A 56280-nucleotide genomic window follows, 5' to 3' on the forward strand; every position below is an offset into this window, starting at 1 on the left:
GATCGGGGGCGGGGGCGGGGGCAAGCCGGCCGCGCGCTTATGTCCGCAATTTTACCAAGGCGCGCCGCATGATCCGGATAATATCGACGTCTCACGACAATCCGCGCGCCTGCGCCCGCCCGTTCGCCTGCCTGGCCCGCCCGTGGTCCGGGCGCCGAAGCGACCGGGCCGCGCCGACGCGTGTCGCCACCAAGGAATCGACGATGGATCTCGGCATCGAAGGAAAGACCGCGCTCGTGTGCGCGGCAAGCAAGGGGCTCGGTCGCGGCTGCGCGGAAGCGCTGGCCGCGGAGGGCGTGAACCTCGTGATCGTCGCGCGCACGCGCGACACGCTGGAGGAAGCCGCGGAGGAGATCCGCGCCGGCGCGAACGTGTCGGTGACCGCGGTCGCCTGCGACATCACGACGCCGGACGGGCGCGCCGCCGCGCTCGCCGCGTGCCCGCAGCCGGACATTCTCGTGACGAATGCGGGCGGCCCGCCGCCCGGCGACTTCCGCGACTTCTCGCACGACGACTGGATCCGTGCGCTCGAATCGAACATGCTGACGCCGATCGAGCTGATCCGCGCGACCGTCGACGGGATGATCGCGCGCCGCTTCGGCCGGATCGTCAACATCACCAGTTCGGCCGTGAAGGCGCCGATCGACGTGCTCGCGCTGTCGAACGGCGCGCGCTCGGGGCTGACCGGCTTCGTCGCGGGGCTGTCGCGCAAGGTCGCGGGGCAGGGCGTGACGATCAACAACCTGCTGCCGGGCCTGTTCGACACCGACCGGATCGCGACCACGCTCACCGCGTCGGCGAAGGCGCAGGGCGTGACGGTCGACGAGATGCGCGCGCGGCGCACGAAGGAGATCCCGGCCGGCCGCCTCGGTACGCGCCAAGAGTTCGGCGCGGCGTGCGCGTTCCTGTGCAGCGTGCATGCCGGCTACATCACCGGGCAGAACTGGCTGCTCGACGGCGGCGCGTATCCGGGCACGTTCTGACGCGCGCGTCCCGAATCACGATCACGACAACAACTGAACGACGAAGGAACCGGAGATGAGCAAACCCCGCATCGCATTGATTGCGCACGACGCGAAGAAGGACGAGATCGTCGCGCTCGCGGGCGAATACCGCGCGACGCTCGCGCAATGCCGGCTGGTCGCGACCGGCACGACGGGCGGCCGCATCGCGGACGCGCACGGGCTGGAGGTCGAGCGCAAGCTGTCGGGGCCGCTCGGCGGCGACCTGCAGATCGGCGCGGAACTGGCGGACGGCCGCGTGGACATCGTCGTGTTCCTGCGCGACCCGATGACCGCGCAGCCGCACGATCCCGACATCACCGCGCTCGTGCGCGCGTGCGACGTGCACGACGTGCCGGTCGCGACCAACGTCGCGACGGCGCGGATGCTGCTCGACGATCTGGCGCGGAACATGCAGGACGTTTGCTAGGCGGGGGGCGGGCGCGATTGTCGTTGTCCGGCGTCGCCATGTTCGGCCACTACGGCAGGGTGACGCCGCGCGTCAAGGAGAGCGGTGTGGGTGACGCAGAATCCGGATACCACCGATTACCGTAGCGGCCAAAACCACATTTCGGATGCCGTCCAGTAGCAGTCTGAACCACAGATGGCTCGGGCACCGTCGATCAGGTCGATATGCCCGCCACGCCCGTTCATGTATCCCGGAATGTTCCAGAAGGCCGCCATGCCCTTTCTGGAGGCGATGCCGGTCACGGCGTCGTCGCGCCGAAACACTTCGGCTTTGCCGAAATACGCCGGCTCGGCCAGCATCTTGGCCAGCCTGGCTTGCCCCGTCTCGATTCGGCGCCCACGGTGCGGCCCTTTCTGAATGACCAGTCCGCCGCGCAACGTTATTCCGCTTTTGACAAGTGCCACGCTGATCCGGATGGCGCACGTATTCGCATACGACGGATTCTGGATCAGGTCTTGCCAGCCCAATTCCTGAAAAAGCGCTTCCCTCGAAACGGTCTTGTTGCCTGGATAGTGGCTGCTCAGTATGGAGAACGGTGGTTTCAAGCGAGCGTTCCTCGGTTAGCGGCAAGGGAATTTTTGTCGTAAGGCGTGGGCAACCAACCTCGCTGCGCTTGCCTTCAGTGCGTCCCTCGGCAGTTGGCGGAGCGCGGCGAGCACTTCCGAATCGATTTCTCCCGGTTTGACGCGACCGTTGTCGCACCACGCCTTGCCCTCGGTCGCATCGGCGACCCCGGCCAGATACCCGGCCATCGCGTGGCGTTCGGCGTCGGCGTATGGACTGTTGTCCGATCGACTCACGCCGTCGAGTAGCCGGGTGCCGTCGACACGAGGAACCGCAGCCCCGGTTGCGCTGCCAATACTCGCTGACAACGACGCGACAACAAGCAAGTTCTGGACAAGAAAGCGTTTCATGGCGTGGGTTGGGCGAATTGGGCAAAGGGCAAAATAGCACGCTCGTCATCTCATAAATGTGCGTGGCATGAATTCGAATTGCCGGCCGACCCGTGTCGATGTCGTCGGTTCCGGGAGCGCAGTACGACAACGCGGCACGGGAGACGCGTCTCGCACGGGCGCAAGGCCAAATTCGCAGTGCGGCCAACCTCGGTCAACGCGAACGGAGCGGAAATCCGTACGACCCAAAGGTCTTGATATGAACGTGACCAAGTGTGACCACGGCCCATACAATCCATTTCCCGCGAAAACCCTACCGATGTGAAGGGATTGCGACGACGCGCTGCGTGACTGGGCACGACGCGCGAGAATCCTCCGCTACCACCCGTGTTCACGTGCATCGCTGCAGGCGCAATGTCGATGCATTCGCCGAACCGGATTTCCAGATTCCAGACAGAAGAGGAGCGAAACGATGCCGAAAGCAATCCGATACGACCAGCCGGGCGGCCCGGACGTGATGAAGTGGGTCGATGTCGAGGTCGGCGAGCCGAAGGCGGGTGAAGTCCGCATTCGGCAGCACGCGGTCGGGCTCAACTACATCGACGTGTATTTCCGCACCGGTCTTTATCCGCAGCCGCTGCCCGGCGGCCTCGGGATGGAGGCGGCGGGCGAGGTGACGGCCGTCGGCGAAGGCGTGACCGCGCTCAAGGCGGGCGACCGCGTCGCGTACGTCGGGCAGCCGCCGGGCGCGTATGCGCAGGAGCGCGTGATGCCGGCCGAGCGGCTCGTGAAGCTGCCGGACGGCATCAGCTACGACGACGCGGCGTCGGTGATGCTGCAGGGCCTGACCGCGCACTACCTGCTGCGCCGCACGTACCCGGTGAAGGCCGGCGACACGATCCTGATCCACGCGGCGGCCGGCGGCGTCGGCCTGCTGGTGTGCCAATGGGCGAAGGCGCTCGGCGCGACCGTGATCGGCACGGTCGGCTCCGACGAGAAAGCCGCGCTCGCGAAGGCGCACGGTTGCGACCATCCGATCGTCTATACGCGCGAGAACTTCACGCAGCGCGTGAAGGAAATCACGAACGGCGCGGGCGTGCCCGTTGTCTACGACTCGATCGGCAAGGACACCTACATCGGCTCGCTCGACTGCCTCGCGCCGCTCGGCTACTTCGTCAGCTTCGGCAATGCGTCGGGCCCGCTGCCGGCGATCGATTCGAAGGAGTTCTCGTCGCGCGGCTCGCTGTTCTTCACGCGGCCCACGCTGTTCTCGTACATCGCGAAGCGCGCCGATCTCGAATCCGCGGCCGCCGAGCTGTTCGACGTGATCCTGTCGGGCAAGGTGAAGACGAGCATCAACCAGCGCTACCCGCTCGCGGAAGTCGGCCGCGCGCATGCCGACCTCGAAGCGCGCAAGACCACCGGCTCGACGATCCTCGTTCCCTGACCTGTTCCCCCGTGCCGGCGCCATGCCGGCACGCGCTTGTCCGGGAGGCGCCACGGCGCCTCCCGTCCCGCCTCCCGGTTTCCGCCGTCCTCCCCCGAATGCCGCGTTTACGCGTTTTTTATACGCGCCCCGATACCTTTGACCCGTCCTTTACGTGCGTTCCCATAAGGTTCTAGTCGTCTGATTTCGACGATGGAGAACAGAAAAATGGATGGGGTATTTATCGGCGCACTGGTGCTCTTCACCGCGCTGATCCTCGGTTTGATTGCCGGTTGCGACAAGCTCGTGCAATACGGTCGCGGGGGGCGAGCATGACCTGGATGCTTTGGCTGGCGGGCGCCTCGACGGCCCTGCTGTTCGCGTATCTCGTCTTTGCGCTGCTGCGCGCGGAGGACATCGAATGAACGCGAACAATCTCTTTCAAACGCTGCTCTTCATCGTCGTGCTGCTGGCGGCGGCCGTTCCGGTCTCGCGCTATCTGTCCGCGGTCATGGACGGCAGTTCGCGCGTCATGCGCGTGTTCGGGCCGCTCGAGCGCGCGCTGTACCGCATCGCCGGCGTCGACGCCGGCAGCGAGATGAACTGGAAGCAGTACGCCGTCGCGACGATCGCGTTCAACGCGCTCGGCGCGTTGTTCCTCTACGGCCTGCTGCGCCTGCAGGGCTTCCTGCCCGGCAACCCGCAGCAGTTCGGCGCGATGACGGTCGACGGCGCGTTCAACACGGCCGTCAGCTTCGTCACCAACACGAACTGGCAGGACTACACGCCGGAGCAGACCGTCAGCTACCTGACGCAGATGCTCGGCCTGACCGTGCAGAACTTCCTGTCGGCGGCAACCGGCATCGTCGTCGTGATCGCGCTGATCCGCGGCTTCGCACGCCATACCGCGCAGACGATCGGCAACTTCTGGGTCGACCTCACGCGCGTGACGATGTACGTGCTCGTGCCGATGTCGATGATCCTCGCCGCGCTGCTGATGAGCCAGGGCGTGATCCAGAACATGAAGGCGTACGAGGACGTGCCGGTGCTGCAGACGAGCACCTATGCGGCGCCGAAGCTCGACGCGCAGGGCAATCCGGTGAAGGACGACAAGGGCAATCCGGTCACGGTGCCGACCCAGCTTGCGAAGCAGACGCTTGCAATGGGCCCGGTCGCGTCGCAGGAAGCGATCAAGATGCTCGGCACCAATGGTGGCGGTTTCTTCAACGCGAACTCCGCGCACCCGTACGAGAACCCGACGCCGTTCGCGAACTTCCTGCAGATCTTCTCGATCCTGATCATCCCGGCCGCGCTGTGTCTCGTGTTCGGCCGGATGATCGGCGACCGCCGGCAGGGCATCGCGGTGCTCGCGGCGATGACGGTCGCGTTCGTGCTCGCGATCGGCGTCGAGGTGAGCGCCGAGCAGGGCGGCAACCCGACGCTCGCCGCGCTGCACGTCGACCAGTCGACGGGCGCGCTGCAGCCGGGCGGCAACATGGAAGGCAAGGAAACGCGCTTCGGGATCGCGCAGACCGGCATCTTCACGGTCGCGACGACGGCCGCATCGTGCGGCGCGGTCGACACGATGCACGATTCGCTGACGCCGCTCGGCGGCCTCGTGCCGATGCTGCTGATGCAGCTCGGTGAGGTGATCTACGGCGGGGTCGGCTCGGGTCTCTACGGGATGCTCGTGTTCGCGCTGCTCGCGGTGTTCGTCGCCGGCCTGATGATCGGCCGCACGCCGGAATACGTCGGCAAGAAGATCGAGGCGTACGAGATGAAGATGGTGTCGATCGTCGTGCTGCTCACGCCGCTGCTCGTGCTGGTCGGCACGTCGATCGCCGTGCTCGCCGACGCAGGCAAGGCCGGTATCGCGAACCCGGGGCCGCACGGTTTCTCGGAAATCCTCTACGCGTTCAGCTCGGCGGCCAACAACAACGGCAGCGCGTTCGCGGGCCTGACGGTCGGCACGCCGTTCTACAACTGGATGACCGCGATCGCGATGTGGTTCGGCCGCTTCGGCACGATCGTGCCGGTGCTGGCGATCGCCGGCTCGCTGGCCGCGAAGAAGCGCATCGCGGTGACGAGCGGCACGCTGCCGACGCACGGTCCGCTGTTCGTCGTGCTGCTGCTCGGCACGGTGCTGCTGGTGGGCGCGCTGACTTACGTGCCGGCGCTCGCGCTCGGCCCGGGCGTCGAGCACCTGATGATGTGGCTGGGCGCATGACGCGCGGCGACACGTTGAAAAGACTCAAGAGATTGAAGAGATCGCAATGACTCAACATTCCGCAACACGGTCCATGTTCGATCCGGCGCTGCTGCGCCCGGCGATCGTGGACTCGTTCAAGAAACTCACGCCGCGCACGCAGTTCCGCAACCCGGTGATGTTCTGCGTGTACGTCGGCAGCATCCTGACCACGATCCTGTGGATCGCGGCGCTCGCCGGCCAGGCCGAGGCGCCCGCGGGCTTCATCCTCGCGATCGCGCTGTGGCTGTGGTTCACCGTGCTGTTCGCGAACTTCGCCGAGGCGCTCGCCGAAGGGCGCTCGAAGGCACAGGCCGCGTCGCTGCGCAGTGCGAAGAAGGACGTGATGGCGAAGAAGCTCAACGAGCCGCATCCGAAGTCGCCGATCCGCATCACGACCGCGAGCGACCTGCGCCGTGGCGACGTCGTGCTGGTCGAGGCCGGCGACGTGATCCCGGCCGACGGCGAGGTGGTCGACGGTGTCGCGTCGGTCGACGAATCGGCGATCACCGGCGAATCCGCGCCGGTGATCCGCGAATCGGGCGGCGACTTCTCGTCCGTGACGGGCGGCACGCGCGTGCTGTCCGACTGGATCGTCGTCAAGGTCACCGCGAACCCCGGCGAGGCGTTCCTCGACCGGATGATCGCGATGGTCGAAGGCGCGAAGCGCAAGAAGACGCCGAACGAGATCGCGCTGACGATCCTGCTCGTCGCGCTGACGATCGTGATGCTGCTGGCAACGGCCACGCTGCTGCCGTTCTCGATGTTCTCGGTCGAGGCGATGAAGGCCGGCCACGTCGTGACGATCACCGCGCTCGTCGCACTGCTCGTGTGCCTGATCCCGACGACGATCGGCGGGCTGCTTTCCGCGATCGGCGTGGCCGGGATGAGCCGGATGATGCAGGCGAACGTGATCGCGACGTCGGGCCGTGCGGTGGAAGCGGCCGGCGACGTCGACGTGCTGCTGCTCGACAAGACCGGCACGATCACGCTCGGCAACCGCCAGGCATCGATGTTCGTGCCGGCGCCGGGCGTGACCGAGGAAGCGCTGGCCGATGCCGCGCAACTGTCGTCGCTCGCCGACGAAACGCCGGAAGGCCGCAGCATCGTGGTACTGGCCAAGGAACGTTTCAACATTCGCCAGCGCGACATGGCGCAGCTGCACGCGACGTTCATCGGCTTTTCCGCGCAGACGCGCATGAGCGGCGTCGATCTCCCGGGTCGCGAAATCCGCAAGGGCGCGGCCGACGCGATCCGCCGCTACGTCGAGACGCACGGCAGCCGCTTTCCGGAAGAAGTGCGCCGCGCGGTCGACGAAGTCGCGCGCCGCGGCAGCACGCCGCTCGTCGTGGCCGACCTGCATGAAGGGGCGGCGCGCGTGCTCGGCGTGATCGAGCTGAAGGACATCGTGAAGGGCGGCATCAAGGAGCGCTTCGCGGAGCTGCGCAAGATGGGCATCAAGACCGTGATGGTGACGGGCGACAACCGGCTGACGGCCGCGGCGATCGCGGCGGAAGCGGGCGTCGACGATTTCCTCGCGGAAGCGACGCCGGAAACCAAGCTCGCGACGATCCGCGAGCACCAGGCGGCCGGGCGCCTCGTCGCGATGACGGGCGACGGCACCAACGACGCACCGGCGCTCGCGCAGGCCGACGTCGCCGTGGCGATGAACACCGGTACGCAGGCCGCGAAGGAAGCGGGCAACATGGTCGACCTCGACTCGAACCCGACGAAGCTGATCGAGATCGTCGAGATCGGCAAGCAGATGCTGATGACGCGCGGCTCGCTCACAACCTTCTCGATCGCGAACGACATCGCGAAGTACTTCGCGATCATCCCGGCCGCGTTCGTGACGACGTACCCGCAACTGCGCGTGCTCGACATCATGCACCTGACGTCGCCGGCCTCCGCGATCCTGTCGGCGGTGATCTTCAACGCGCTGATCATCGTCGCGCTGATCCCGCTCGCGCTGAAGGGCGTCACGTACCGGCCGCTCGGCGCCGCGTCGCTCCTGCGCCGCAACCTGCTGGTGTACGGCCTCGGCGGCGTGCTGCTGCCGTTCCCGTTCATCAAGCTGATCGACATGACGCTCGCTGCACTCGGCTGGGCCTGAACCGGCCGCCATTGAAGGAAACATCATGAAAACGTTGATTCGCCCGCTCGTCGTGCTCTTCGTCATCCTGACCGCCGTGACGGGCCTCGCTTACCCGGCCGTGATGACCGTGTTCGGCCAGGCCGTGTTCCCGTCGCAGGCGAACGGCAGCCTGATCGAGAAGGACGGCAAGCCGGTCGGCTCCGCGCTGATCGGCCAGTCGTTCGATGCGCCGAAGTACTTCTGGGGCCGGCTGTCGGCCACCGCGCCGATGCCGTACAACGCGACCGGCTCCGGCGGCTCGAACCTCGGCCCGCTGAACCCGTCGCTCGCCGACCAGGTGAAGGGGCGCATCGCCGCGCTGCGCGACGCGGGCACCGACATGTCGAAGCCCGTGCCGGTCGACCTCGTGACGGCGTCGGCGAGCGGCCTCGATCCGGAGATCACGCCGGCCGCCGCCGCGTACCAGGTCGAGCGCGTCGCGAAGGCGCGCAACCTGGCGCCCGACGCGGTCGCGCAGCTCGTCGCCGCGAACACGACGGGCCGCCAGTTCGGCGTGCTCGGCGAGGCGCGCGTGAACGTGCTGAAGCTGAACCTCGCGCTCGACGCGGCGCAGGCCGCGCACTGAGCGTGTCCGGCAACCGGCGCCCGGCGCGGTCAGCCCCGCGCCGGGCGCGCCTTTTCCCGACGGCGCTTGCGCCGTCTTTGCCTTTTGCGGCGATTTGGAACAACAATGCTCGTACTCGCGCGCATCCGGGCGCTCCGCCTTTCTGACGCATGAATCGTCCCGATCCAGACCAACTCCTCGACAAGCTGCAACGTGACGAAGAAAAGCAGCGGCGCGGCCAGCTCAAGATCTTCTTCGGCGCATCGGCCGGTGTCGGCAAGACCTACGCGATGCTGCAGGCCGCGCGCCAGCGCCTGCAGGAAGGCGTCGACGTCGTCGTCGGCATCGTCGAGACCCACGGGCGCAGCGAGACCGCCGCACTGCTCGACGGTCTCGACGTGCTGCCGCTCGCGCGTTTCGACTACCGCGGCCGCACGCTCGCCGAATTCGATCTCGACGGCGCACTCGCGCGCCAGCCGCAACTGATCCTCGTCGACGAACTCGCGCATTCGAACGTGCAGGGCGCACGGCACCTGAAGCGCTGGCAGGACGTGTACGAACTGCTCGACGCGGGCATCGACGTCTATACGACCGTCAATGTCCAGCACCTCGAGAGCCTGAACGACGTGGTCGGCGCGATCACCGGCATCCGCGTGTGGGAGACGGTGCCCGACCGCGTATTCGACGCGGCCGACGAAGTCACGCTCGTCGACCTGCCGGCCGAGGAACTGCTCGAGCGGATGCGCGACGGCAAGGTCTATCTCGCGCAGCAGGCCGAGCGCGCGGTGCGCAACTTCTTCCGCAAGGGCAACCTGATCGCGCTGCGCGAACTGGCGTTGCGGCGCACGGCCGATCGCGTCGACGCGCAGATGCGCGAATACCGCGCCGACCGCTCGATCCAGCGCATCTGGCAGGCGCGCGAACGGCTGCTCGTATGCGTCGGGCCGGGCCCCGAGGCGCCGACGCTTGTGCGCGCGGCCGCGCGGCTCGCCGCGAGCCTGAAGGCCGACTGGATCGCCGTTTATGTGGAGACGCCGCGGCTGCAGCGGCTGCCCGACGCGCGGCGGCAGCGCACGCTCGACGCGCTGAAGCTCGCCGCCGAACTCGGCGCGGAGACGGCCACGCTCGCCGGTGCCGACGCGGTCGCCGCGCTGATCGGCTATGCGAAGGTGCGCAACGTGTCGAAGATCGTCGCGGGCGGCTCGCCGAAGGTCGGGCTCGTGCGCCGCTTCGCGCGGCCGTTCGGCGAACAGCTCGCCGAACGCGCGGGCGACGTCGACCTGATGCTGATCCGTGCGTCCGCGAGCGACGAGGCGCGCGCCGCGCCGCTCGACGCGCGTGCGCGCGACTGGCGCGATGCGTTTGCGCAGTTCGGCACGCATCGCTCGCCGCCGCGGCACTACGCGTATGCGGCCGCGATCTGCGCGGCGATCACGGTCGTCGCGAGCCTCGTGTCCGAGCGGCTCGACCTCACGAACCTCGTGATGCTGTACCTGCTCGGCGTCGTGTTCTCGGCCGTGCGGCTCGGGCGCGGCCCGGGCGTGCTGCAGTCGTTCCTGTCGGTCGCCGCGTTCGATTTCTTCTTCGTGCCGCCGCGCATGTCGTTCTCGGTCAGCGACACGCAGTACCTGCTGACCTTCTTCGGGATGCTGCTGACGTCGCTCGTGATCAGCCACCTGACGTCGACGCTGACGCGCCAGGCGAGCGTCGCGCAGCGCCGCGAGCGCCGCACCGGCGCGATCTACGCGATGGCGCGCGAGCTGGGCGCGGCGCTGACGACCGAGCAGATCGTCGAGATCGGCAGCCGCCACGTGGGCGAGGTGTTCCGCGCGCGCGTCGCGTTCCTGCTGCCCGACAGCGCGGACAAGGTGCGGCAGAAGATCGAGGAGCCCGACGCGGCCGTCACGCTGACGGGCGCCGACCTCGACAGCGACGTCGGCCAGTGGGTATACGACCAGCAGAAGCCGGCCGGTCGCGGCACGGATACCTTGCCCGCGACGGTCGCGCTGTACCTGCCGCTGAAGGCGCCGATGCGCACGCGCGGCGTGCTCGCGGTCGCGTCACGCGAACCGCGCGAACTCGAGGTGCCCGAGCAGCAGCGGATGCTCGACGCATTCGCCGCGCAGATCGCACTCGCGCTCGAACGCGTGCACTACGTCGAGATCGCGCGCGACGCGCTCGTCAACATGGAATCCGAGCGGCTGCGCAACTCGCTGCTGTCGGCGATCTCGCACGACCTGCGTACGCCGCTCACGACGATCGTCGGGTTCTCGTCGATGCTCGCGAACGGACGCGCGGCCGCACAGGGCGGCGACGCCGCGGCGGCCGAGCGCTTCGCGCAGCGCGAGGGCGAACTCGTCGATGCGATTCACGACGAGGCGCTGCGGATGACGGGCATCGTCACGAACCTGCTCGACATGGCGCGGCTGCAGGCCGGCAGCCTGCAGCTCAAGCGCCAGTGGTCGCTGCTCGAGGAAACCGTCGGCGCGGCGCTCGCCGCGTGCAAGCGCGTGCTGTCGCGCCATCCCGCGCGCGTCGTGCTGCCGGCCGACCTGCCGCTCCTGCAGATGGACGCGGTGCTGATGGAACGCCTGTTCACCAACCTGTTCGAGAACGCGGCGAAGTACACGCCGCCCGATACGCCGCTCGAGATCGGCGCCGAGCGCGTGACCGACGACGGGCTGCCGTTCGTGCGCGTGCATGTCGACGATCACGGCCCGGGCCTGCCGGCCGGCATGGAAACGCGGATCTTCGACAAGTTCACGCGCGGCGAGAAGGAATCGGCGACGCCGGGCATCGGGCTCGGCCTCGCGATCTGCCGCGCGATCGTCGAGGCGCACGGCGGTAAAATCGGCGCGCTCAACCGCACCGCACCCGACGGCCACGTGACGGGCGCGCGCTTCTGGTTCACGCTGCCGGTCGAGACGCCGCCGGCCGCGCCTGCCGTATCCGACGACGAACCCGATGTGCCGGGTGCGTCGTCCCCATCCGAGTCATTGCCAGACCATGAGTGAACCCAGCCTGACCGTCGTCCTGATCGAGGACGAAAAGCAGATCCGCCGTTTCGTGCGCGCCGCGCTCGAGGAGGAGGACATCGCGGTGTTCGAGGCCGAGACGGGCAAGCAGGGGCTGATCGACGCGGCGACGCGCAAGCCCGATCTCGTGATCGTCGACCTCGGCCTGCCCGATACCGACGGCCTCGACGTGATCTGCGAACTGCGCGGCTGGTCCGAGGTGCCGGTGATCGTGCTGTCCGCGCGCACGCAGGAGGAAGAGAAGGTCGCGGCGCTCGATGCGGGCGCCGACGATTACCTGACCAAGCCGTTCGGCGTGTCCGAACTGCGCGCGCGGATCCGCGCGCAACTGCGCCGGCGCAACCAGGGCGGCGCGAACGAGTCGCCGAAGGTGAGCTTCGGCACCGTGACGGTCGATCTTGCGCTGCGCCAGGTGTGGCGCGACGGGGAGATCGTGCACCTGACGCCGCTCGAGTACCGGTTGCTCGCCACGCTCGTGCGCCACGCGGGGCGCGTGCTCACGCACCGGCAGCTGCTGCGCGACGTGTGGGGGCCGTCGCACGTCGAAAGCCACCACTACCTGCGCATCTACATGGCGCACCTGCGCCAGAAGCTCGAGCGCGACCCGGCGCAGCCCGAGTACATCGTCACCGAGACGGGCGTCGGATACCGGCTCGTCGGCGCCGCATGACGGGCCCGGCCGGGCCGCGGCGGCGCACGCGCGCGTGACGTCGCGCGCCGGCAGGGTTGCGTCGGCGCGACAGTCCCGCGACCGACGCGCGCGTTGCACACCCGGCGCTCAATCCCCGTTATCCTGACCGCTCCGCGAACGAAAACGAGGAGCGTGCAATGTCCGTCCGTCTGGTCGTCATCTGTGCGCTGGCGCTTGCCGCGTCTGGCGCGTTCGCTCAACCGCTGCCGCCCGGGCAGCAACCGTCGTCGTCCCAGCAGGCGATGGCCAATCCCGCATCGGTCAATTGCACCAAGCTCGGCGGCCACCACACGGTGCGCAACCTGTCGAGCGGGCAGGTCGGCATGTGCGTGTTCAAAGACGGCCGCGTGTGCGAGGAGTGGGCGCTGTACCGCGACGACCGCTGCGTCGGCGGCGCCACGCCGAAGCGCGTCTCGAACTGACCGGGCCCGGCCGGTCGCGCCCCCGGTCGGCCGCCGGCATATCCGTAAGCATCTTATTATACTCGGCGCCGCCCGGGGACGACCCCGGGACATTCGCTTCAACGGGGACGGCCCCATCCGATACGGAGTACGTCGGGATGGCGTGGGTATGGTTGTTGATTGCCGGTTTGCTGGAAGTGGCCTGGGCGGCCGGCCTGAAATCGTCGGACGGCTTCACGAAGCTCGGTCCGTCGGTGTTTACGATCGTGACGGCGCTGGCCAGCTTCGGGCTGCTCGCGGTCGCGATGCGCCAGTTGCCGCTCGGCACCGCATACGCGGTGTGGACGGGCATCGGCGCGGTCGGTGCGTTCGTGTTCGGCATCGTGATGATGGGCGAGGCGCTGACCGTCGCGCGTGTCGCGAGTGCCGCGCTGATCGTCGCGGGGCTGATCGGCCTCAAGCTGTCGTCGGCGGCCTGACGGCCGCATCCGGGTGCGGCCGCGCGCGGGTGCCGCGCTGCGGAATTGCGCCGGCCGTCCGGCCGGCCTGTCTATAATGGAACGCATTCGGGCCTGAATACCGTCGTGCTTCTCGTGGCACGCGGTGCCGGTCGCCACGCGCCGCGCGGCCGGTCTGTCCGACCCGATCCGGTCAATCGGCAAAGCGCACGGAAAGTGCAAGGAGAGGGCCATGATCGAAGCGATTTCGCTCGGCGCGGGGCTCGCGTGGGCGAGCGGCCTGCGCCTGTACCTGACGGTGCTGATCGCCGGCCTGCTGGCGCGGTTCGGCTGGCTGCACCTGCCCGACACGCTGGCCGTCCTGATGTCGCCGTGGGTCATCGGCGCGGCGGCCGTGCTCACCGTCACCGAATTCCTTGCCGACAAGATCCCCGCGTTCGACTCGCTGTGGGATGCCGTGCACACCTTCATCCGCATTCCGGCCGGCGCCGTGCTCGCGGCCGGCGCGCTCGGCCATGCCGACCCGACCGTGCTCGCGGTCGCGGGGCTCGCCGGCGGTTCGCTCGCCGGCGCCGCGCACGTGGCGAAGGCCGGCACACGCGCGCTGATCAACCTGTCTCCCGAACCGATTTCGAACTGGGTCGCATCGTCGACCGAGGACGGCCTCGTGGTCGGCGGGCTCGTGCTCGCGTTCTTCGTTCCGCTCGCGTTCCTGGTGCTGCTCGCCGCCTTCATCGCGGCTTCCGCGTGGGCGCTCCCGCGCCTGTGGCGGGGTGTGTCGGGCGGCTTTCGCGGCATGGCGAACCACATGGTGTCGCGGCTGAACTCGATCGGGGGGAAGCGCGATTGAAGGGGCGGCAACACGCGGCGCAGCCGCCCGCCGGGCAACCCGGCCATGAGATGCGTGCGCATGCCGGCCGCTTCGGCCTGCGCGACCTGATCCGCCAGGCCGCCCGCATGACCGCGCGCGACTGGCGCGCGGGCGAACTGACGCTGCTCGTCCTTGCACTGGTACTCGCGGTCGCGGCGCTGACGAGCGTCGGTTTCCTCGCCGACCGGCTGCGCCAGGGGCTCGAGCGCGACGCGCGCCAGATGCTCGGCGCCGATTTCGTCGTGCGGGCCGACCGTCCCGTCGATCCGTCGTTCGACCGGCAGGCTCGCGCGCTCGGCCTGCGTACCGCGACGACCGCGATCTTCCCGAGCATGATCGCGTCCGCCACGGGCGGGCAGGCAGCCGATGCCGCGCCGTCGCGCCTCGCGGCGGTGAAGGCCGTGTCGCCCGGCTATCCGTTGCGTGGCGCGGTCGAGATCCTGCCGGCCGGTGCCTCTGTCTCGCAGAAGGCCGACGGGATTCCCGCGCCGGGCACCGTATGGGCCGATCCGGCGCTGCTCGATGCGCTGCATCTGAAGGCGGGCGATACGGTGCGCGTCGGGTTGCGCACGTTCAAGGTCGCCGCATCGATCTCCCGCGAACTCGATCGCGGGTTTTCGTTCGTCAATTTTTCGCCGCGGCTGATGATGCGCGCGGACGAACTCGCCGCGACGGGGCTCACGGGCTACGGCAGCCGGGTCACGTACCGGCTGCTGGTCGCCGGCGACCAGCAGGCCGTCGCGCGCTTCGAAGCGTATGCGCACGCACGCGTCGACGGCGGGAAGCTGCGCGGTGCCGGTCTCGAGTCGCTGCAGGAAGGCCAGCCGCAGGTGCGGCAGACGCTGGATCGCGCGCGCCACTTCCTGACGCTCGTCGCGCTGCTCACCGCGCTGCTCGCGGCGGTCGCGATCGCGATGGCCGCGCAGCGCTACATGCGGCGCCACCTCGACGGCTGCGCGACGATGCGCTGCCTCGGCGTGAGCCGCCGCACGCTCGGCGCGTTGTTCGCGCTCGAATTCGCCGGCATCGGCATCGTATCCGGCGCCGCAGGCGCGGTGCTTGGCTACGGCGGCCACTGGGCGTTGCTGGCCGCGCTCGGCGGACTGATCGACGTGGTGCTGCCGCCGCCCACGCCGTGGCCGGCGCTGATCGGCGTGGGCGCCGCGCTCGTGCTGCTGCTCGGCTTCGCGCTGCCGCCGCTCGTGCCGCTCACGCGCGTGCCGCCGGTGCGCGTGCTGCGGCGCGAGTGGGGCGACGCGTCGCGCACCGCATGGGCCGCGTATGCGATCGGCGTCGTGCTGTTCGCGGGGCTGCTGATCGTGGCCGCCGGCAACCTGAAGCTCGGGCTGATCGTCGCGGGCGGTTTCGCCGGCGCGCTGGTCGGTTTCGCGCTGATCGCGCGGCTCGTGCTGTTCGCCGCCGCGCGGGCGGTGCGCAACGCGCGTGTGGCCGCGGGCGTCGGCTGGCGTTACGCGCTTGCGTCGCTGCACCGGCGCGGCACGGCCAGCGCGCTGCAGATCACCGCGCTGGCGCTCGGCCTGATGTGCCTGCTGTTGATCGCGATCACGCGCAACGACCTCGTTGCGGGCTGGCGGCAGTCGACGCCGCCCGATGCGCCGAACCAGTTCCTGATCGACATCCAGCCCGACCAGCGTGCCGACGTCGCGGCGTATCTGACCGCGCACGGCGTGCGCGACGCAGTGCCCGCGCCGATGGTGCGCGGCCGCCTCGTCGCGATCAACGGCAAACAGGTGAATCCGGATGCCTACCCGTCCGACGAGGCCCGCCGGCTCGTCGACCGCGAGTTCAACCTGTCTTATACGACCGAGCTGCCGTCCGACAACCGGATCGTCGAAGGCGACTGGTTCGGCACCGCAGCCACGCCGCAGATCTCGATCGAGGCCGGTCTCGCGAAGACGCTGAACGTGAAGCCGGGCGACGTGCTGCGCTTCGACGTGACGGGGCTGACGGTCGACGCGCCGATCACGAGCGTGCGCAAGCTCGACTGGGGCTCGTTCCGCGTCAATTTCTTCGTGCTGATGCCGCCGCCGGTGCTGAAGGATTTCCCGGCCGTGTACCTGACGAGCTTCCATCTGCCGGCCTCGGACGCCGCGCTGCTCGATCCGCTGATCGCGCGCTACCCGAACCTGACCGCGATCGACGTCGCGCCGATCCTCGCGCAGTTGCAGCGGATGATGCTGCAGGTGGTCGGTGCGGTGCAGTTCCTGTTCGCGTTCACGCTCGCGGCCGGTGTGCTCGTGCTCTACACGGCGCTGGCCGGCACGCGCGACGAGCGGGTGCGCGAGGCTGCGCTGCTGCGCGCGCTGGGCGCATCGCGGGCGCAGGTCAATGCGGTGCAGCGCGCGGAGTTCATCGTGGTCGGCGCGCTGGCCGGCGCGCTGGCTTCGGCGGGCGCGATCGCGGTCGGCTGGGTGCTCGCGTCGCGCGTGTTCGACTTCCAGCTCGCGGTCGATCCGTGGCTCGTGCCGGCCGGTATCGCGGCCGGCGTCGCGTGTGCCGGTGCGGCCGGCTGGCTGAGCCTGCATAATGTGCTGCGGCGCCCCGCGCTGCAGTCGCTGCGCGACGCATGAGCGTCGCCGGCGGCCCCGAAGATCCCGTTTTCCGACTATCCGTATGACCGATGTGAATGACGATGCGCCGTCGCAGCCGACGGCGTTCGAACTCGTGGGCGGTGAAGCCCGCGTGCGCGAAATGGTGGACCGCTTTTACGACCTGATGGACCTGGAGCCCGAGTTCGCGCAGATTCGCGCGCTGCACCCGGCGTCGCTCGACGGTTCGCGCGACAAGCTGTTCTGGTTCCTGTGCGGGTGGCTCGGCGGCCCCGACCACTACATCAGCCGGTTCGGCCATCCGCGGCTGCGCGCGCGGCACCTGCCGTTCCCGATCGCGTCGGTCGAGCGCGATCAGTGGCTGCGCTGCATGGCGTGGGCGATGGAGGATGTCGGATTGCCCGAACCGCTGCGCGAGCGGCTCATGCATTCGTTCTACGATACGGCCGACTGGATGCGCAACCGGCCCGGTTGACCGACCGGTACGCCGCTGCACGCGCGCGGGCGATTTGCGTCTGGGCGCGGGCACCGCGTGGCGCGACACTGGCCGCTTCTCCCGATCGATACGAGGTTTGCCCGATGACGACACAAGCGCTGTTTCGCGAAGACGCGTACCTCACGCAATGCGACGCGGTCGTTCTGGCCGTCGGTGAAGACGGCATCCGGCTCGACCGCACCGTGTTCTATCCGCTCGGCGGCGGCCAGGCCGGCGACACCGGCACGCTGACGCTGCCCGACGGCAGCACGATCGCGATCGCCGATACGCGCAAGGCGAAGTTCGACGGCGCGACCCCCGACGATGCCGTGCACGTGCCCGCACCGGGGCAGGAGGCGCGTGTCGCGGCGCTCGTGCCCGGCACGCGCGTCGCGGCGGAGATCGACTGGCTGCGCCGCTACCGCCACATGCGCCTGCATACGGCCGCGCACCTGATGTGCGCGGTGCTGCCGTACGCGGTCGACGGCTGCAGCGTGACGGCCGACTATGTCCGCCTCGATTTCGCGACGTCCGACCCGATCGACCGCGACGATGTCGAGCGGCGCCTCGCGGGCCTGGTGGTCGGCGCGCACCCGGTCACGACCGAGTGGATCACCGACGACGAGATGGCCGGGCGGCCGGACCTCGTGCGCACGATGAGCGTGAAGCCGCCGATGGGCCTCGGCCGGGTGCGGCTGCTGCGCATCGAGCATGTCGACCTGCAGCCGTGCGGTGGCACGCATGTGCGCAACACGGCCGAAATCGGCGAGCTGCGAATCGCGAAACTGGAAAAGAAGAGCGCGCGCACCCGGCGCCTCGTCCTGGAGTTTGCATGACGATCGACACCATCCACGCAGGCACGGCGGCGCTCGATCCGCATGCGCGGGAGATCCTGGATTTCTGGTTCGGCGAGCCGGGCTCGGCCGAATTCGGGCAGGCGCGCAAGGTCTGGTTCAACGGCGGGGCGGCGTTCGACGACGTGCTGCGCACACGCTATGGCGCGTTGCTCGACGCTGCGTGCGACGGCGGGTGCGATCACTGGGCCGGCTCGCCGCCGGGTGCGCTTGCGTTGATCGTCGTGCTCGACCAGTTCTCGCGCAACATCCATCGCGGTACGCCGCGCGCGTTTGCCGCCGACCCGAAGGCGCTCGCGCTTGCACGCCGCGTGGTCGCGGCCGGCTGGGACGCGCAGTTGCCGAGCGGACATCACCGCGCGTTTGCGTATCTGCCGTTCGAGCACGACGAGTCGGTCGAGAGCCAGCGCGAGGCCGTGCGCCTGTGCGCAGGCATCCGCGACGAGGCAGGGTGCGAAAGCTATCACCGCTTCGCGTTGCTGCATGCGGCGGTCGTCGAGCGCTTCGGCCGCTTTCCGCACCGGAACGAAATTCTCGGACGCGAGTCGAGCGACGAGGAAACGGCATTTCTTCGCGAGCCCGGTTCGTCGTTCTGAAGATTCGCGCAGTCGCGCGACAAGGGGAGGAGGCAGCTCCGCGGCGTCGCGCGGCCACCGTGTCAGCCGGGCGCGCCGGTCGGCGGCGCGCGTTTCCCGGCGGCTGTTCGCGTGTCAGGCGGCGGTGTTCGCCGTTCCACGCATGGCACGAGGGGGCGCACGACGGTGCGCCGCGCCGCCCTCCATCACTGCAGGTGCTGCTCGGGCGTGCGCACGTACACGCGCAGCAGTTCGTCGTTGTCGCCCGGGCGCGCGCCCGACCAGAACAATTTCCATTCGCTGCCCGGCGCCGGATCGACGGCCCGCACACCCTGGACGATCATCCAGGTGCAGCGCGTCGTTTTCGCGTCGTCGATCGGCGTGTGCTGGATGCCGGAGAAGTAGTACAGCATCGGCGCTTCCGATTCGCCGAGCCCGTGCAGGCTCGCCATGCAGTCGCCGTCGTTCCATTCGAGCGCGAGATGCGCGTTCAGGTCGTCGAACACCGAGCGGTAGCTCTTCGCGACGTCGAGCCACGGCAGGAGCAGCGTGTAGATGAGCCCCCATGCGACGAGCGCGCCGGCGCCCCACGACAGTGCGCCGCGCCAGAGGCCCGTCGCGCGCAGCTTCGGCAGCAGCGTGAGCCAGCCGACCGTCAGCACGAGCGCGCCGGTCACGAGCGCGGGTTCGATCGGCATCGTCCAGTCGAGCGGCAGCCAGCGGCCGAGCGGCGCCAGATCCGCGCGCGACGCGGCCGGATCGGCCATCACTGCCCAGATTGCCCAGACGAGCGCCGCGGCCGTGCCGAACAGGATGCGGCTCAGGTAATCCCACGCGAGATGCAGCCGGCGCGGCAGGCGTTCGATGGCCTGCGCGGCGACCAGCGCGAGCGGCGCGAAGAACGGCAGGATGTAGAGCTGGCGCGACGTCGCGGACACTTGCAGCACGGCGAGACCGATGCCGGTGAACAAGACGGGCAGCGCGACGCGCGGCGTCCGCCAGTCGCGCCACACGCCGCGCGCGAGCGCGACGATCGCGAGCGGCGCGACCGGGAAGCCGACGAGCAGGAACGCGCGGAGGATGAAGAACGGCTTGTCGTTTTCCGCGCCCAGTTCGGGGACGGAGAAGCCGAAGAAGCGGCCGACGTTGTTATCCCAGAACCACGTCATGAACAGCGTCTCGGAGCGCATGAACAGCGCGGTCGGCCAGATGAGCGCGAACGGCGCGAACACGAGCGCGGTGATGCCGAGCGCGCGCGCGAACGAGCGGGTGCGGCAGGCCGGATAGAGCACCAGCGCGCCGACGAGCGAGGCCGCGAACACGAGCGGCACGAACAGGCCCTTCGCCATCAGCGCAATGCCGACGCCCGCGCCGAAGATCGGTGCGGCCCAGCGGCCCGACGGTCGGACCGGCAGCCCGTGGCGCATCTGCTGCGCGCGCGCGACGTGCTGCATCACGAGTTCGAGCAGCCCGCTGAAGCCGATTGCCGTGCCGGCGAACAGCGCGACGTCGGTCATCATGTCGTGCACGTGCTTGATGACGACGAGCGTGCCCGCGCTCAACACGACGGGGCCGATCACGCGCAGGTCGAACCAGGTGTCCGCGCGGCTGGCGACGCGCGCCGTGCGTGCGATGAAGCCGAACGCGAGTGCGGCGAACAGCGCGCTCGCGAGTCGCGCCGCATCGTGCAGCGGCATCACGCGCTGCAGCAGCCATGCGAGGCTGGTCGCGACCCACGCGTAAAGCGGCGGCTTTTCCATGAACGGCAGGCCGGCATTGGTCGGCACGACGAAGTCGCCCGTCTCGAGCATGTGCTGGATGATCCCGAACGTGTAGGTTTCGTCCTGTTTCCACGGATCGTGACCGAGTACGCCCGGCAGCACATACGCGCAGATCAGCGCGGCGACGAACAGCCATGCGCGCCAGCCGAGCAGGAGCGAGCGCTCGTGCGTGGCGCTGGTTGCGACGGTCGAGGCGGCGTCGGGCGTGCCGGCGACGTCGAGCGTTGCGGTGAGGTCGGTGTCGGCGGTCGAGCGGGTGTGCTGAGCCGGGGCGGGCACAGACGTGCGTCGCCGGCTTGGCGCTGCGGTTCCGGGCATGGAAAAGATCTCGGGTCGAGTCGAGCCGGTCCGGCGACATGGGCAGGACCGATTAGGGCCACATCAGAGGGGGTAACGGACAGGTGTTGATGAGGCCTGTCTGAATGCCCGCTAGTAGACCACGGAATTATTACGAGAGTTTACTCGTAGCGTCACGGAATTGTGGAGATTTGTGGTGTCGTGACGACTGATCGTCTCGGGCGGCGGTTTTTGCTGCGCCGCAGTATGGCATTACCGGCCGCCGCCGACGTCGAGCAGGGCACCTGTCGTGTAGGACGCCGCGTCGCCAAGCAGCCAGACGATCGCTTCGGCGATCTCCTGCGCTTCGCCCGCGCGGCCGAGCGGCGTCGTTGCGCCGAGGCGGGCCGCACGGCCCGGCTGGCCGCCGCTCGCGTGAATTTCGGTCTCGATCAGGCCGGGGCGTACCGCGTTGACGCGCACGCCGTGCGGGCCGAGTTCCTTCGCAAGACCGATCGTCAGCGAATCGACCGCGCCCTTCGAGCCCGCGTAGTCGACGTATTCGTTCGGCGAGCCGAGCCGGGAGGCGATCGACGATACGTTGACGATCGCGCCGCCGCGGCCGCCACGGTCGGTGGACAGCCGGCGCGCCGCTTCGCGCGCGCACAGGTACGCGCCGAGCACGTTGGTGTCGAACATCCGCCGCAGCCGGTCGGCCGGCATGTCGGCGAGCGGCATCGACGGCGCGACGATGCCCGCGTTGTTGACGAGCGCGTCGAGGCGACCGAATGCGGCCGTGACGGTGTCGAACATCGCGACGACGTCGGCTTCGTTCGCGACGTCGCCCGCGACGACGCAGGCACGGCCGCCCGCGTCGCGGACGGCCTGCGCGGTGAGTTCGGCCGCCGCCGCGTCGCGCGCGTAGTTGATGCCGACGTCCCAGCCGCGCCCGGCCGCGAGCACCGCGGTCGCGCGGCCGATGCCACGGCTCGCGCCGGTGATGAGGACGGCCTTGCGGTCGGACGATGCGGTCATCGCGTGCGGGTTCCGGTGACGGTTACTTGGCCGCGTCGGGCGCCCACTTGTCGCGGGCGGGCGGCTGGTAGCGACGCAGTCGCTCGATCAGTTCGACGGGTTCGGATTCGACGCACAGCGCGTCGAAATAGGCCGGACGCATGAAGCCTTCGTCGACCGTATGGCGCAGCAGCGCGATCAACGGATCGTAGAACGAATCGATGTTGTAGACCGCGACGGGCTTGCGGTGATAACCGAGCTGCGCCCACGTGTAGACCTCGAAGAGCTCTTCGAGCGTGCCGGCGCCGCCGGGCATCGCGACGAACGCGTCGGAGAGGTCGGCCATCATTTTCTTGCGGTGGTGCATGTCGGGCACGACGTGCAGTTCCGACAGCCCCGTATGGCCGACTTCCTTGTCGACGAGCAATTCGGGGATCACGCCGACCGCCCGGCCGCCGGCCGCCATTACTTCGTCGGCGATCACGCCCATCAGGCCGACGCGGCCGCCGCCGTAGACGAGCGTGAGGCCCGCATCGACGAGCGCGCGGCCGAATGCGCGCGCGGCGTCGGCATAGATGGGCCGGACGCCGGACGACGAGCCGCAGTAAACACAGACTGCCTTCATTGCTTGGAATCCTTGGCAGGGGCCTGCCCGGTGACGACGGGGCTGTCTGCCGGGCGCGGCGAGCCGTCGCGCGGCGGCAGGTAGTCGGTGAACTGGCGCTTCGGCAGCTTGCCGGAGACCAGGTCGTCGAACAGCTGGCGCGAACGGCCGCGCAGGTACGGTGCCATCACGGAGATCACGTGCATGCTGACCTGGTGCAGTTCCTCGCGGATCGCGTCCTGGTCGTTGTACTTGCGCGGATGCATCACGTACTGATACGACAGCCAGTACGTCGAAATGACGGCCATGTTGGTGGCGATGACCTCGATCTCGGCGGGTGTCGCGACCATCTCGGCGTCGGACACGAGCAGCTCGCACATGTCGCGCGCGAAGCGCACCTTGTGGCTGATGATCTGCTTGAAGTGCGTCTCGAGCGTGCGATTGCGCGCGAGCAGGTCGTTGAGGTCGCGATACAGGAACCGGTAGGTCCACATGAAATCGGCCATGTACTGCAGGTACGACCAGGTTTCGTCGATCGTCGGACGGTGATCTTCGGGAAAGCGCAGCCGCCGTTCGATCTGCTGCTCGAACTGCGCGAAGATGCTGTTGATGATGTCGTCCTTGTTGCGGAAATGGTAGTACAGGTTGCCTGGACTGATTTCCATTTCCTCGGCGATCGTCGTGGTCGTGACGTTCGGCTCGCCGATCTCGTTGAAGAGTTTCAACGACAACTCGAGAATCCGTTCGCGGGTGCGGCGGGGAGGTTTCGCTTCCATGTCGTCCGGCCCTGTGTGTGCCGGACTGGCGGGCGCTGCAATCGATGCTGCGTGATTCGTCCGGCGCGGGTTGCTGTTCTATGTCTAGCGGACGATTATAAACCGGGGTTTCGCCACATCGGGCGCATTTCGTGTGCGCGGCCCCGCACGGCGCATGGTGCAGCGCCGCACGCGGGCGGTGCGCGGCGCGTGCGCCCGATGCTTGTCTAGAAGCCCAGCCAGCGTGCGACGACCGGGCCGAGCACGAAGGCCCACGTCGTCACGCACGCGAACAGCGCGACCGTCACGGCCGCGCTGCCGAGGTCCTTCGCACGCTTGGAGAGTTCGTGGCGTTCGAGCGAGATGCGGTCGATCGCGGCCTCGACGCTCGAGTTCAGCAGCTCGACGATCAGCACGAGCAGCACCGACGCGATCAGCAGTGCGCGCGAGGCGGCCGGCACCGGCGCAAACGCGCCGATCGGGAGCATCAGCGCGGCGAGCGTGAGTTCCTGGCGAAACGCGCTCTCCTCGCGGATCGCGACGCGAAAGCCGTTCAGCGAATGCTTGAGCGCGTACCAGGCGCGCGTGATGCCGCGGTGGCGCTTGTACGGGTTCGGCGGCAACGGCGTCAGCCGATCGTCGGGGCCGAGCGGCTCGTGCGCGTGCACGTCCGCATCGGCATGCGGCTCATCCTCGTCGAACGGACGGTGCCGTTGCGGCGTGGCGTCGGGGGGCGGGGACTTGTCGTTCAGGTCTCGTTTCAAACGGCGGCACCTTCTGCTGGCGAGTACGCGGTCTTCGGCAGCGGCTTCAGATGCGACGCGAACTGCTCGGACGCCGCGCGCCACGAAAAGCGTTCGGCCCATGCGCGCGCAGTCGCGCGTTCGATCTTCAGCGCTTCGAGGCAGGCTTCCTGCAGGTCCTCGTGCATCGCGCCGGCGTCGCCTTCGCCGAGCACGTCGATCGGGCCCGTCACGGGATACGCGGCAACCGGCGTGCCGCAGGCGAGCGCCTCGAGCAGCACGAGGCCGAACGTGTCGGTGCGACTCGGGAACACGAACACGTCGGCCGCAGCATACACCTTCGCGAGCTCGGCCTGTGACAGCACGCCGAGATAGTTTGCCTCCGGATAACGCGACTTCAGCTCCGCGAGCGCGGGACCTTCGCCCGCGACCCATTTCGAGCCGGGCAGGTCGAGGCGCAGGAACGCCTCGACGTTCTTCTCGATCGCGACGCGGCCGACATAGAGGAAGATCGGCCGCGCGGTATTGAGCACCTTCGATTCCATCGGCCGGAACACGTCGAGGTCGACGCCGCGGGTCCACAGCACGACGTTCGTGAAGCCGAATTTCTCGAGGTCCTGCTTGACGACCGGCGTCGGCGCCATCACCGCGAGCGACGGGCCGTGGAACCAGTGCAGGAAGCGGTAGGTCGCCGCGAGCGGGATGCCGAAGCGCGCCTGCACGTACTCCGGAAAGCGCGTGTGATACGCGGTCGTGTACGGCAGCTTGCGCGAACGTGCATAGCGCCGCGCGGCGAGGCCGAGCGGGCCTTCGGTCGCGATGTGCAGCGCGTCGGGGGCGAACGCGTCGATCCGCGCGCGCAGCTTGCGGTACGGCAGGATCGACAGGCGGATCTCGGGGTAGGTCGGGCAGGGCACCGTGCGGAATTCCAGCGGCGTCAGCAGTTCGACGCGGTGGCCGAGCGCGGTGAGCTCGCGCGACGTGCTCTTCAGCGTGCGCACGACGCCGTTGACCTGCGGTTCCCACGCGTCGGTGACGATCATGATCTTCATCGCGGCAATGTCCTGTAGGTGCGGTTGTGTCAGGCAGTGGCCTTGGCCTTGCGCGACGTGGTGTCCGACGGTGCGGTGCGCATCACCGTCCAGTAGACGATCTTCAGTTCGCCTTCCATCGTTTCGACGAGTGCGGACAGGCTCTCGACCCAGTCGCCGTCGTTGCAGTACAGCACGCCGTCGATGTCGCGGATCTCCGCCTTGTGGATGTGCCCGCACACGACGCCGTCGCAGCCGCGGCGGCGCGCCTCGTCGGTCATCACGGTCTCGAACTGCGAGATGAAGTTGACGGCGTTCTTGACCTGGTGCTTCAGGTACTGCGACAGCGACCAGTACTGGAAGCCGAGCCGGCTGCGGATCCGGTTGAACCAGCGGTTCAGCACGAGGATCAGCGTGTAGAGCGTGTCGCCGAGGTACGCGAGCCATTTCGCGTGCTGGATCACGCCGTCGAACAGGTCGCCGTGCACGATCCACAAACGTTTGCCCGCGAGCGTCGTGTGGAACGCCTCGCCGCGCACCTGGATGTCGCCGAACGCGAGGTCGCAGAACTGCCGCGCGCCTTCGTCGTGGTTGCCCGGGATGTAGACGACCTGCGTCCCCTTGCGTGCCTTGCGCAGGATCTTCTGCACGACGTCGTTGTGTGCCTGCGGCCAGTACCAGCCCTTTTTCAGCTGCCAGCCGTCGATGATGTCGCCGACGAGGTACAGGTACTCCGAATCGTTGTGGCGCAGGAAGTCGAGCAGGTACGGCGCCTGGCAGCCGCTCGAACCGAGGTGGATGTCGGACAGCCAGATGGTGCGGTAGCGATGCGCGGACGAGTCGGGGTCGTCATGCTGCGTGGCATGACCGGCAGGCGGTTCTTGCGACACCAGCCCGTCGGTTGCAGCGGAACCGGACAGGAAGGCGGTGGCGGCGCGGGCGCCGAGAGGTTGACGGAACAGGGAGGTCGCAGACGTTTTCTGGCCCATGCATGACTCGCGCCGGTTGACATTACCGGCATTCCGCCATGCGGGCGTGACTGTGCCGTGACAGTCACGAGACGTTCTTATTACGGCCGCTGCAAGGTGTTTAGCAGTGAATGCCGGGACGTTGTGTGGCCTGCCGTACCGAACGTCCGGCGCTTGTCCGGCAAGGCTGCCGGGCCGGGCGGGTGGGCGCCTCGGCGACGTGCTTTCGTCTGGTGAATGCGGGGCGTCAGCGCTTCAACGCTTCAACGCATCAGCGCGGAATGGCGACGATGCGCGTGCGTGCGATCCGGTCGTGCGGAAACTGGCGGCCGGCATGCAGCCGGGCCGCGCCGGCCCACACGACGATCCACGCGGCGGTGAGCGCGAGCGTGACGGGTACCGACAGGCCGAGGAGCGGGTGCAGCGCGAGCGGCGGCAGGAACCACAGCCAGCCGAGCGCATAGCGGACGAGCGCGTGGCCCGCGCTCAGCGGCCGGCCGCTCGACGATTCGAGCCGCAGCCGCCACGTCTTCATCGGCAGCGTCTGGCCGCCGTGGGTCCAGAACCAGACGAAGTACGCGCCGACCACGAGCGCGATCCAGGCGGCGAGCAGGTTGTGATGGACGAGGCCGTTGCGCTGCTGCGTCGCGAGACTGAACGCGAGCCCGGCGAAGAACACCACGCCGAACAGCAGCACGCCTTCGTAGAGCAGCGCGGCGAGACGCCGCCGCACGGACGGCGCGGCGGCCGGGGTTTCGGAGGCGCGGGCGTTCGCCACGGCCGCTCAGGAGCCCTTGAACAGCGAGGGGGCGTCGGCGGGCGACACCGGTGCCACGGCGGCTGGCGCGGATGCGGTGCCGGCCGTCGACGACGCGGGCACCGGCGGCGTGACCGCGGCCGGGACGGGCGCCGGCGCGGTGGCTGCGCCGCTTGCGGCGTGGTCGTGCGAGTTGACGAGGCGGCGGACGTCACGGTCGGCGACGGTCGGCGGTGCGCTGACGACGCTCGGCCGGCGGCGGCGCTCGGCGGCCGCGAGACGTTCCTTCTGCTCCTCGGGGAGTTGCTGGTACGCCTTCCAGGCCCGCTCGCGCGCCTGCGCGGACAGTTCCTTCGCACTCTGGTAGTTCTCGCGCGCGACGCGGCGCTGCTCGGGCGTCATCCGCGCCCATTCGGTCATCCGCTCCTGCAGGCGCTTTTGATCATCGGGCGTCAACTTCGCGAAACGCGATGCGATCTTCAGCCATTTGCGCTTGCGCGCGTCGCTGAAGCCATCCCACTGGTCGGCGAACGGCGCGAGTGCCGCGTGTTGCGCCGGCGTGAGGCGCGCCCAGGACAGCGGGCCGGACGCGGCCGGCAGCGGCAGGGGCAGCGGGGGGAGTTCGGTGGTCAGCCCGGTTGCGGCCGACGCGGGCGCGGCAGGGCTGTTGGCCGCGGCGGTGGGCGTCGCGGGGGCCGGGTGGAATCGTGGGTACGTGGCGACGTAGGAAACGGCGATCGCGATTACGCATCCGAAAAATACGGCCAGGCCGCGCTTCTGACTCACCCGTGCGATCCCCTCGTTATTGTCTGTTAGTGCGCACGCGACAGATACGCGTTGAACCCGTGATCGAGGTACGCGTTGAGCGGCAGGTCGTCGCTGAGCATCGCCGCATCGATGTCGGCGAGTTCGGCGGTGCGCTGCATGTCTTCCCAGTAGGCGATGCCGACGAGCCCCGCGAGCAGCAGCGCCAGCGGCCATGCGCGCAGCAGGCGGCGCGCGAACGACGCATACGGGCGGCCGGCCTGCGGGCGGCTCGCGGGCGCCGTGCCGTACGCACCGGCCGCGCCGGCGAAGGCCGGCACGAACACCGGCACGGTCGCGGCTTCGGGCTTCTTGCGCGCGAGCGCAGCCCGGCGGGCGGCGGCCAGTCGGTCGGTGGTCGCGGCAGGCAGGTCGGCCGCGCGCTCGTCCAGCGCGCGGCGCACCTTCAGCGCGAATTCGTGTTCTCGATTTGCGGGAGCGGAGCTCATAGCGTGATTCCTTTGGCCTTGAGCGCTTGCGCCAGGGTGTGGGTGGCTCGCGAGCAGTGCGTCTTGACGCTGCCCTCGGAGCACCCCATTGCGGCGGCAGTCTCGGCGACATCCATATCTTCCCAATAACGCATCAGGAACGCTTCCCGTTGACGCGCCGGAAGTTTCTGGATTTCTTCGTCGATCAGGGCCAGAACCTGCTCTCGTTCGAGGCGGTGCTCGCTGCTTTCGACGCCCGCGTTGTCGTCCGCGGATTCGAGGGTTTCGAGCGGGTCGAAGTCGTCGTCGTCGGTGTTGTTCAGCGACGAGAAGAGCGTGACCCACGTGTTGCGGACCTTCTGCCGGCGGAACCAGTCGTGGATCGCGTTCTGCAGGATCCGCTGAAAAAGCAGCGGCAGCTCGGCCGCCGGCCGGTCGCCGTACTTCTCCGCAAGCTTGATCATTGCGTCCTGCACGATGTCGAGCGACGCATCGTCGTCACGCACGGCGTACGCGGCCTGCTTGAACGCGCGCCTTTCGACGCCCGCCAGAAAGTCGGCGAGTTCCTTGTCTGATGCCATTCCGTGAAGGTATGCGCTGCGGGCCGCTGCGTGGTGAAAAAGGTCGAAAAATTTCGTAAAACCCGCGGATGCTATCAAATTTTCGCGCCGCTTGGCACCGGGGCGGGCGCCGCACGTTGCGCGCGAGCCGCGGCGGCGGGGTGCCGGGCGGCGCCCATGATGCGCTGCGGGATATTTTGCTTGACGACCCATTCGCGACCCGCTATCGTCAGCGATTCGCAACATGAAGTGATGGTCTCATTTGAGGCTGGCCCAAGAAGCCTGCCCTTCAAACTGGACGCGCCGCTTGAACCCGAGCCACAAGCCCGGCAGAGAGCACCCGATCAATTTTTTGCCGAAAATTCGAAAGGTCAAAATGAACATGCCCAGCGCGGAATTCTCCACGTCGGAACCCCTTTCCCCTCCCGATAGCGACTCCATCGGCGGTACCGTGCTCATGAAGGCACTGGCCGATGAAAACGTCGAATTCATCTGGGGCTACCCCGGCGGCTCGGTACTCTACATCTACGACGAGCTTTACAAGCAGGACAAGATTCAGCACGTGCTGGTGCGCCACGAACAGGCGGCCGTGCACGCAGCCGATGCGTATGCGCGTTCCACCGGCAATGTCGGCGTCTGCCTCGTGACGTCGGGCCCCGGTGTCACCAACGCGGTGACCGGCATCGCAACGGCGTACATGGATTCGATCCCGATGGTCGTGATCAGCGGCCAGGTGCCCACGGCAGCGATCGGCCAGGATGCGTTCCAGGAGTGCGACACCGTCGGCATCACGCGTCCGTGCGTGAAGCACAACTTCCTCGTGAAGGACGTGCGCGACCTCGCGGAAACCGTCAAGAAGGCGTTCTACATCGCCCGCACCGGCCGTCCGGGCCCCGTGCTGATCGACATCCCGAAGGACATCTCGAAGACGCCGTGCCAGTACGAGCCCGTCAAGAGCGTGTCGCTGCGTTCGTACAACCCGGTCACGAAGGGCCATTCGGGCCAGATCCGCAAGGCCGTGTCGCTGCTGCTGACGGCGAAGCGTCCGTACATCTACACGGGCGGCGGCATCATCCTCGCCGACGCGTCGCGTGAACTGAACCAGTTCGCGGACCTGCTCGGCTACCCGGTCACGAACACGCTGATGGGCCTCGGCGGCTATCGCGCGTCGGACAAGAAATTCCTCGGCATGCTCGGCATGCACGGCACCTACGAAGCGAACATGGCGATGCAGCACTGCGACGTGCTGATCGCGATCGGTGCCCGCTTCGACGACCGCGTGATCGGCGATCCGGCGCACTTCGCGTCGCGTCCGCGCAAGATCATCCACATCGACATCGACCCGTCGTCGATCTCGAAGCGCGTGAAGGTCGACATCCCGATCGTCGGCGACGTGAAGGAGGTGCTGAAGGAGCTGATCGAGCAACTGCAGACGGCCGAGCATGGCCCCGACACCGAAGCCCTCGCGCAATGGTGGAAGGACATCGAGGGCTGGCGCTCGAAGGACTGCCTGAAGTACGACCGCGAAAGCGAGATCATCAAGCCGCAGTACGTGGTCGAGAAGGCGTGGGAGCTGACGGACGGCAATGCGTTCGTGTGCTCGGACGTCGGCCAGCACCAGATGTGGGCGGCGCAGTTCTACCGTTTCAACAAGCCGCGTCGCTGGATCAACTCCGGCGGCCTCGGCACGATGGGCTTCGGCCTGCCGGCAGCGATGGGCGTCAAGATGGCGCACCCGGACGACGACGTGCTGTGCATCACGGGCGAAGGCTCGATCCAGATGTGCATCCAGGAGCTGTCGACCTGCCTGCAGTACGACACGCCCGTGAAGATCATTTCGCTGAACAACCGCTATCTCGGCATGGTTCGCCAGTGGCAGCAGATCGAATACAGCAAGCGCTATTCGCATTCGTACATGGATGCGCTGCCTGACTTCGTGAAGCTCGCCGAAGCGTACGGCCATGTCGGCTTGCGGATCGAAAAGACCTCGGATGTGGAGCCGGCGCTGAAGGAAGCGCTGCGCCTGAAGGACCGCACCGTGTTTCTCGACTTCCAGACCGATCCGACCGAAAACGTCTGGCCGATGGTACAGGCCGGCAAGGGCATCACCGAGATGCTGCTCGGATCGGAAGACCTGTAACGGCGCGACGCGCGCCTGGGCCGAAGCGGCCGCCTTCACGAAAGGCGGTGCGGCACGCGGCGGCGCGCGGCGCGAGTGAATCGACACGGACACATTCTGGAAGAAGCGAACATGAGACACATCATTTCCGTCCTGCTGGAGAACGAACCGGGCGCGCTGTCGCGCGTGGTCGGTCTGTTTTCCGCACGCGGCTACAACATTGAAACCTTGACGGTGGCGCCGACCGAAGACCAATCGCTGTCGCGGCTCACCATCGTTTCCATTGGCTCCGACGACGTGATCGAACAGATCACGAAGCATCTGAACCGCCTGATCGAGGTGGTGAAAGTGGTGGACCTGACCGACGGTGCACACATCGAACGCGAGCTGATGCTGATCAAGGTACGTGCAGTGGGCAAGGAGCGCGAAGAAATGAAGCGGATGGCGGACATTTTCCGCGGCCGCATCATCGACGTGACCGAAAAGACCTACACGATCGAATTGACGGGCGCGAGCGACAAGCTCGACGCATTCATCCAGGGGCTGGACGCGGGCGCGATCCTAGAGACCGTGCGCACCGGCAGCTCCGGCATCGGACGCGGCGAGCGCATCCTGAAGGTGTGATGCCGACATTGCCAAAGTGGCACGCCGGGTGCGCCGTCATGTCCCGGCCCGCAGTACTCCATCCGAACGAATTGTTGAATTTTTGAATTAGCGAAGGAACCATCATGAACGTTTTCTACGACAAAGACGCTGACCTCTCCCTCATCAAGGGCAAGCAAGTCACGATCATCGGCTACGGCTCGCAAGGCCATGCACACGCGCTGAACCTGAAGGACAGCGGTGTCAACGTGACGGTCGGCCTGCGCAAGGGCGGCGCGTCGTGGAGCAAGGCCGAGAACGCAGGCCTGTCGGTCAAGGAAGTCGCGGAAGCGGTGAAGGGCGCCGACGTCGTGATGATGCTGCTGCCGGACGAGCAGATCGCCGACGTGTACGCGAAGGAAGTGCACGAGAACATCAAGCAGGGCTCGGCGCTGGCATTCGCGCACGGCTTCAACGTCCACTACGGCGCGGTGATCCCGCGCGCCGACCTCGACGTGATCATGATCGCGCCGAAGGCACCGGGCCACACCGTGCGCGGCACGTACTCGCAAGGTGGCGGCGTGCCGCACCTGATCGCGGTTGCGCAGAACAAGTCGGGCGCGGCACGCGACATCGCGCTGTCGTACGCTGCGGCGAACGGCGGCGGCCGTGCCGGCATCATCGAGACGAACTTCCGTGAAGAAACCGAAACCGACCTGTTCGGCGAACAGGCCGTGCTGTGCGGCGGTACCGTCGAGCTGATCAAGGCTGGTTTCGAAACGCTGGTCGAGGCAGGTTACGCGCCGGAAATGGCGTACTTCGAGTGCCTGCACGAACTGAAGCTGATCGTCGACCTGATCTACGAAGGCGGCATCGCGAACATGAACTACTCGATCTCGAACAACGCCGAGTACGGCGAGTACGTGACGGGCCCGCGCATCGTCACGGAAGAGACGAAGAAGGCGATGAAGCAGTGCCTGACCGACATCCAGACCGGCGAGTACGCGAAGAGCTTCATCCTCGAGAACAAGGCAGGTGCCCCGACGCTGCAGTCGCGCCGCCGCCTGACGGCCGAGCACCAGATCGAGCAGGTCGGTGCGAAGCTGCGCGCGATGATGCCGTGGATCGCGAAGAACAAGCTCGTCGACCAGACGAAGAACTAAGCACCGCGTGCTGTTCCGGCCCTCGAATAAAGGGCCGGTACCAAAAAGCCGCCCGAAGGCAGCAGTGCCCCGGGCGGCTTTTGTTATGCTACGGGCTTTGCAATTCACCGAACACAGAACGAATCCATGAACTATCCTCATCCGATCATCGCGCGCGAAGGCTGGCCGTTCATCGCGATTGCTGCCGTCATCGCGCTGTTGATCCACGCCGTCGGGGGCTTCGGCTTCGCGTGGCCGTTCTGGCTGCTGCTCGCTTTCGTCGTCCAGTTCTTCCGTGATCCGCAGCGCCCGATCCCGGCGCAGCCGAACGCGGTGCTGTGCCCGGCAGACGGCCGCATCGTCGCGGTCGAGACCGCGCAGGACCCGTACGCGAACCGCGAAGCGCTGAAGATCAGCGTGTTCATGAATGTCTTCAACGTCCATTCGCAGCGTTCGCCGGTCGATGGCGCGATCTCCAAGGTCGAGTACTTCCCGGGTGCGTTCCTGAACGCGGCGATCGACAAGGCGTCCACCGAGAACGAGCGTAACGCGGTCGTGATCCAGACGGCGAGCGGCAAGACCGTGACCGCCGTGCAGATCGCCGGCCTCGTCGCACGCCGGATTCTCTGCTACGTGCGCGCCGGCGAGCCGCTGTCGCGCGGCCAGCGCTACGGTTTCATCCGCTTCGGTTCGCGCGTCGACGTGTACCTGCCGCTCGGCAGCCGCGCGAAGGTGTCGATCGGCGAGAAGGTCTACGCGTCGTCGACGATCCTCGCCGAGCTCGAACAGTAAGCGGCGAGGCGCACGATGGCCGCATTCAAACCGCGTCGGCCGCGCAACGGCGCCGGCCAGACGCCACGCCCGTTCCGCCGCAACAAGGGGATGGCCGCCGATCCGGTGCCTATCGAGAGCCGCCGCGCCGCGCGCCAGCGGTTCCTGAAGACGCGCGGCATCTACCTGCTGCCGAACGCGTTCACGACCGCCGCGCTGTTCTGCGGCTTCTTCGCGGTCGTGCAGGCGATGAACGTGCGCTTCGAGATCGCCGCAATCGCGATTTTCGTGGCGATGGTGCTCGACGGGATGGACGGGCGCGTCGCGCGCATGACGCATACGCAGAGCGCGTTCGGCGAGCAGTTCGACAGCCTGTCGGACATGGTGTCGTTCGGTGTCGCGCCCGCGCTCGTGATGTACGAGTGGGTGCTGAAGGATCTCGGCCGCTGGGGCTGGCTCGCCGCGTTCGTCTACTGCTCGGGCGCCGCGCTGCGCCTCGCGCGTTTCAACACGAACATCGGCGTCGTCGACAAGCGTTTCTTCCAGGGGCTGCCGAGCCCGGCCGCCGCCGCGCTGATCGCGGGTTTCGTGTGGCTCGCGACCGACAACCGCGTGCCGATGAAGCTCGGCTGGCTGCCGTGGGTCGCGTTCGTGCTGACGATCTATGCGGGCGTGACGATGGTGTCGAACGCGCCGTTCTACAGCGGCAAGGCGCTCGACGTGCGGCACCGCGTGCCGTTCGCGGCGATCCTGCTGGTCGTCGTCGCGTTCGTGCTCGTGTCGTCCGACCCGCCGCTGATGCTGTTCTGCCTGTTCGTGCTGTACGGGCTGTCCGGCTACGTGTTCTGGGCCTACATGGCCGTGCGCGGGCGGGCAAACCCCGCGCGCTCGTCGCAGCGCGATCACTGACGCGCGTTTTTGCCCGGAAACGGCGGCCTCGGGGCCGCCGTTTTCATTGGCCCCTTTTTCCAGTCGGGCCGCGTCGGTTCCCGGGTGCCGTCCGATTGCGCACCCAACGGAATGTCGCTATAGTCTTCGGCATGACTGCATTTCCCCGCCTCTCTCTCCTTCTAGCCGGTGCGCCGCTACGCGCGCCAGCTTCGGCGCGCCTGCCGCGCTGACCGTTCTCGCCCTCCGTCAAGCCTCGTCTGTTGTTGAGCGTCGCCAACGGTGGCGCGATCTCATTACGTTTGACTTCCGTATAAAGCCCCCTGGAGCCCCCCATGACAGACAAGCTGATCATTTTCGATACGACGTTGCGTGACGGCGAACAATCGCCCGGCGCGTCGATGACGAAGGAAGAGAAAATCCGCATCGCGAAGCATCTCGAGCGGATGAAGGTCGACGTGATCGAGGCCGGCTTCGCGGCCAGCTCGAACGGCGATTTCGACGCGATCCACACGATCGCCGGTCTCGTGAAGGACAGCACGATCTGCTCGCTGGCGCGGGCCAACGACAAGGACATCCAGCGTGCGGCCGACGCGCTGAAGCCGGCCAACAGCTCGCGGATCCACACGTTCATCGCGACGTCGCCGCTGCACATGGAGAAGAAGCTGCGCATGACGCCGGACCAGGTGTTCGAGCAGGCGCGTCTCGCGGTGCGTTTCGCACGCAAGTTCACCGACAACGTCGAATTCTCGCCGGAAGACGGCAGCCGCTCGGACCTCGACTTCCTGTGCCGCGTGCTGGAGGCCGTGATCGCCGAAGGGGCGACGACCATCAACATCGCCGACACGGTCGGCTACGGCGTGCCCGAGCTCTACGGCAACCTCGTGAAGACGCTGCGCGAACGCATTCCGAACTCGGACAAGGCGATCTTCTCCGTGCATTGCCACAACGACCTCGGGATGGCGGTGGCGAACTCGCTCGCCGGCGTGAAGATCGGCGGCGCGCGCCAGATCGAGTGCACGATCAACGGTCTCGGCGAGCGCGCGGGCAACACGTCGCTCGAGGAAATCGTGATGGCCGTGAAGACCCGCAAGGACTACTTCGGCCTCGACGTCGGCATCGACACGACGCAGATCGTGCCGACGTCGAAGCTCGTGTCGCAGATCACCGGTTTCGTCGTGCAGCCGAACAAGGCGGTGGTCGGCGCGAATGCGTTCGCGCACGCGTCGGGCATCCACCAGGACGGTGTGCTGAAGGCGCGCGACACCTACGAGATCATGCGCGCGGAAGACGTGGGCTGGACCGCGAACAAGATCGTGCTCGGCAAGCTGTCGGGCCGTAACGCGTTCAAGCAGCGCCTGCAGGAGCTCGGCGTGTCGCTCGACAGCGAAAGCGAACTGAACGCGGCCTTCATGCGTTTCAAGGATCTGGCCGATCGCAAGGCCGAGATCTTCGACGAGGACATCATCGCGATCGTGTCCGAGGAATCGGCGCTCGCCCACGAGCAGGAGCACTTCAAGTTCGTGTCGCTGTCGCAGCACTCGGAAACGGGCGAGCAGCCGCATGCGAAGGTCGTGTTCGGGGTCGAAGGCAAGGAAGTGACCGGCGAGGCGCGCGGCAACGGCCCGGTCGACGCGACGTTCAATGCGATCGAGAGCGAAGTCGGCAGCGGTTCCGAACTGCTGCTGTACTCGGTGAACGCGATCACGACCGGTACGCAGGCGCAGGGTGAAGTGACTGTCCGGCTGTCGAAGAGCGGGCGGATCGTCAACGGCGTCGGTACCGATCCGGACATCGTCGCCGCATCCGCGAAGGCGTACATCTCCGCGCTGAACAAGCTGCATTCGAAGGACGACAAGCTCAATCCGCAGCGCTCGTAAGCGCTGCGCGTCGCGCATCACCGAAACGCCCCGTGCGGCCTTGCGCCGCCGGGGCGTTTTTCATGCGCCGCTCATTCGGCGGCCGGCGCACGGAACAGCCAGCGGCGCGTGGCCGTGCGCGGCACCGGGCTGCGGCGCCGGAACTCGACGGCGATGCCACGTCGCGGTGCATCGGCGACGAACGCGTCGAGCAGTTCGAGCACGTCGTGATCGATGTAATCGGCGCGTGTCGCGTCGATGATCACCGCGGCCCGGTCGGGGATGTGCCGCAGATGATGCTTGACCTGCACCTTGCCGAGGAACGACACGTCCTTGCGGAACGACAGCAGGAAGTGGTCGTCGTGCTGCGCGAGCGTCACGGGGCTCTTCAGGTTCGCGACGGCGACGGCCAGCACGCTGCACGCGAGGCCGAGCGCGATGCCGAACAGCAGGTCGACCGCGAGCACGCCGACGATCGTCGCGGCGAACGGCACGAAGGCGGCCGGCCCCTGTTTCATCACCGAGCGGAACAGCGCCGGTTTCGCCAGCTTGAAGCCGGTATGGATCAGGATCGCGGCCAGGCTCGCGAGCGGGATCAGGTTGATCAGGCCGGTGAGCGCGAACACGCTCGCGAGCAGCAGCACCCCGTGCACGATCGCCGACATCCGGCTTTGCGCGCCCGCGTTGACGTTCACCGAACTGCGCACGATCACCGACGTGATCGGCAGCCCGCCGACCGCGCCCGCGACGAGATTGCCGACGCCCTGGGCCTTGAGTTCGCGATCGGGCTGGGTCGGCCGGCGCTTCGGGTCGATCTGCTCGACGGCTTCGAGGCTCAGCAGCGTCTCGAGGCTCGCGACGACCGCGAGCGTGATCGCGACGCGCCACACGTCCGGATTGACGAGCTGCGCGAAGTTCGGGCCGAGTTCCGCATGCTTGAGCGACGCCGCAAAGGCCGCGAACGAGCCGAGTTCGGGCAGCGTCACGCGATGGGCGGCGCCCGGCGCGACCGACGGTGCGACGATGCTCAGCACGAGCGTGGCGCCGATACCCAGCACGACGACCGCAAGCGGAGCCGGCACCGAGCGCACCAGCGCGAAGCGGCGCAGCGCGGACGTGTCCCACGCGATCAGCAGCGCGAGCGACGCAAGCGCGATGGCCGTGGCGGCCCACGCGACCGGCAGGCCGGGCCAGTTCGCAAACGATTGCGCGGCCAAGCCGCCGATACCGAACGCGAACGGAATCTGCTTCACGATCAGCAGCAGGCCGATCGCGGCGAGCATGCCCTTGATGACGGGTGACGGCACATAGGCGGCGAAGCGGCCGGCGCGCAGCATGCCGAACCCGAACTGCAGGACGCCGGACAGCAGCACCGCGAGCAGGAACGCGGAGAAGCTGCCGAGTTGCGCGATACCTTCGACGACGATCACGACGAGGCCGGCGGCCGGCCCGCTGACGGACAGCGACGAGCCGCTCAGCAGCGCGACGACGATGCCGCCGACGATGCCGGATACGAGCCCGGCAAACGGTTCGACGCCGGATGCGTTGGCGATGCCGAGACACAGCGGCAGCGCGACGAGGAACACGACGACGCCGGCGACGATGTCGCGCGGCAGGGTGGACAGGCGCTGGTTCAGTTTCATGGTCGGGGTGATTTCATTGGCTTTTGGGGGCAGGTCAGCCGAGCGCGCAGGCCGTCGCGGCCTGCGCGGGTTCGACGTCGACGGGCGGGGTGGTGTAGCCGGAATCGAGTTCCTTCAGGCGGCCGTCCGCGAGCGAAAAGATCCAGCCGTGCACGAGCGGCGGCCGTTCACGGCCCCGCACGATCGGGGACGCGCGCAGCATCCGCACCTGCTCGAGCACGTTGAGCTCGGCGAGGCGGTCGGCGGCGGCCGTGTCGTCGAGCCCGTCCAGCGTGTCACGATGGCGTCGCGCAAGCGCGCACAGCGGCGCGATGCGGCGCGCGACGTGCGGCAGGTCGGACGGCGGCGGCAGCAGCGATGCGCGTACGCCGCCGCATCCGTAGTGCCCGCACACGATCACGTGGTCGACCTGCAGCACGCGCACCGCGTACTCGAGCACGCTGGCGGAATTGTCGTCGTCGGGATGGAACAGGTTCGCGATGTTGCGATGGACGAACAGTTCGCCGGGCGCGCAGTGCGTGATGGTTTCGGCCGGCACGCGGCTGTCGGCGCAGCCGATCCACAGCACGCGCGGGTTCTGGCCGCGCGCGAGCGCGTCGAAGAAACCGGGCGTGTGTTCACGCGTTTCGCGGGCCCAGGCGATGTTGGCAACCAGCATGCTCTTGGGGCGATTCATGAGGACTCCTTTGAGATAAAGGCAATCGAATATCGGCAAAAATGACGAAATGGCATTCTTTCTAAATTGAAAGGTTGAGTTTCGACTGATATTAGGGGTATGCCCTAGCGCTTCGGGTGTGTTGAAACAAATTGTTTCAAATTGGTTTGGCGTAGTGCATTGCATGCACCAACTCACCGCATGATATGCACTGCGCGTGCCTGTTTTCAGGCAAAGGCCCGCATGACGGGGATGTCAGCGAATTGCCATCGGCATGTCATCGATCGGAAAAGATTTCCGTCGCATTTGCCGAATTAATAAGCCGGCGGAAAAAAGGAAATGGCCATTCACGCAATGATTCGTGAATGGCCATCGAGAAAATTGCGCGTAAATGCGTAATCGGTCAGAACAGGTTGCGGCGGTCGGGGTCGTGCAACGGGTCGGGTGTTTTCTGCGTGATGCGCAGGATGCCCTGCGGGTCGAAGTAGAAGCTGTACATCATGTACCAGACGTTGTCCTCGAGATACCGGTACGTCCATACCTCGCGCTTCATCAGCGGGAAGTAGGACGTCTCGACGGGGCGTCCGAAGTTGACGAGGACGTCGGTCTTCGTCCACTTGCCGATCTCCGCGCGATAGAACTCGCTCGGCTGCAGGACCTGGCGCACGTTGACGATCTTGTGGGTCGCGTCGACGTCGGCCGCGACGGTGATCTCGCCCATCGGCTGGGTCGGCCACATCAGGCGCTTGCCGCCGCCGGGCAGGTCGTAGATCTCGCGCGGCGGGCCCATGCGTGCGACGATCGCCGACTCGTCCTGGCCGGCCTGGTATTGCTGCCACGGTTGCGCGCAACCGGTCAGCAGCGCGGCGGCGCTGGCGAGCAGCACCGGCAGGCGCGCGGAAATGCGAATGCGCATGGGGATTCTCCTGAACACGGAAACAAGTCCCGTTTTATCACGGACGGCAACCGATCGCGCATCGCGCGGAAAAAATCGGTGCGGATCGACTGCATAGCCACGCTTGCGGGCGGCGGGGGCGCCGGCCTATGATCCGCGCTTCTCGGGCTGATTGAAGGGCAGGTGGCCGATGCAGGGGTGGAAGCGGTGCGCGCTCGCGTTGAGCGCGGGGGGGATGCTGGTGTCGTCCGCATTTGCCGGCGGCGAGCCGGTGCGGATCGCGCTGATCGAAGGGATGTCGGGCCCGTTCGCGAACGCGGGCGCGGCGGTCGAGCGCAACCTGCGCTTCGGCGTCGAGCAGGTGAACGCGGCGGGCGGCGTGAAGCTGCGCGACGGCGCGCACCCGCTCGAACTCGTCGTGCTCGACAGCAAGGGCAGCCCCGAGGAGGCGCTCGTGCAGCTGCGCGCGGCCGCGGATCGCCACATCGGCTTCGTCACGCAGGGCAACAGCTCGGCCGTCGCGGCCGCGCTCGTCGCGGCGCTCGACAAGCTGAACGCGCGCGATCCGGACAACCGGATGCTGTTCCTCAACTATTCGGCCGACGATCCGGCGCTGACCGGCGTGCGCTGCAGTTTCTGGCATTTCCGCTTCGATGCGCACGCCGGCATGCGGATGGCCGCACTCGCGGACGTGATGGCACGCGACCGAGCGCTGCGCAAGGTCTACCTGCTGAACCAGGACTACAGTTTCGGCCACGACGTCAGCACGCTCGCACGGCAGGCGCTGGGCGCGCGGCGCCCGGACGTGACGATCGCCGGCGACGAGTTCCACCCGATCGGCCGGATCAAGGATTTCTCGCCGTACATCGCGAAGATCCGCGCGAGCGGCGCCGACGCCGTCGTGACCGGCAACTGGGGCAACGACCTCACGCTGCTCGTGAAGGCGGCGCGGGAGCAGGGGCTGAATGCGAAGTTCTACACGTTCTACGGCAACAGCCTCGGCGCGCCGGCAGCCCTCGGCGACGCCGGTGTCGGGCGGGTCGTCGCCGTGGCGGACTGGCACCCGAACGCAGGCGGCGCGAAATCCGATGCGTTCTACCGGGCGTTCCGGAACCGTTTTCCGGCAGCCCAGGACGACTATCCGGTGCGGCGCATGAGCCTGATGATCGAGATGCTGGCCGCCGCGATGAACCGTGCGGGGTCGGCCGACCCTGTCGCGGTCGCGCGTGCGCTCGAGGGTCTGTCGTTCGACGACGGCTTCCACGCGTCGCGGATGCGCGCGCAGGACCATCAGTTGATCCAGCCCCTTTACGTGATGGAGATGGACAAGGCCGGCACGCCGGGCGTGCGCTTCGACAACGAGGGGTCGGGTTACGGCTTCCGGACGGTGCTCGCGGTGCCGGCGCAGCGCACGGAGATGCCGTCCGCCTGCTCGATGACGCGCCCGTGACAGGGGGCGGTAAGAACGGCGTGGAGTTGTGCTACAATGCCCGCCGGTTGTAAGTCACGGCACGGCCATTCTTCCGTGTCCGCCTGTTCAGTTAGAAAGTAGAAACCAAGGAAATCTCATGTCTGTTGCAGATATCAAGAAGTCGGAAGTCGTTGCTCAGTTCGCCCGCGGTACGAACGACACGGGGTCGCCCGAAGTCCAGGTCGCACTGCTGACCGCACGTATCGTCGAACTGACGGGTCACTTCAAGACCCACGCGAAGGACCACCACAGCCGCCGCGGCCTGCTGCGCATGGTGAGCCGCCGCCGCAAGCTGCTCGACTACCTCAAGGGCAAGGATGCCGACCGTTACCGCGCACTGATCGAGAAGCTGGGTCTGCGTAAGTAATCGAGGCGATTGCCGCCAGCAAGATGCCTGTGTCAGTCCGCTGATACAGGCATTTTGTTTTTGCGCGGTGCGTAGCGTCACACGCATCGCAGGCTGTCCGGCACGACTGTGCGGGGCCGCCGCAACGACTGATACCGGGGCAGGATTTGTGTCATTCCAGCGCGTCGCTGCATGAGTGCCGCGCTGGAATGGCATAAAAAACACACCTTGCTCCGGGTGATTCGGTCGGGACGCCGCCGCGCGGGATGGCCGGCGCGGCGAATGAAATGCATGAATTCAAAGGAGCAACCATGTCCATGTTCAACAAGGTCGTGAAGGAATTCCAGTGGGGCCAGCACAAGGTGCGCCTCGAAACCGGTGAAGTCGCTCGCCAGGCAAGCGGCGCCGTGATCGTCGACGTCGAAGACACCGTCGTGCTGGCAACCGTCGTCGGCGCGAAGTCGGCGAAGCCGGGCCAGGACTTCTTCCCGCTGACCGTCGACTACCTCGAGAAGACCTACTCGGCCGGCAAGATCCCGGGTGGCTTCTTCCGTCGCGAAGGCCGTCCGTCGGAGCACGAGACGCTGACGTCGCGCCTGATCGACCGTCCGCTGCGCCCGCTGTTCCCGGAAGGCTTCTACAACGAAGTCCAGGTCGTGATCCACGTGCTGTCCGTGAACCCGGAAATCCCGGCGGACATCCCCGCGCTGATCGGCGCATCGGCTGCGCTCGCCGTGTCGGGCCTGCCGTTCAACGGCCCGGTCGGTGCCGCGCGCGTTGCCTACATCGACAACGCATACGTGCTGAACCCGACGCGTGACCAGATCAAGGCATCGAGCCTCGACCTCGTCGTCGCGGGTACGGAGCGTGCGGTGCTGATGGTCGAATCGGAAGCCGACCAGCTGTCGGAAGACGTGATGCTGGGCGCCGTGGTGTTCGGCCACGAGCAGATGCAAGTCGCGATCGACGCGATCCACGAACTGGTGCGCGAAGGCGGCAAGCCCGAGTGGGACTGGCAGCCGGCGCCGAAGAACGAAGCGCTGATCGCCCGCGTGACCGAGCTGGCACAGAACGACCTGCTCGCCGCTTACCAACTGCGCGACAAGCAAGCGCGTTCGACGAAGCTGAAGGAAGTTTACGCAGCGACCTCGGCGAAGCTCGAGGAAGACGCACTGGCAGCCGGTACGGCAGCGGCCGACAAGGCCACCGTCGGCAACGTGCTGTTCGACATCGAAGCGAAGATTGTCCGTTCGCAGATCCTGAACGGCGAGCCGCGTATCGACGGCCGCGACACGCGCACCGTGCGCCCGATCGAGATCCGTACCGGCGTGCTGCCGCGTACCCACGGCTCGGCGCTGTTCACGCGCGGCGAAACGCAGGCGCTGGTCGTCGCGACGCTCGGCACGAAGGGTGACGAGCAGATCATCGACGCGCTCGAAGGCGAATACCGCGAGCGCTTCATGCTCCACTACAACATGCCCCCGTTCGCGACCGGCGAAACGGGCCGCGTCGGCTCGCCGAAGCGTCGCGAAATCGGCCACGGCCGCCTCGCGAAGCGCGCGCTGGTCAAGTGCCTGCCGAGCGCCGACGAATTCGGCTACTCGATCCGCGTCGTGTCGGAAATCACCGAATCGAACGGTTCGTCGTCGATGGCATCGGTGTGCGGCGGCTGCCTCGCGCTGATGGACGCCGGCGTGCCGATGAAGGCGCACGTCGCGGGTATCGCGATGGGCCTGATCCTCGAAGGCAACAAGTTCGCGGTGCTGACCGACATCCTCGGCGACGAAGATCACCTCGGCGACATGGACTTCAAGGTAGCCGGCACGGAGCAGGGTGTGACGGCGCTGCAGATGGACATCAAGATCCAGGGCATCACGAAGGAAATCATGCAGGTCGCGCTCGCGCAGGCGAAGGAAGGCCGCATGCACATCCTCGGCAAGATGACGTCGGCGGTTTCGGGTGCGAACACGCAGCTGTCGGAATTCGCGCCGCGCATGATCACGATCAAGATCAACCCGGAAAAGATCCGCGACGTGATCGGCAAGGGCGGTTCGGTGATCCGCGCGCTGACGGAAGAAACGGGCACGACCATCGACATTTCGGACGACGGCGTCGTGACCATTGCGAGCACGAACAGCGACGGCATGGCCGAAGCGAAGAAGCGCATCGAGCAAATCACGGCCGAGATCGAAGTCGGTCAGGTGTACGAAGGCACGGTTCTGAAGCTGCTCGATTTTGGCGCGATCGTGAACCTGCTGCCGGGCAAGGATGGCCTGCTGCACATCTCGGAAATCGTCAACGAGCGTGTGAAGGACATCAACGACTACCTGAAGGAAGGCCAGCAAGTGAAGGTCAAGGTCATCCAGACGGACGAAAAGGGTCGCGTGCGCCTGTCGGCGAAGGCGCTGCTGAATGAAGCAGCGGCAGCGGCGCAGTCGGATACGCCGCCGCAGCAGTAAGCGGGCAGGCGGACCAACGGCCGGCAGTGCGAAAGCGTGCCGGCCGTTTTTTCTGTAGCATCGTTGTGCGGCGCAGCAGCGCCGGCTACGCGTCCGAGCCGCGTGCGGGCGCGCCATCCGATTCCGATCCTGATCCCGGAGCGACCATCACCATGAAAGCCATCGAAATCACCGAATTCGGCGCCCCCGACGTGCTGAAGCTCGCGGAGCGTCCGCGCCCCGAACCGAAGCGCGGCGAAGTGCTGATCAAGGTGGCGGCTTCCGGCGTGAACCGGCCCGACGTGTTTCAGCGCAAGGGTGCGTATGCACCGCCGCCGGGCGCGTCGGATCTGCCGGGACTCGAGGTCGCGGGTGAGATCGTCGGCGGCGATTTGTCCGACGCGGCGCTGAACCCGTTCGGCCTGAAGCTGGGCGATCGTGTGTGTGCGCTGCTCGCGGGCGGCGGTTATGCCGAGTATGCGGTCGCGCCGCTGCCGCAATGCCTGCCGGTACCCGACGGGCTTACGGATATCGAGGCCGCGTCGCTGCCCGAAACGTTCTTCACCGTATGGAGCAACGTGTTCGACCGTGCACAGCTCGGCGCGGGCGAGGGCGGCGAGCAGGAGACGCTGCTCGTGCAGGGCGGCTCGAGCGGCATCGGCGTGACGGCGATCCAGATCGCGCATGCGCTCGGCTTTCGCGTGTTCGCGACGGCCGGTACCGCCGACAAGTGCCGCGCGTGCGAGGCGCTCGGCGCCGAACGCGCGATCAACTACAAGACGGAAGACTTCGTCGAGGTCGTGAAGTCGCTGACGCACGATCGCGGCGTCGACGTGATCCTCGACATGGTGGCGGGCTCGTACGTGCCGCGCGAACTGTCCGCACTCGCGGATGGCGGCCGTCTCGTGCTGATCGCGCTGCTCGGCGGCGCGAAGGCCGACATCAACCTCGGCGAGATCCTGCGTCGCCGGCTGACGATCACGGGCTCGACGCTGCGCCCGCGTCCGGTCGAGTTCAAGGCGCGGATCGCCGCGCAACTGAAGGCGCGCGTGTGGCCGCTGATTGCCGATGGCCGCATCAAGCCGGTGATCTATCGTGTATTGCCGGCCGCGGATGCCGCGCAGGCGCATGCGCTGATGGAAAGCAGCGAGCACACCGGCAAGATCGTCCTGGATTGGGGGTCGAACGCCTGACGGCCCGTGTGGCCGGGCTTGACATACGCGGTTTGACCGGTTCAAGCCGTGCGCAGTAAAATCGCCGGTTTGCTTCGCCAGATCAAACCTGACGGCCGGTTTCCGGCGCGTCAATGGCACGTAAATGGCACGTTAATGACCAAGCGGTGACGAGACGGACACGATGTCGAAACAGAGAACTAAGCGTGTGATCGGCAACTGGAAGATGCACGGCCGGCTGGCCGGCAACCAGGCGTTGCTGAACGAAGTGGTGCAGGGTGCGGGCGCGGTGGCGGCCGAAACGTCGGTCGGCGTGTGCGTGCCGTTCCCGTATCTCGCGCAGGTTCAGGCGCAGCTCGACGGCGGCCGTGTCGCCTGGGGTGCGCAGGACGTGTCGGCGCACGAGCAGGGCGCGTTCACCGGCGAAGTGGCGGCCGCGATGGTCGCGGAGTTCGGCGCACGTTATGCGATCGTCGGTCATTCGGAGCGTCGCGCGTATCACGGCGAGCGCAACGAGACGGTCGCGGCGAAGACGCAGCGCGCGCTCGCGGCGGGGCTCACGCCGGTCGTGTGCGTCGGCGAGACGCTCGACGAGCGCGAGTCGGGTGCGACCGAGCAGGTGGTCGGTGCGCAGCTCGACGCAGTGCTGGCCGTGCTGACGGCCGACGAGGCTGCGCGCATCGTCGTCGCGTACGAGCCGGTCTGGGCGATCGGCACGGGCAAGAGCGCGACGTCGGCGCAGGCACAGGACGTGCATGCGTTCCTGCGTGGGCGTCTCGCGGCAAAGGGTGCGGCGGACGTGTCCGTGCTGTACGGCGGCAGCGTGAAGCCGGACAACGCGGAAGAGCTGTTCGCGCAGCCGGACATCGACGGCGGCCTGATCGGCGGCGCGTCGCTGAAGGCGGAAGATTTCCTGGCGATCTGCCGGGCCGCGCGATAAGCGGTCCGGGATCGAATTGAACCATGAGGGCGGCCGGTCGTTCCGGTCGCCCGATCCAATCGGGTGGGTGTGATGCTGTTATTCAAGACGCTGATTATTGTGGTGCAGGTGCTGTCTGCACTCGGTGTGATTGGTCTCGTGCTGCTGCAGCACGGCAAGGGTGCCGACATGGGCGCTGCGTTCGGCAGCGGCGCGTCGGGCAGCCTGTTCGGTGCCACGGGGTCGGCGAACTTCCTGTCGCGTACCACGGGCATTCTCGCAACGATCTTCTTCGTCGCGACGCTGGCGCTGACGTATCTCGGTTCGTACAAGTCGACGCCGTCGGCCGGTGTGCTCGGCACGGCAGCGACCGCGCCGGCATCGGCACCTGCAGCATCGGCGCCGGCAGTCGCGGCATCCGCCGCCGTTGCGGGTTCGGCTGCGAGCGCGCCGGGCCAGGATGTCCCGAAATAAAAAGTTAAAATTTTTGCGATTGTGCGTTGAACAATTCCGGGACTCAGGTTAGAATTTAATTCTTGAAGCGATTCGCGGGAAACAAGTAGTTACAACCCCGGTTGCATGCAGTGCCGACGTGGTGAAATTGGTAGACACGCTATCTTGAGGGGGTAGTGGCGAAAGCTGTGCGAGTTCGAGTCTCGCCGTCGGCACCAAAGTTACTCAATGCCAGCCGCTTCTAGTGGCTGGCATTTTTCATTTCTGGGGTGTGCTTGCGGTTGTCTTGCGATCGCGTGCACTCCGAAATGATTCCTTCCGCCGGAAGTGGTATTCTCCGGACGCTCAGAACCAACCGATAGAGGATTGCCTTGAACCTCGCAGCCTATTACCCCGTCTTGTTGTTCCTCCTCGTGGGCACTGGTTTAGGTATAGCGCTGGTCAGCATCGGCAAGCTCCTTGGTCCCAACAAGCCGGACGTCGAGAAGAACGCACCGTACGAGTGCGGCTTCGAAGCCTTTGAAGACGCCCGGATGAAATTCGACGTCCGGTACTACCTCGTCGCCATCCTGTTCATCATCTTCGATCTCGAAACCGCATTCCTGTTTCCGTGGGGCGTCGCGCTCCGGGATATCGGCTGGCCGGGTTTCATCGCAATGATGATTTTTCTGCTCGAATTCCTGCTGGGCTTTGCCTATATCTGGAAGAAAGGCGGCCTCGACTGGGAGTGATGGGTTAATCGCCGGTTTGCATGGGCGGCCACGCTCGGTCGCTCGTCTGGAGTGGAAAGCAAATGAGTATCGAAGGGGTCTTGAAGGAAGGGTTTGTCACCACGACGGCTGACAAGCTGATCAACTGGACGCGTACCGGCTCGCTGTGGCCGATGACGTTCGGGCTCGCGTGTTGCGCCGTCGAAATGATGCATGCGGGCGCTGCCCGTTACGACCTGGACCGGTTCGGCGTCGTGTTCCGCCCGAGCCCGCGCCAGTCGGACGTGATGATCGTCGCCGGCACGCTCTGCAACAAGATGGCGCCCGCGCTGCGCCGCGTGTACGACCAGATGGCCGAGCCGCGCTGGGTGATCTCGATGGGATCGTGCGCGAACGGCGGTGGCTACTACCACTACTCGTACTCGGTGGTTCGCGGCTGCGATCGGATCGTACCGGTCGACGTCTACGTGCCGGGCTGTCCGCCCACGGCCGAGGCGCTGGTCTACGGCGTGATCCAGCTTCAGGCGAAGATCCGCCGCACCAATACCATCGCCCGTCAATAAAGCCCCGAGCGTCCCCTCAATATGGCAAGCAAAATCGAGACCCTCAAGGCAAACCTCGAAGCCGCGCTCGGCGCGCGCGTGGTGAGCCTCACCGAAGCGATCGGTGAACTGACGCTCGTCGTGAAGGCGAGCGATTACCTCGAAGTCGCAAAGACGCTGCGCGACGATCCGAAGCTCCGTTTCGAGCAGCTGATCGACCTGTGCGGCGTCGACTACCAGACCTTCGGCGACGGCGCCTACGACGGCCCGCGTTTCGCGGCCGTGTCGCACCTGCTGTCGGTCACGAACAACTGGCGTCTGCGCCTGCGCGCATTCGCGCCGGACGACGATCTGCCGATCGTGGCATCGCTGGTCGACATCTGGACGTCCGCGAACTGGTACGAGCGCGAAGCGTTCGACCTGTACGGCATCGTGTTCGAAGGCCACCCCGACCTGCGCCGCATCCTCACCGACTACGGCTTCATCGGCCACCCGTTCCGCAAGGACTTCCCGGTGTCGGGCTACGTCGAAATGCGTTACGACCCGGAAGAGAAGCGGGTCGTGTACCAGCCGGTGACGATCGAGCCGCGCGAAATCACGCCGCGCGTGATCCGCGAGGATCGCTATGGCGGTCTGAAACATTAAGGGGGCGTCATGGCAGAAATCAAGAACTACACGCTCAACTTCGGCCCGCAGCACCCGGCAGCGCACGGCGTGCTGCGCCTCGTGCTCGAGCTCGACGGCGAAGTCATTCAGCGTGCCGATCCGCACATCGGCCTGCTGCACCGCGCGACGGAAAAGCTCGCGGAATCCAAGACTTTCATCCAGTCCGTGCCGTACATGGACCGTCTCGACTACGTGTCGATGATGGTCAACGAGCACGGCTACGTGCTCGCGATCGAAAAGCTGCTCGGCATCGAAGTGCCTGAGCGCGCGCAGTACATCCGCGTGCTGTTCGACGAGATCACGCGCGTGCTGAACCACCTGATGTGGATCGGCGCGCACGCACTCGACGTCGGCGCGATGGCGGTGTTCCTGTACGCATTCCGCGAACGCGAAGACCTGATGGACGTGTACGAAGCGGTGTCCGGTGCCCGGATGCACGCGGCGTACTACCGTCCGGGCGGCGTCTACCGCGACCTGCCTGACGCAATGCCGCAATACAAGGCGTCGAAGATTCGCAACGAGAAGGCGCTCGCGAAGATGAACGAAGCGCGCAGCGGCTCGGTGCTCGATTTCATCGACGACTTCTTCACGCGCTTCCCGAAGTGCGTCGACGAATACGAAACGCTGCTCACCGACAACCGGATCTGGAAGCAGCGTCTGGTCGGGATCGGCGTGGTCAGCCCGGAACGTGCGCTGCAGATGGGCCTGACGGGCCCGATGCTGCGCGGCTCGGGTATCGCCTGGGACCTGCGCAAGAAGCAGCCGTACGAAGTGTACGATCGCATGGATTTCGACGTGCCGGTCGGCGTGAACGGCGATTGCTACGACCGCTACCTGGTTCGCGTCGAAGAAATGCGCCAGTCGATCCGCATCGCGAAACAGTGTATTGAGTGGCTCCGCAAGAATCCGGGCCCGGTGATGACCGACAATCACAAGGTTGCACCGCCGTCGCGCGTCGGCATGAAGACCAACATGGAAGACTTGATTCATCACTTCAAGCTCTTCACCGAAGGTTTCCATGTGCCGGAAGGCGAAGCGTACGCGGCGGTCGAGCATCCGAAGGGCGAGTTCGGCATCTACCTCGTGTCGGACGGTGCCAACAAGCCGTATCGCCTCAAGATTCGCGCACCGGGTTTCGCGCACCTGGCGTCGCTCGACGAAATGGCGCGCGGTCACATGATCGCCGACGCCGTCACGATCATCGGTACGCAGGACATCGTGTTCGGCGAAATCGATCGCTAATGGTTGTGCCGCCCGTTTGTCGCGGGCGGCGAGCGGTAAGTCACACGCGAAGTCACATGCTGCATGCGCTGAACCGGCGCGGCTTCGCAAGCTGTCAACAGAGTGAGCGCCAGGTCTGCCGTCCATGCACCCCAGTGTGCGGCAGGTTGTTCGTTCGGTAGGAATTGAAAGAGTCGTGTCTGAAAATGATCTCAGCTGAAGGCCTGAAGGAAATCGATCGAGCGTTGACGAAGTATCCCGCCGATCAGAAACAGTCCGCCGTGATGTCGGCGTTGGCCGTTGCTCAGGAAGAGCACGGCTGGCTGTCGCCCGAACTGATGCAGTTCGTTGCGGACTATCTCGGCATGCCGGCCGTTGCCGTGCAGGAAGTCGCGACGTTCTACACGATGTACGAGCTCAACCCGGTCGGCAAGCACAAGATCACGCTCTGTACGAACCTGCCGTGCCAGCTTGGCCCGCACGGCGGCGCGGAAGCGACTGCCGACTACCTGAAACAGAAGCTGGGCATCGGCTTCGGCGAGACCACGCCTGACGGCAAGTTCACGCTGAAGGAAGGCGAATGCATGGGCTCGTGCGGCGATGCGCCGGTGCTGCTGGTGAACAATCACAGAATGTGCAGCTTCATGAGCCGCGAGAAGATCGACCAGCTGCTTGAGGAGCTCTCGAAATGACGTCCCTCCACGACCGTCACATCAAACCGCTGATCCTCGCTGGTCTGAACGGCGAGAACTGGCATCTCGAAGATTACGTCGCGCGCGGCGGCTACAAGCAGCTGCGCCGCATTCTCGAAGAAAAGATTCCGCCCGAGCAGGTGATCGCCGACGTCAAGGCGTCGGGCCTGCGCGGCCGCGGCGGTGCGGGTTTTCCGACCGGCCTGAAATGGAGCTTCATGCCGCGCCAGTTCCCGGGGCAGAAGTACCTCGTCTGCAACTCGGACGAAGGCGAGCCGGGTACGTTCAAGGATCGCGACATCCTGCGCTGGAACCCGCATGCGCTGATCGAAGGCATGGCCATCGGCGCGTACGCGATGGGCATCACCGTCGGCTACAACTACATCCACGGCGAAATCTTCGAAGTGTATCGACGCTTCGAGGCCGCGCTCGATGAAGCGCGTGCAGCGGGTTTCCTCGGCGACAACATCATGGGCTCGGAATTCTCGTTCCAGCTGCACGCGCACCACGGTTACGGCGCGTACATCTGCGGCGAGGAAACGGCGCTGCTCGAGTCGCTCGAAGGCAAGAAGGGCCAGCCGCGCTTCAAGCCGCCGTTCCCGGCGAGCTTCGGCGTGTACGGCAAGCCGACCACGATCAACAACACCGAGACGTTCGCCGCGGTGCCGTTCCTGCTGTCCATCGGGCCGCAGAATTACCTCGAGATCGGCAAGCCGAACAACGGCGGCACGAAGATTTTCTCGGTGTCGGGCGACGTCGAGCGTCCGGGCAACTACGAAGTGCCGCTCGGCACGCCGTTCGCGACGCTGATGGAGCTCGCCGGCGGGATGCGCGGCGGCAAGAAGATCAAGGCCGTGATTCCGGGCGGGTCGTCGGCACCGGTGATCCCGGGCGACATCATGATGCAGACGGATCTCGACTACGATTCGATCGCGAAAGCGGGCTCGATGCTCGGTTCCGGCGCGGTGATCGTGATGGACGAGACGCGCTGCATGGTGCGATCGCTGCTGCGCCTGTCGTACTTCTACTACGAGGAATCGTGCGGCCAGTGCACGCCGTGCCGCGAAGGCACCGGCTGGCTGTATCGCGTCGTGAACCGTATCGAGCACGGCGAAGGGCGCCAGGAAGATCTGGACCTGCTGAACTCGGTGGCCGAGAACATCATGGGCCGCACGATCTGTGCACTCGGCGATGCGGCGGCGATGCCGGTACGCGGGATGCTCAAGCACTACTGGGACGAATTCGCGTACCACGTCGAGCACAAGCACTGCATGGTCGGCGGCCACGCGCACGCGGCGGCAGCCTGAAGCGAACCCGGTTGCGGAATTTGAGCGCACGGTCGGGCGAAGGCGCGAACGGGCGGAAATAGGTTAAGGACCATTCACCATCATGGTTGAACTTGAAATAGACGGCAAGAAGGTCGAGGTGCCCGAAGGCAGCATGGTGATCCAGGCTGCGCACAAGGCGGATACGTACATTCCTCACTTCTGCTATCACAAGAAACTGTCGGTTGCGGCCAACTGCCGGATGTGTCTCGTCGAAGTCGAGAAGATGCCGAAGGCCGTGCCTGCCTGCGCGACTCCCGTGTCGGCCGGCATGATCGTCCATACGCAATCCGACAAGGCCGTGAAGGCGCAGCAGTCGGTGATGGAATTCCTCCTCATCAACCACCCGCTCGACTGCCCGATCTGCGATCAGGGCGGCGAATGCCAGCTGCAGGATCTGGCGGTCGGCTACGGCAAGTCGTCGTCGCGCTACTCGGAAGAAAAGCGCGTGGTGTTCCACAAGAACGTGGGCCCGCTGATCTCGATGGAAGAGATGTCGCGCTGCATCCACTGCACGCGCTGCGTCCGCTTCGGCCAGGAAATCGCCGGCGTGATGGAGTTCGGCATGCTGGGCCGCGGCGAGCACTCGGAAATCACGACGTTCGTCGGCAAGACGGTCGATTCCGAAATGTCGGGCAACATGATCGACCTGTGCCCGGTCGGCGCGCTGACCAGCAAGCCGTTCCGCTACAGCGCCCGTACGTGGGAACTGTCGCGCCGCAAGTCGGTGAGCCCGCACGATTCCGTCGGCGCGAACCTCGTCGTGCAGGTGAAGAACAACCGCGTGATGCGCGTGCTGCCGTTCGAGAACGAAGCGATCAACGAATGCTGGATCTCGGACAAGGACCGCTTCTCGTATGAAGGCCTCAACAGCGAAGAGCGCCTGACGAAGCCGATGCTGAAGCAGGGCGGCCAGTGGATCGAAACCGACTGGCAGACCGCGCTCGAATACGTCGCGAAGGGCCTGAAGGGCATCGCCGCGGATCACGGCGCGAACGCGCTGGCGATGCTCGCGAGCGCGCACAGCACCGCCGAAGAGCTGTTCCTCGTGAAGCAGCTCGCCAGCGAACTGAAGACGCCGAACGTCGATTTCCGTCTGCGTCAGCAGGATTTCTCGGCGCCGGTCCAGGGCGCACCGTGGCTCGGCATGCCGATCGCCGACCTGTCGAACGTGGACGCCGCGTTCGTCGTCGGTTCGTTCCTGCGCCGCGACCACCCGCTGTTTGCCGCCCGCCTGCGTCAGGCCGCGAAGAACGGCGCGAAGCTGCACTTCCTGCACGCGACCGGTGACGATGCACTGATCCCGACCGCGCAACGCATCGTTGCCGCGCCGTCCGCATGGCTCGACGAGCTGGCCGGCATCGCCGCGGCCGTCGCGCAACTGCGCGGCGTCGCGCTGCCCGACGCGCTCGCAGGCGTCACCGCATCGCCGGCCGCGCAGGCTGTCGCCCAGTCGCTCGCGAACGGCGAACGCCGTGCGGTGCTGCTCGGCAACGTCGCGGTCCGCCATCCGGAATTCGCGAAGCTGCACGCCGTCGCCAAGTGGATCGCCGACAACACCGGCGCCACGTTCGGCTTCCTGACGGAAGCGGCGAACACGGTCGGCGCGCACGTCGTCGGCGCACTGCCGGGCGAAGGCGGCCTGAACGCACGTGAAGCGTTCGCGCAGCCGCGCAAGGGCTACGTGCTGCTGAACGTCGAGCCGGAATTCGACACCGCTGATCCGGCACAGGCACTGGCCGCGCTGAACCAGGCGGAAATGGTCGTCGTGATGTCGCCGTTCAAGCACGGCCTCGACTACGCCGACGTGCTGCTGCCGGTTGCGCCGTTCACGGAAACGGCCGGCACGTACGTGAATGCGGAAGGCACCGTGCAGAGCTTCAACGGCGTCGTGCGCCCGCTCGGCGACACGCGTCCGGGCTGGAAGGTGCTGCGCGTGCTCGGCAGCCTGCTCGGCCTGCCGAACTTCGAATACGAGACCGCGGAAGAAGTGCGTCTCGCTGCGCTCGGCGACGCCGGCGTCGCGGGCCGCCTGTCGAACCAGACGTCGGTCGCGCCGGTGCGCGCCGCCGCGAATGCCGCGAACGGTGGTTTCGAGCGTCTGGCCGATGTGCCGATCTATCACGCCGACGCGCTCGTGCGCCGTGCAGGTGCGCTGCACCTGACGGCCGCCGCGAAGGCGGCGAATGCCGCAGCCCTGCCGGCCGCGCTGTTCGACAAGCTGGGCTTGAAGGAAGGCGACGCGGTGCGCGTGCGCCAGGGCGAGCGTGCGGTGCAGTTGCCGGCCGTGCGCGACGCGAATCTTGCGGAGACGGTCGTTCGCGTGTCGGCGGCAACGCCTGCCGGCGCAGCGCTCGGCAGCCTGTCCGGTGAACTGGTGGTGGAGAAGGCGTAAATGAGCTTGTTCGATACGATCAACGCGGGCGGGTCCCAGCTTCTCGGCTTCGCATGGCCGACGGTGTGGGCCGTCGTGCGCATCCTCGTCGTCTCCGTCGTCATCCTGCTGTGCGTCGCGTACCTGATTCTGTGGGAACGCAAGCTGATCGGCTGGATGCACGTGCGTCTCGGTCCGAACCGCGTCGGCCCCGGCGGCCTGCTGCAGCCGATCGCCGACGTGCTGAAGCTGCTGCTGAAGGAAGTCATTCAGCCGAGCGCCGCCAGCCGCTGGCTGTACCTGATCGCGCCGGTGATGACCGTCGTGCCGGCATTCGCCGTGTGGGCGGTGATCCCGTTCCAGGCAGAAGCCGTGCTCGCGAACGTGAACGCGGGCCTGCTGTACGCGATGGCGATTTCGTCGATCGGCGTGTATGCGGTGATTCTCGCGGGCTGGGCATCGAACTCGAAGTACGCGTTCCTCGGCGCGATGCGCGCCGCGGCACAGATGGTGTCGTACGAAATCTCGATGGGCTTCGCGCTGGTGCTGGTGCTGATGACGGCCGGCAGCCTGAACCTGTCGGAAATCGTGGGTTCGCAACAGCACGGCTTCTTCGCCGGCCACGGCGTGAACTTCCTGTCGTGGAACTGGCTGCCGCTGCTGCCGGCGTTCGTCGTCTACTTCATTTCGGGCATCGCCGAAACGAACCGCCACCCGTTCGACGTGGTGGAAGGGGAGTCGGAAATCGTCGCCGGTCACATGATCGATTACTCGGGCATGGCGTTCGCGCTGTTCTTCCTCGCCGAGTACATCAACATGATCGTGATCTCGGCGCTGGCTGCGACGCTGTTCCTCGGTGGCTGGGACGCACCGTTCGAATTCCTGTCGTTCATCCCGGGCGTCTTCTGGCTGGTGCTGAAGGTCTTCGCACTGCTGTCGGTGTTCATCTGGGTCCGCGCAACGTTCCCGCGCTACCGTTACGACCAGATCATGCGTCTGGGCTGGAAGGTGTTCCTGCCCGTCACGGTGGTCTGGGTGGTCGTGGTCGGCTGCTGGATGATGTCGCCGCTGAACATCTGGGTGAAGTAAGGACGAAATCATGACGGCTATCCAACACTTCTTTAAGACTTTCTTCCTGACCGAGCTGCTGAAGGGGCTCGCGCTGACCGGTCGTTACACGTTCAAGCGCAAGTTCACCGTGCAGTTCCCGGAAGAGAAGACCCCGATTTCGCCGCGCTTCCGCGGGCTGCATGCGCTGCGCCGCTACGAAAACGGCGAAGAGCGCTGCATCGCGTGCAAGCTCTGCGAGGCCGTGTGCCCCGCGATGGCGATCACGATCGAATCGGAAACGCGCGCGGACAACACGCGCCGCACGACGCGCTACGACATCGACCTGACGAAGTGCATCTTCTGCGGTTTCTGCGAAGAGAGCTGCCCGGTCGATTCGATCGTCGAGACGCAGATTCTCGAGTACCACGGCGAAAAGCGCGGCGACCTGTATTTCACGAAGGAAATGCTGCTCGCGGTGGGCGATCGCTACGAGAAGGACATCGCCGCGGCGAAGGCTGCCGACGCGCCGTATCGTTGATTGTGTTTGCAGTGCCGGCCCGAAGCCTGGGCCGAGCCGCCGCGACGGGTGCGGCACGCGAGAGCGTCCCGCAAGCCGCGCCTGACTATGGCCTAACGATGAACCGGTAATCATGGAATTCACGACCGTACTGTTCTACATCTTCGCGCTGCTCCTGGTGGTATCAGGGCTGAAGGTGATCACTTCGCGCAACCCGGTGGCGTCTGCGCTTTTCCTTGTGCTGGCGTTCTTCAACGCCGCCGCGATCTGGATGCTGCTGGAAGCGGAGTTCCTCGCGATCCTGCTGGTGCTGGTCTACGTGGGCGCCGTGATGGTGCTGTTCCTGTTCGTCGTGATGATGCTGGACATCAACATCGACTACCTGCGCCGCGACTTCAAGCGCTTCGTCCCGATGGCGACCGTGGTCGGCGCGATCATCGTGATCGAAACCGCGCTGATCCTGTGGCGCGGCTACGGCGACACGCAGACGGTGCACGCGATGGCGACGGGCGAGATGGCCAACTGGTCGAACACGCGACTGATCGGCAAGGTGATCTACACCGACTACATCTTCGCGTTTGAAATCGCCGGCCTGGTGCTGCTGGTCGCGATCATTGCCGCGATCGGGCTGACCGAGCGCAAGGGCAAGGACAGCAAGCGCCAGCGCGTGTCGGATCAGGTCAAGGTGCGCCGCAACGACCGTGTGCGCCTCGTGAAGATGGAAGCGGACAAGCCGCAGCCGGAAACGGCGCAGAGCGAAGCCGGTTCGGGCACCAACGGCTAAGCGGAGGAAACGAAAACCATGCTGACTCTTGCTCATTACCTCGTGCTCGGCGCGATCCTCTTTGCGATCGCGATCGTCGGGATCTTCCTGAACCGCCGCAACGTCATCATCATCCTGATGTCGATCGAACTGATGCTGCTGGCGGTGAATACCAACTTCGTCGCGTTTTCGCACTACCTCGGCGATGTGCACGGCCAGATCTTCGTGTTCTTCGTGCTGACGGTCGCCGCAGCGGAAGCCGCGATCGGCCTCGCGATTCTGGTGACCCTGTTCCGTAAGCTCGACACGATCAATGTCGAGGATCTCGATCAGCTCAAAGGTTAATTTCAGGCAACGCTGTTATGTCAACGACACTCAATGAAAACCTGCTGCTGGCGATTCCGCTCGCTCCGCTGGCCGGCTCGCTGATTGCGGGGCTGTTCGGGAACGCAGTCGGGCGCAAGGGCGCACACCGGATCACGATCCTCGGCGTAATGATCGCGTTCCTCCTGTCGGCGAAAGTCTTCTTCGACGTGATGGGCGGCGCAAGCTTCAACGCGACCGTCTACGAATGGATGAACGTCGGCTCGCTGAAGCTCGAAGTCGGCTTCCTCGTCGATTCGCTGACCGCGATGATGATGGTCGTCGTGACCTTCGTCTCGCTGATGGTGCACGTGTACACG

The 56280-nt window shown here is 66.6% G+C and carries 57 protein-coding genes and 1 tRNA gene (1 of these 58 only partly in view); 42 read left to right on the plus strand and 16 right to left on the minus strand.

What is annotated here, in order from left to right; genetic code table 11:
• Window positions 1–203 precede the first annotated feature (203 nt).
• A complete protein-coding gene (locus tag DPV79_RS33975; RefSeq protein WP_042976090.1) occupies window positions 204–983 on the plus strand; it encodes an SDR family oxidoreductase in 780 nt (259 codons plus the stop codon).
• Window positions 984–1038: 55 nt separating this feature from the next.
• Window positions 1039–1431 carry a methylglyoxal synthase gene (locus DPV79_RS33980; RefSeq protein WP_042976092.1) on the plus strand — a complete coding sequence of 131 codons (393 nt, stop codon included), beginning with the start codon at window positions 1039–1041 and terminating at the stop codon, window positions 1429–1431.
• Between the two features lie 116 nt (window positions 1432–1547).
• On the opposite strand, the gene DPV79_RS33985 is transcribed toward DPV79_RS33980, so the two are convergent.
• Together DPV79_RS33985 and DPV79_RS33990 are read right to left on the minus strand one after the other, a co-directional pair.
• Window positions 1548–2015 carry a T6SS effector amidase Tae4 family protein gene (locus tag DPV79_RS33985; protein ID WP_113047481.1) on the minus strand — a complete coding sequence of 156 codons (468 nt, stop codon included), beginning with the start codon at window positions 2013–2015 and terminating at the stop codon, window positions 1548–1550.
• Between the two features lie 15 nt (window positions 2016–2030).
• Window positions 2031–2384, minus strand: coding sequence for a Rap1a/Tai family immunity protein (locus DPV79_RS33990; protein ID WP_051392316.1), 354 nt, complete (start codon window positions 2382–2384; stop codon window positions 2031–2033).
• Between the two features lie 451 nt (window positions 2385–2835).
• Here DPV79_RS33990 and DPV79_RS33995 point away from each other — a divergent pair, with 451 nt between their 5' ends.
• From DPV79_RS33995 to DPV79_RS34060, 15 genes are all read left to right on the plus strand, one after another.
• Window positions 2836–3810 (plus strand): quinone oxidoreductase family protein, encoded by a 975-nt coding sequence (locus tag DPV79_RS33995; protein ID WP_113047482.1) that lies wholly within the window; start codon window positions 2836–2838, stop codon window positions 3808–3810.
• A gap of 192 nt (window positions 3811–4002) precedes the next feature.
• Window positions 4003–4125, plus strand: coding sequence for a hypothetical protein (locus DPV79_RS43695; RefSeq protein WP_256093628.1), 123 nt, complete (start codon window positions 4003–4005; stop codon window positions 4123–4125).
• Window positions 4122–4214 (plus strand): K(+)-transporting ATPase subunit F, encoded by a 93-nt coding sequence (gene kdpF / locus DPV79_RS34000; protein ID WP_006752209.1) that lies wholly within the window; start codon window positions 4122–4124, stop codon window positions 4212–4214. The genes DPV79_RS43695 and kdpF overlap by 4 nt, the downstream gene beginning before the upstream one ends.
• On the plus strand, window positions 4211–6016 hold the full coding sequence (gene kdpA, locus DPV79_RS34005; RefSeq protein ID WP_113047483.1) for a potassium-transporting ATPase subunit KdpA: 1806 nt from the start codon (window positions 4211–4213) through the stop codon (window positions 6014–6016). The genes kdpF and kdpA overlap by 4 nt, the downstream gene beginning before the upstream one ends.
• A 46-nt stretch (window positions 6017–6062) precedes the next feature.
• The gene (gene kdpB / locus DPV79_RS34010) at window positions 6063–8147 is read left to right on the plus strand and encodes a potassium-transporting ATPase subunit KdpB (RefSeq protein WP_042976095.1); all 2085 of its coding nucleotides are present in this window, start codon (window positions 6063–6065) and stop codon (window positions 8145–8147) included.
• 25 nt (window positions 8148–8172) lie between these two features.
• The gene (kdpC, locus tag DPV79_RS34015; protein WP_060343156.1) at window positions 8173–8754 is read left to right on the plus strand and encodes a potassium-transporting ATPase subunit KdpC; all 582 of its coding nucleotides are present in this window, start codon (window positions 8173–8175) and stop codon (window positions 8752–8754) included.
• A gap of 149 nt (window positions 8755–8903) precedes the next feature.
• Entirely contained in the window at window positions 8904–11747 is a 2844-nt protein-coding gene (locus tag DPV79_RS34020) for a DUF4118 domain-containing protein (RefSeq protein WP_021161109.1), read from the plus strand.
• Window positions 11740–12438, plus strand: a complete 699-nt coding sequence (kdpE, locus tag DPV79_RS34025) for a two-component system response regulator KdpE (protein WP_113047484.1) — start codon at window positions 11740–11742, stop codon at window positions 12436–12438. Before DPV79_RS34020 ends, kdpE begins: the two co-directional genes overlap by 8 nt.
• Window positions 12439–12596: 158 nt before the next feature.
• A complete protein-coding gene (locus DPV79_RS34030; protein ID WP_021161111.1) occupies window positions 12597–12881 on the plus strand; it encodes a putative hemolysin in 285 nt (94 codons plus the stop codon).
• A gap of 137 nt (window positions 12882–13018) precedes the next feature.
• Window positions 13019–13339, plus strand: coding sequence for a quaternary ammonium compound efflux SMR transporter SugE (gene sugE, locus DPV79_RS34035; RefSeq protein WP_021161112.1), 321 nt, complete (start codon window positions 13019–13021; stop codon window positions 13337–13339).
• Between the two features lie 211 nt (window positions 13340–13550).
• Window positions 13551–14168 (plus strand): DUF4126 domain-containing protein, encoded by a 618-nt coding sequence (locus DPV79_RS34040; protein ID WP_021161113.1) that lies wholly within the window; start codon window positions 13551–13553, stop codon window positions 14166–14168.
• Window positions 14169–14218: 50 nt separating this feature from the next.
• Window positions 14219–16780, plus strand: a complete 2562-nt coding sequence (locus tag DPV79_RS34045) for an ABC transporter permease (RefSeq protein WP_113047498.1) — start codon at window positions 14219–14221, stop codon at window positions 16778–16780.
• A gap of 43 nt (window positions 16781–16823) precedes the next feature.
• Complete coding sequence (locus DPV79_RS34050; protein WP_006398765.1) at window positions 16824–17234, plus strand: group II truncated hemoglobin; 411 nt, start codon at window positions 16824–16826, stop codon at window positions 17232–17234.
• A 104-nt stretch (window positions 17235–17338) separates the two neighbouring features.
• Window positions 17339–18070: an alanyl-tRNA editing protein gene (locus tag DPV79_RS34055; protein WP_048020474.1), complete on the plus strand. Its 732-nt coding sequence runs from the start codon at window positions 17339–17341 to the stop codon at window positions 18068–18070.
• Window positions 18067–18684 carry a DUF924 family protein gene (locus DPV79_RS34060; protein ID WP_113047485.1) on the plus strand — a complete coding sequence of 206 codons (618 nt, stop codon included), beginning with the start codon at window positions 18067–18069 and terminating at the stop codon, window positions 18682–18684. Before DPV79_RS34055 ends, DPV79_RS34060 begins: the two co-directional genes overlap by 4 nt.
• A gap of 185 nt (window positions 18685–18869) precedes the next feature.
• Here DPV79_RS34060 and DPV79_RS34065 read toward each other — a convergent pair whose 3' ends face one another.
• From DPV79_RS34065 to DPV79_RS34115, 11 genes are all read right to left on the minus strand, one after another.
• Window positions 18870–20762: an ArnT family glycosyltransferase gene (locus DPV79_RS34065; RefSeq protein ID WP_113047486.1), complete on the minus strand. Its 1893-nt coding sequence runs from the start codon at window positions 20760–20762 to the stop codon at window positions 18870–18872.
• Between the two features lie 231 nt (window positions 20763–20993).
• Window positions 20994–21755, minus strand: a complete 762-nt coding sequence (locus tag DPV79_RS34070; RefSeq protein WP_113047487.1) for an SDR family oxidoreductase — start codon at window positions 21753–21755, stop codon at window positions 20994–20996.
• A 22-nt stretch (window positions 21756–21777) separates the two neighbouring features.
• Window positions 21778–22359 carry an LOG family protein gene (locus tag DPV79_RS34075; protein ID WP_021161118.1) on the minus strand — a complete coding sequence of 194 codons (582 nt, stop codon included), beginning with the start codon at window positions 22357–22359 and terminating at the stop codon, window positions 21778–21780.
• Window positions 22356–23114, minus strand: a complete 759-nt coding sequence (locus tag DPV79_RS34080; protein ID WP_021161119.1) for a TetR/AcrR family transcriptional regulator — start codon at window positions 23112–23114, stop codon at window positions 22356–22358. The genes DPV79_RS34075 and DPV79_RS34080 overlap by 4 nt, the downstream gene beginning before the upstream one ends.
• A 206-nt stretch (window positions 23115–23320) precedes the next feature.
• Window positions 23321–23857, minus strand: coding sequence for a diacylglycerol kinase (locus DPV79_RS34085; RefSeq protein ID WP_059590675.1), 537 nt, complete (start codon window positions 23855–23857; stop codon window positions 23321–23323).
• Window positions 23854–24888 carry a glycosyltransferase family 4 protein gene (locus DPV79_RS34090; protein ID WP_027786855.1) on the minus strand — a complete coding sequence of 345 codons (1035 nt, stop codon included), beginning with the start codon at window positions 24886–24888 and terminating at the stop codon, window positions 23854–23856. The genes DPV79_RS34085 and DPV79_RS34090 overlap by 4 nt, the downstream gene beginning before the upstream one ends.
• Window positions 24889–24917: 29 nt before the next feature.
• A complete protein-coding gene (locus tag DPV79_RS34095; RefSeq protein WP_021161120.1) occupies window positions 24918–25856 on the minus strand; it encodes a UDP-2,3-diacylglucosamine diphosphatase in 939 nt (312 codons plus the stop codon).
• Window positions 25857–26106: 250 nt separating this feature from the next.
• Window positions 26107–26613 (minus strand): RDD family protein, encoded by a 507-nt coding sequence (locus DPV79_RS34100; RefSeq protein WP_021161121.1) that lies wholly within the window; start codon window positions 26611–26613, stop codon window positions 26107–26109.
• Window positions 26614–26619: 6 nt separating this feature from the next.
• Window positions 26620–27378 carry a DUF3106 domain-containing protein gene (locus DPV79_RS34105; RefSeq protein ID WP_059492619.1) on the minus strand — a complete coding sequence of 253 codons (759 nt, stop codon included), beginning with the start codon at window positions 27376–27378 and terminating at the stop codon, window positions 26620–26622.
• Window positions 27379–27404: 26 nt separating this feature from the next.
• Window positions 27405–27845: a DUF3619 family protein gene (locus DPV79_RS34110; RefSeq protein ID WP_059492618.1), complete on the minus strand. Its 441-nt coding sequence runs from the start codon at window positions 27843–27845 to the stop codon at window positions 27405–27407.
• Window positions 27842–28405 carry an RNA polymerase sigma factor gene (locus tag DPV79_RS34115; RefSeq protein ID WP_021162797.1) on the minus strand — a complete coding sequence of 188 codons (564 nt, stop codon included), beginning with the start codon at window positions 28403–28405 and terminating at the stop codon, window positions 27842–27844. Before DPV79_RS34115 ends, DPV79_RS34110 begins: the two co-directional genes overlap by 4 nt.
• 355 nt (window positions 28406–28760) lie before the next feature.
• Between DPV79_RS34115 and DPV79_RS34120 the strand changes: the two genes are divergently transcribed.
• The 6 genes from DPV79_RS34120 (at window position 28761) to DPV79_RS34150 (ending at window position 35766) form a co-directional block, all read left to right on the plus strand.
• Window positions 28761–30524 carry an acetolactate synthase 3 catalytic subunit gene (locus DPV79_RS34120; RefSeq protein WP_042977362.1) on the plus strand — a complete coding sequence of 588 codons (1764 nt, stop codon included), beginning with the start codon at window positions 28761–28763 and terminating at the stop codon, window positions 30522–30524.
• A 111-nt stretch (window positions 30525–30635) separates the two neighbouring features.
• Window positions 30636–31127 carry an acetolactate synthase small subunit gene (gene ilvN / locus DPV79_RS34125; protein WP_011352712.1) on the plus strand — a complete coding sequence of 164 codons (492 nt, stop codon included), beginning with the start codon at window positions 30636–30638 and terminating at the stop codon, window positions 31125–31127.
• A gap of 104 nt (window positions 31128–31231) precedes the next feature.
• Window positions 31232–32248 carry a ketol-acid reductoisomerase gene (gene ilvC / locus DPV79_RS34130; RefSeq protein ID WP_021162800.1) on the plus strand — a complete coding sequence of 339 codons (1017 nt, stop codon included), beginning with the start codon at window positions 31232–31234 and terminating at the stop codon, window positions 32246–32248.
• Window positions 32249–32374: 126 nt separating this feature from the next.
• Entirely contained in the window at window positions 32375–33019 is a 645-nt protein-coding gene (locus DPV79_RS34135) for a phosphatidylserine decarboxylase (RefSeq protein ID WP_027784995.1), read from the plus strand.
• A 15-nt stretch (window positions 33020–33034) separates the two neighbouring features.
• Window positions 33035–33907 carry a CDP-diacylglycerol--serine O-phosphatidyltransferase gene (gene pssA / locus DPV79_RS34140; protein WP_021162801.1) on the plus strand — a complete coding sequence of 291 codons (873 nt, stop codon included), beginning with the start codon at window positions 33035–33037 and terminating at the stop codon, window positions 33905–33907.
• Between the two features lie 314 nt (window positions 33908–34221).
• Window positions 34222–35766, plus strand: coding sequence for a 2-isopropylmalate synthase (locus DPV79_RS34150; protein ID WP_021162803.1), 1545 nt, complete (start codon window positions 34222–34224; stop codon window positions 35764–35766).
• A gap of 71 nt (window positions 35767–35837) precedes the next feature.
• On the opposite strand, the gene DPV79_RS34155 is transcribed toward DPV79_RS34150, so the two are convergent.
• From DPV79_RS34155 to DPV79_RS34165, 3 genes are all read right to left on the minus strand, one after another.
• Window positions 35838–37388 (minus strand): SulP family inorganic anion transporter, encoded by a 1551-nt coding sequence (locus tag DPV79_RS34155; protein ID WP_113047488.1) that lies wholly within the window; start codon window positions 37386–37388, stop codon window positions 35838–35840.
• Window positions 37389–37422: 34 nt separating this feature from the next.
• The gene (locus tag DPV79_RS34160) at window positions 37423–38064 is read right to left on the minus strand and encodes a carbonic anhydrase (RefSeq protein ID WP_113047489.1); all 642 of its coding nucleotides are present in this window, start codon (window positions 38062–38064) and stop codon (window positions 37423–37425) included.
• Between the two features lie 382 nt (window positions 38065–38446).
• On the minus strand, window positions 38447–38959 hold the full coding sequence (locus tag DPV79_RS34165; RefSeq protein WP_048020494.1) for a hypothetical protein: 513 nt from the start codon (window positions 38957–38959) through the stop codon (window positions 38447–38449).
• 169 nt (window positions 38960–39128) lie between these two features.
• Here DPV79_RS34165 and DPV79_RS34170 point away from each other — a divergent pair, with 169 nt between their 5' ends.
• The 19 genes from DPV79_RS34170 to nuoL all read left to right on the plus strand — a co-directional run.
• Window positions 39129–40388, plus strand: coding sequence for a branched-chain amino acid ABC transporter substrate-binding protein (locus tag DPV79_RS34170; RefSeq protein ID WP_113047490.1), 1260 nt, complete (start codon window positions 39129–39131; stop codon window positions 40386–40388).
• A 118-nt stretch (window positions 40389–40506) separates the two neighbouring features.
• Window positions 40507–40776: a 30S ribosomal protein S15 gene (gene rpsO, locus DPV79_RS34175; protein ID WP_006398792.1), complete on the plus strand. Its 270-nt coding sequence runs from the start codon at window positions 40507–40509 to the stop codon at window positions 40774–40776.
• 290 nt (window positions 40777–41066) lie between these two features.
• Window positions 41067–43214, plus strand: a complete 2148-nt coding sequence (gene pnp / locus DPV79_RS34185; protein WP_042977387.1) for a polyribonucleotide nucleotidyltransferase — start codon at window positions 41067–41069, stop codon at window positions 43212–43214.
• A gap of 152 nt (window positions 43215–43366) precedes the next feature.
• Window positions 43367–44386, plus strand: a complete 1020-nt coding sequence (locus tag DPV79_RS34190) for an NAD(P)H-quinone oxidoreductase (protein ID WP_059492629.1) — start codon at window positions 43367–43369, stop codon at window positions 44384–44386.
• Window positions 44387–44549: 163 nt separating this feature from the next.
• Complete coding sequence (gene tpiA, locus DPV79_RS34195) at window positions 44550–45305, plus strand: triose-phosphate isomerase (RefSeq protein ID WP_021162811.1); 756 nt, start codon at window positions 44550–44552, stop codon at window positions 45303–45305.
• Window positions 45306–45377: 72 nt separating this feature from the next.
• Window positions 45378–45758, plus strand: coding sequence for a preprotein translocase subunit SecG (gene secG / locus DPV79_RS34200; protein ID WP_042977371.1), 381 nt, complete (start codon window positions 45378–45380; stop codon window positions 45756–45758).
• 112 nt (window positions 45759–45870) lie between these two features.
• Window positions 45871–45955: transfer RNA gene (locus tag DPV79_RS34205), tRNA-Leu, on the plus strand.
• 153 nt (window positions 45956–46108) lie between these two features.
• Complete coding sequence (locus DPV79_RS34210) at window positions 46109–46468, plus strand: NADH-quinone oxidoreductase subunit A (RefSeq protein WP_006398798.1); 360 nt, start codon at window positions 46109–46111, stop codon at window positions 46466–46468.
• A 62-nt stretch (window positions 46469–46530) separates the two neighbouring features.
• Window positions 46531–47010: a NuoB/complex I 20 kDa subunit family protein gene (locus DPV79_RS34215; RefSeq protein WP_006398799.1), complete on the plus strand. Its 480-nt coding sequence runs from the start codon at window positions 46531–46533 to the stop codon at window positions 47008–47010.
• A 21-nt stretch (window positions 47011–47031) separates the two neighbouring features.
• Window positions 47032–47634: an NADH-quinone oxidoreductase subunit C gene (locus DPV79_RS34220; protein WP_006478264.1), complete on the plus strand. Its 603-nt coding sequence runs from the start codon at window positions 47032–47034 to the stop codon at window positions 47632–47634.
• Between the two features lie 9 nt (window positions 47635–47643).
• Window positions 47644–48897: an NADH-quinone oxidoreductase subunit D gene (locus DPV79_RS34225; RefSeq protein WP_006478265.1), complete on the plus strand. Its 1254-nt coding sequence runs from the start codon at window positions 47644–47646 to the stop codon at window positions 48895–48897.
• Between the two features lie 185 nt (window positions 48898–49082).
• On the plus strand, window positions 49083–49568 hold the full coding sequence (gene nuoE, locus DPV79_RS34230; RefSeq protein WP_006756903.1) for an NADH-quinone oxidoreductase subunit NuoE: 486 nt from the start codon (window positions 49083–49085) through the stop codon (window positions 49566–49568).
• Complete coding sequence (nuoF, locus tag DPV79_RS34235; RefSeq protein WP_006478267.1) at window positions 49565–50875, plus strand: NADH-quinone oxidoreductase subunit NuoF; 1311 nt, start codon at window positions 49565–49567, stop codon at window positions 50873–50875. The genes nuoE and nuoF overlap by 4 nt, the downstream gene beginning before the upstream one ends.
• Window positions 50876–50957: 82 nt before the next feature.
• Entirely contained in the window at window positions 50958–53288 is a 2331-nt protein-coding gene (gene nuoG / locus DPV79_RS34240; protein WP_059553702.1) for an NADH-quinone oxidoreductase subunit NuoG, read from the plus strand.
• Window positions 53289–54356, plus strand: a complete 1068-nt coding sequence (nuoH, locus tag DPV79_RS34245; protein WP_111942574.1) for an NADH-quinone oxidoreductase subunit NuoH — start codon at window positions 53289–53291, stop codon at window positions 54354–54356.
• Window positions 54357–54366: 10 nt separating this feature from the next.
• The gene (gene nuoI / locus DPV79_RS34250) at window positions 54367–54855 is read left to right on the plus strand and encodes an NADH-quinone oxidoreductase subunit NuoI (protein ID WP_009691265.1); all 489 of its coding nucleotides are present in this window, start codon (window positions 54367–54369) and stop codon (window positions 54853–54855) included.
• Between the two features lie 112 nt (window positions 54856–54967).
• Window positions 54968–55618 carry an NADH-quinone oxidoreductase subunit J gene (locus tag DPV79_RS34255; protein WP_021162815.1) on the plus strand — a complete coding sequence of 217 codons (651 nt, stop codon included), beginning with the start codon at window positions 54968–54970 and terminating at the stop codon, window positions 55616–55618.
• Between the two features lie 18 nt (window positions 55619–55636).
• Window positions 55637–55942, plus strand: a complete 306-nt coding sequence (gene nuoK, locus DPV79_RS34260) for an NADH-quinone oxidoreductase subunit NuoK (RefSeq protein ID WP_006478272.1) — start codon at window positions 55637–55639, stop codon at window positions 55940–55942.
• A gap of 17 nt (window positions 55943–55959) precedes the next feature.
• On the plus strand, window positions 55960–56280 hold the beginning of the coding sequence (nuoL, locus tag DPV79_RS34265) for an NADH-quinone oxidoreductase subunit L (RefSeq protein ID WP_059618874.1). Its footprint extends 1740 nt past the window's final position; 321 of the gene's 2061 nt are visible here — the first part of the coding sequence; it begins with the start codon at window positions 55960–55962; its stop codon lies beyond the right edge, outside the window.

It is taken from the genome of Burkholderia reimsis, from assembly GCF_003294055.1.
Taxonomy (GTDB): Bacteria; Pseudomonadota; Gammaproteobacteria; order Burkholderiales; family Burkholderiaceae; genus Burkholderia; species Burkholderia cepacia.

Bases quoted from the DNA above. Each gene is read 5' to 3' on its own strand.
- DPV79_RS33975 (WP_042976090.1), top strand. From the start codon at position 204: ATGGATCTCGGCATCGAAGGAAAGACCGCGCTCGTGTGCGCGGCAAGC.
- DPV79_RS33980 (WP_042976092.1), top strand. From the start codon at position 1,039: ATGAGCAAACCCCGCATCGCATTGATTGCGCACGACGCGAAGAAGGAC.
- DPV79_RS33990 (WP_051392316.1), bottom strand. From the start codon at position 2,384: ATGAAACGCTTTCTTGTCCAGAACTTGCTTGTTGTCGCGTCGTTGTCA.
- DPV79_RS33995 (WP_113047482.1), top strand. From the start codon at position 2,836: ATGCCGAAAGCAATCCGATACGACCAGCCGGGCGGCCCGGACGTGATG.
- DPV79_RS43695 (WP_256093628.1), top strand. From the start codon at position 4,003: ATGGAGAACAGAAAAATGGATGGGGTATTTATCGGCGCACTGGTGCTC.
- kdpF (WP_006752209.1), top strand. From the start codon at position 4,122: ATGACCTGGATGCTTTGGCTGGCGGGCGCCTCGACGGCCCTGCTGTTC.
- kdpA (WP_113047483.1), top strand. From the start codon at position 4,211: ATGAACGCGAACAATCTCTTTCAAACGCTGCTCTTCATCGTCGTGCTG.
- kdpB (WP_042976095.1), top strand. From the start codon at position 6,063: ATGACTCAACATTCCGCAACACGGTCCATGTTCGATCCGGCGCTGCTG.
- kdpC (WP_060343156.1), top strand. From the start codon at position 8,173: ATGAAAACGTTGATTCGCCCGCTCGTCGTGCTCTTCGTCATCCTGACC.
- DPV79_RS34020 (WP_021161109.1), top strand. From the start codon at position 8,904: ATGAATCGTCCCGATCCAGACCAACTCCTCGACAAGCTGCAACGTGAC.
- kdpE (WP_113047484.1), top strand. From the start codon at position 11,740: ATGAGTGAACCCAGCCTGACCGTCGTCCTGATCGAGGACGAAAAGCAG.
- DPV79_RS34030 (WP_021161111.1), top strand. From the start codon at position 12,597: ATGTCCGTCCGTCTGGTCGTCATCTGTGCGCTGGCGCTTGCCGCGTCT.
- sugE (WP_021161112.1), top strand. From the start codon at position 13,019: ATGGCGTGGGTATGGTTGTTGATTGCCGGTTTGCTGGAAGTGGCCTGG.
- DPV79_RS34040 (WP_021161113.1), top strand. From the start codon at position 13,551: ATGATCGAAGCGATTTCGCTCGGCGCGGGGCTCGCGTGGGCGAGCGGC.
- DPV79_RS34045 (WP_113047498.1), top strand. From the start codon at position 14,219: ATGCGTGCGCATGCCGGCCGCTTCGGCCTGCGCGACCTGATCCGCCAG.
- DPV79_RS34050 (WP_006398765.1), top strand. From the start codon at position 16,824: ATGACCGATGTGAATGACGATGCGCCGTCGCAGCCGACGGCGTTCGAA.
- DPV79_RS34055 (WP_048020474.1), top strand. From the start codon at position 17,339: ATGACGACACAAGCGCTGTTTCGCGAAGACGCGTACCTCACGCAATGC.
- DPV79_RS34060 (WP_113047485.1), top strand. From the start codon at position 18,067: ATGACGATCGACACCATCCACGCAGGCACGGCGGCGCTCGATCCGCAT.
- DPV79_RS34065 (WP_113047486.1), bottom strand. From the start codon at position 20,762: ATGCCCGGAACCGCAGCGCCAAGCCGGCGACGCACGTCTGTGCCCGCC.
- DPV79_RS34070 (WP_113047487.1), bottom strand. From the start codon at position 21,755: ATGACCGCATCGTCCGACCGCAAGGCCGTCCTCATCACCGGCGCGAGC.
- DPV79_RS34075 (WP_021161118.1), bottom strand. From the start codon at position 22,359: ATGAAGGCAGTCTGTGTTTACTGCGGCTCGTCGTCCGGCGTCCGGCCC.
- DPV79_RS34080 (WP_021161119.1), bottom strand. From the start codon at position 23,114: ATGGAAGCGAAACCTCCCCGCCGCACCCGCGAACGGATTCTCGAGTTG.
- DPV79_RS34090 (WP_027786855.1), bottom strand. From the start codon at position 24,888: ATGAAGATCATGATCGTCACCGACGCGTGGGAACCGCAGGTCAACGGC.
- DPV79_RS34095 (WP_021161120.1), bottom strand. From the start codon at position 25,856: ATGGGCCAGAAAACGTCTGCGACCTCCCTGTTCCGTCAACCTCTCGGC.
- DPV79_RS34110 (WP_059492618.1), bottom strand. From the start codon at position 27,845: ATGAGCTCCGCTCCCGCAAATCGAGAACACGAATTCGCGCTGAAGGTG.
- DPV79_RS34115 (WP_021162797.1), bottom strand. From the start codon at position 28,405: ATGGCATCAGACAAGGAACTCGCCGACTTTCTGGCGGGCGTCGAAAGG.
- DPV79_RS34120 (WP_042977362.1), top strand. From the start codon at position 28,761: ATGAACATGCCCAGCGCGGAATTCTCCACGTCGGAACCCCTTTCCCCT.
- ilvN (WP_011352712.1), top strand. From the start codon at position 30,636: ATGAGACACATCATTTCCGTCCTGCTGGAGAACGAACCGGGCGCGCTG.
- ilvC (WP_021162800.1), top strand. From the start codon at position 31,232: ATGAACGTTTTCTACGACAAAGACGCTGACCTCTCCCTCATCAAGGGC.
- DPV79_RS34135 (WP_027784995.1), top strand. From the start codon at position 32,375: ATGAACTATCCTCATCCGATCATCGCGCGCGAAGGCTGGCCGTTCATC.
- pssA (WP_021162801.1), top strand. From the start codon at position 33,035: ATGGCCGCATTCAAACCGCGTCGGCCGCGCAACGGCGCCGGCCAGACG.
- DPV79_RS34150 (WP_021162803.1), top strand. From the start codon at position 34,222: ATGACAGACAAGCTGATCATTTTCGATACGACGTTGCGTGACGGCGAA.
- DPV79_RS34155 (WP_113047488.1), bottom strand. From the start codon at position 37,388: ATGAAACTGAACCAGCGCCTGTCCACCCTGCCGCGCGACATCGTCGCC.
- DPV79_RS34160 (WP_113047489.1), bottom strand. From the start codon at position 38,064: ATGAATCGCCCCAAGAGCATGCTGGTTGCCAACATCGCCTGGGCCCGC.
- DPV79_RS34165 (WP_048020494.1), bottom strand. From the start codon at position 38,959: ATGCGCATTCGCATTTCCGCGCGCCTGCCGGTGCTGCTCGCCAGCGCC.
- DPV79_RS34170 (WP_113047490.1), top strand. From the start codon at position 39,129: ATGCAGGGGTGGAAGCGGTGCGCGCTCGCGTTGAGCGCGGGGGGGATG.
- rpsO (WP_006398792.1), top strand. From the start codon at position 40,507: ATGTCTGTTGCAGATATCAAGAAGTCGGAAGTCGTTGCTCAGTTCGCC.
- pnp (WP_042977387.1), top strand. From the start codon at position 41,067: ATGTCCATGTTCAACAAGGTCGTGAAGGAATTCCAGTGGGGCCAGCAC.
- DPV79_RS34190 (WP_059492629.1), top strand. From the start codon at position 43,367: ATGAAAGCCATCGAAATCACCGAATTCGGCGCCCCCGACGTGCTGAAG.
- tpiA (WP_021162811.1), top strand. From the start codon at position 44,550: ATGTCGAAACAGAGAACTAAGCGTGTGATCGGCAACTGGAAGATGCAC.
- secG (WP_042977371.1), top strand. From the start codon at position 45,378: ATGCTGTTATTCAAGACGCTGATTATTGTGGTGCAGGTGCTGTCTGCA.
- DPV79_RS34215 (WP_006398799.1), top strand. From the start codon at position 46,531: ATGAGTATCGAAGGGGTCTTGAAGGAAGGGTTTGTCACCACGACGGCT.
- DPV79_RS34220 (WP_006478264.1), top strand. From the start codon at position 47,032: ATGGCAAGCAAAATCGAGACCCTCAAGGCAAACCTCGAAGCCGCGCTC.
- DPV79_RS34225 (WP_006478265.1), top strand. From the start codon at position 47,644: ATGGCAGAAATCAAGAACTACACGCTCAACTTCGGCCCGCAGCACCCG.
- nuoE (WP_006756903.1), top strand. From the start codon at position 49,083: ATGATCTCAGCTGAAGGCCTGAAGGAAATCGATCGAGCGTTGACGAAG.
- nuoF (WP_006478267.1), top strand. From the start codon at position 49,565: ATGACGTCCCTCCACGACCGTCACATCAAACCGCTGATCCTCGCTGGT.
- nuoG (WP_059553702.1), top strand. From the start codon at position 50,958: ATGGTTGAACTTGAAATAGACGGCAAGAAGGTCGAGGTGCCCGAAGGC.
- nuoH (WP_111942574.1), top strand. From the start codon at position 53,289: ATGAGCTTGTTCGATACGATCAACGCGGGCGGGTCCCAGCTTCTCGGC.
- nuoI (WP_009691265.1), top strand. From the start codon at position 54,367: ATGACGGCTATCCAACACTTCTTTAAGACTTTCTTCCTGACCGAGCTG.
- DPV79_RS34255 (WP_021162815.1), top strand. From the start codon at position 54,968: ATGGAATTCACGACCGTACTGTTCTACATCTTCGCGCTGCTCCTGGTG.
- nuoK (WP_006478272.1), top strand. From the start codon at position 55,637: ATGCTGACTCTTGCTCATTACCTCGTGCTCGGCGCGATCCTCTTTGCG.